The sequence below is a fragment of the Streptomyces justiciae genome, from assembly GCF_015163075.1.
Classification (GTDB): domain Bacteria; phylum Actinomycetota; class Actinomycetes; order Streptomycetales; family Streptomycetaceae; genus Streptomyces; species Streptomyces justiciae.
The window spans coordinates 505,751-560,329 of record NZ_JADDXU010000003.1 but is presented as its reverse complement, the minus strand read 5'-3'; the positions used below and the strand labels follow the sequence as shown (position 1 = coordinate 560,329).

55 protein-coding genes, 1 tRNA gene and 1 pseudogene (1 of these 57 running past the window's edge) are annotated in these 54,579 nt (G+C 70.6%); 34 read left to right on the top strand and 23 right to left on the bottom strand.

The window, feature by feature from the left end; genetic code table 11:
- The 3 genes in view from IQ210_RS10910 to IQ210_RS10900 are tightly spaced (at most 34 nt apart) and all read left to right on the top strand, a layout consistent with a single transcriptional unit that may run on beyond the window.
- Positions 1-358: the 3' portion of an HAD family hydrolase gene (locus tag IQ210_RS10910; RefSeq protein ID WP_194078706.1), read on the top strand. It extends 365 nt beyond the left edge of the window; the window shows 358 of its 723 coding nt (coding positions 366-723); the start codon falls outside the window, past its left edge; the stop codon is at positions 356-358.
- Between the two features lie 34 nt (positions 359-392).
- Entirely contained in the window at positions 393-1,829 is a 1,437-nt protein-coding gene (locus tag IQ210_RS10905; RefSeq protein WP_194078705.1) for an MFS transporter, read from the top strand.
- On the top strand, positions 1,826-2,626 hold the full coding sequence (locus tag IQ210_RS10900) for an aspartate racemase/maleate isomerase family protein (protein ID WP_194078704.1): 801 nt from the start codon (positions 1,826-1,828) through the stop codon (positions 2,624-2,626). The genes IQ210_RS10905 and IQ210_RS10900 overlap by 4 nt, the downstream gene beginning before the upstream one ends.
- Positions 2,627-2,717: 91 nt before the next feature.
- Here IQ210_RS10900 and IQ210_RS10895 read toward each other — a convergent pair whose 3' ends face one another.
- Positions 2,718-3,419, bottom strand: a complete 702-nt coding sequence (locus tag IQ210_RS10895; protein WP_194078703.1) for a DUF5324 family protein — start codon at positions 3,417-3,419, stop codon at positions 2,718-2,720.
- Positions 3,420-3,701: 282 nt separating this feature from the next.
- Here IQ210_RS10895 and IQ210_RS10890 point away from each other — a divergent pair, with 282 nt between their 5' ends.
- Together IQ210_RS10890 and IQ210_RS10885 are read left to right on the top strand one after the other, a co-directional pair.
- Positions 3,702-4,235 (top strand): peptidylprolyl isomerase, encoded by a 534-nt coding sequence (locus IQ210_RS10890; RefSeq protein WP_194078702.1) that lies wholly within the window; start codon positions 3,702-3,704, stop codon positions 4,233-4,235.
- 102 nt (positions 4,236-4,337) lie between these two features.
- Positions 4,338-5,225: a rhomboid family intramembrane serine protease gene (locus IQ210_RS10885; RefSeq protein ID WP_194078701.1), complete on the top strand. Its 888-nt coding sequence runs from the start codon at positions 4,338-4,340 to the stop codon at positions 5,223-5,225.
- Positions 5,226-5,477: 252 nt separating this feature from the next.
- Here the strand turns inward: IQ210_RS10885 and crgA are convergent, their stop codons facing one another.
- Positions 5,478-5,732 carry a cell division protein CrgA gene (gene crgA, locus IQ210_RS10880; RefSeq protein ID WP_059194346.1) on the bottom strand — a complete coding sequence of 85 codons (255 nt, stop codon included), beginning with the start codon at positions 5,730-5,732 and terminating at the stop codon, positions 5,478-5,480.
- Positions 5,733-5,873: 141 nt separating this feature from the next.
- Here crgA and IQ210_RS10875 point away from each other — a divergent pair, with 141 nt between their 5' ends.
- From IQ210_RS10875 to IQ210_RS10845, 8 genes and pseudogenes are all read left to right on the top strand, one after another.
- Positions 5,874-6,653, top strand: a complete 780-nt coding sequence (locus IQ210_RS10875) for a DUF881 domain-containing protein (protein ID WP_194078700.1) — start codon at positions 5,874-5,876, stop codon at positions 6,651-6,653.
- Between the two features lie 19 nt (positions 6,654-6,672).
- A complete protein-coding gene (locus IQ210_RS10870; RefSeq protein WP_194078699.1) occupies positions 6,673-7,374 on the top strand; it encodes a class E sortase in 702 nt (233 codons plus the stop codon).
- 17 nt (positions 7,375-7,391) lie between these two features.
- The gene (locus tag IQ210_RS10865; protein ID WP_165951216.1) at positions 7,392-7,589 is read left to right on the top strand and encodes a hypothetical protein; all 198 of its coding nucleotides are present in this window, start codon (positions 7,392-7,394) and stop codon (positions 7,587-7,589) included.
- Entirely contained in the window at positions 7,586-8,224 is a 639-nt protein-coding gene (locus IQ210_RS10860) for an aminodeoxychorismate/anthranilate synthase component II (protein ID WP_037754359.1), read from the top strand. Before IQ210_RS10865 ends, IQ210_RS10860 begins: the two co-directional genes overlap by 4 nt.
- Positions 8,221-9,327 (top strand): class E sortase, encoded by a 1,107-nt coding sequence (locus IQ210_RS10855; RefSeq protein WP_194078698.1) that lies wholly within the window; start codon positions 8,221-8,223, stop codon positions 9,325-9,327. The genes IQ210_RS10860 and IQ210_RS10855 overlap by 4 nt, the downstream gene beginning before the upstream one ends.
- A 14-nt stretch (positions 9,328-9,341) precedes the next feature.
- Positions 9,342-10,079 (top strand): class E sortase, encoded by a 738-nt coding sequence (locus IQ210_RS10850; protein WP_194078697.1) that lies wholly within the window; start codon positions 9,342-9,344, stop codon positions 10,077-10,079.
- A gap of 447 nt (positions 10,080-10,526) precedes the next feature.
- Positions 10,527-10,695 (top strand): annotated as a pseudogene (locus IQ210_RS47175) (IS5/IS1182 family transposase); the annotation flags it as partial.
- Between the two features lie 526 nt (positions 10,696-11,221).
- The gene (locus IQ210_RS10845; protein WP_194078696.1) at positions 11,222-11,515 is read left to right on the top strand and encodes a hypothetical protein; all 294 of its coding nucleotides are present in this window, start codon (positions 11,222-11,224) and stop codon (positions 11,513-11,515) included.
- A 139-nt stretch (positions 11,516-11,654) separates the two neighbouring features.
- Here IQ210_RS10845 and pknB read toward each other — a convergent pair whose 3' ends face one another.
- The 6 genes from pknB to IQ210_RS10815 form a co-directional block, all read right to left on the bottom strand.
- Positions 11,655-13,655: a Stk1 family PASTA domain-containing Ser/Thr kinase gene (pknB, locus tag IQ210_RS10840; RefSeq protein WP_194078695.1), complete on the bottom strand. Its 2,001-nt coding sequence runs from the start codon at positions 13,653-13,655 to the stop codon at positions 11,655-11,657.
- A 169-nt stretch (positions 13,656-13,824) separates the two neighbouring features.
- Positions 13,825-15,300 (bottom strand): peptidoglycan D,D-transpeptidase FtsI family protein, encoded by a 1,476-nt coding sequence (locus IQ210_RS10835; RefSeq protein ID WP_194078694.1) that lies wholly within the window; start codon positions 15,298-15,300, stop codon positions 13,825-13,827.
- On the bottom strand, positions 15,297-16,748 hold the full coding sequence (locus tag IQ210_RS10830) for an FtsW/RodA/SpoVE family cell cycle protein (RefSeq protein ID WP_194078693.1): 1,452 nt from the start codon (positions 16,746-16,748) through the stop codon (positions 15,297-15,299). Before IQ210_RS10830 ends, IQ210_RS10835 begins: the two co-directional genes overlap by 4 nt.
- Before the next feature lie 16 nt (positions 16,749-16,764).
- On the bottom strand, positions 16,765-18,333 hold the full coding sequence (locus IQ210_RS10825) for a Stp1/IreP family PP2C-type Ser/Thr phosphatase (protein ID WP_194078970.1): 1,569 nt from the start codon (positions 18,331-18,333) through the stop codon (positions 16,765-16,767).
- 95 nt (positions 18,334-18,428) lie between these two features.
- Positions 18,429-18,941, bottom strand: coding sequence for an FHA domain-containing protein FhaB/FipA (locus IQ210_RS10820; protein WP_079312234.1), 513 nt, complete (start codon positions 18,939-18,941; stop codon positions 18,429-18,431).
- Between the two features lie 10 nt (positions 18,942-18,951).
- A complete protein-coding gene (locus tag IQ210_RS10815; RefSeq protein ID WP_194078692.1) occupies positions 18,952-19,830 on the bottom strand; it encodes an FhaA domain-containing protein in 879 nt (292 codons plus the stop codon).
- Between the two features lie 489 nt (positions 19,831-20,319).
- On the opposite strand from IQ210_RS10815, the gene IQ210_RS10810 reads away from it, so the two are divergent.
- Positions 20,320-20,403, top strand: a tRNA-Leu gene (locus IQ210_RS10810).
- A 137-nt stretch (positions 20,404-20,540) separates the two neighbouring features.
- On the opposite strand, the gene IQ210_RS10805 is transcribed toward IQ210_RS10810, so the two are convergent.
- A complete protein-coding gene (locus IQ210_RS10805) occupies positions 20,541-21,194 on the bottom strand; it encodes an FMN-dependent NADH-azoreductase (RefSeq protein ID WP_194078691.1) in 654 nt (217 codons plus the stop codon).
- A gap of 118 nt (positions 21,195-21,312) precedes the next feature.
- On the opposite strand from IQ210_RS10805, the gene IQ210_RS10800 reads away from it, so the two are divergent.
- The 5 genes from IQ210_RS10800 to IQ210_RS10780 all read left to right on the top strand — a co-directional run bounded on the left by IQ210_RS10800 (position 21,313) and on the right by IQ210_RS10780 (position 25,188).
- The gene (locus tag IQ210_RS10800; RefSeq protein ID WP_194078690.1) at positions 21,313-21,675 is read left to right on the top strand and encodes a winged helix-turn-helix transcriptional regulator; all 363 of its coding nucleotides are present in this window, start codon (positions 21,313-21,315) and stop codon (positions 21,673-21,675) included.
- Positions 21,676-21,832: 157 nt separating this feature from the next.
- The gene (locus IQ210_RS10795) at positions 21,833-23,266 is read left to right on the top strand and encodes a DUF2252 domain-containing protein (protein WP_194078689.1); all 1,434 of its coding nucleotides are present in this window, start codon (positions 21,833-21,835) and stop codon (positions 23,264-23,266) included.
- 19 nt (positions 23,267-23,285) lie between these two features.
- Positions 23,286-23,759, top strand: a complete 474-nt coding sequence (locus IQ210_RS10790; protein ID WP_194078688.1) for a hypothetical protein — start codon at positions 23,286-23,288, stop codon at positions 23,757-23,759.
- A 143-nt stretch (positions 23,760-23,902) separates the two neighbouring features.
- Positions 23,903-24,769, top strand: coding sequence for a J domain-containing protein (locus IQ210_RS10785; protein WP_407699691.1), 867 nt, complete (start codon positions 23,903-23,905; stop codon positions 24,767-24,769).
- A gap of 71 nt (positions 24,770-24,840) precedes the next feature.
- A complete protein-coding gene (locus IQ210_RS10780) occupies positions 24,841-25,188 on the top strand; it encodes a rhodanese-like domain-containing protein (protein ID WP_194078687.1) in 348 nt (115 codons plus the stop codon).
- 10 nt (positions 25,189-25,198) lie between these two features.
- On the opposite strand, the gene IQ210_RS10775 is transcribed toward IQ210_RS10780, so the two are convergent.
- From IQ210_RS10775 to paaA, 6 genes are all read right to left on the bottom strand, one after another.
- Positions 25,199-26,332 (bottom strand): acyl-CoA dehydrogenase family protein, encoded by a 1,134-nt coding sequence (locus tag IQ210_RS10775; RefSeq protein WP_194078686.1) that lies wholly within the window; start codon positions 26,330-26,332, stop codon positions 25,199-25,201.
- 149 nt (positions 26,333-26,481) lie between these two features.
- The gene (locus IQ210_RS10770) at positions 26,482-27,540 is read right to left on the bottom strand and encodes a 2Fe-2S iron-sulfur cluster-binding protein (RefSeq protein ID WP_194078685.1); all 1,059 of its coding nucleotides are present in this window, start codon (positions 27,538-27,540) and stop codon (positions 26,482-26,484) included.
- Entirely contained in the window at positions 27,540-28,061 is a 522-nt protein-coding gene (gene paaD, locus IQ210_RS10765; RefSeq protein WP_194078684.1) for a 1,2-phenylacetyl-CoA epoxidase subunit PaaD, read from the bottom strand. Before paaD ends, IQ210_RS10770 begins: the two co-directional genes overlap by 1 nt.
- The gene (paaC, locus tag IQ210_RS10760; protein WP_322656341.1) at positions 28,055-28,789 is read right to left on the bottom strand and encodes a 1,2-phenylacetyl-CoA epoxidase subunit PaaC; all 735 of its coding nucleotides are present in this window, start codon (positions 28,787-28,789) and stop codon (positions 28,055-28,057) included. Before paaC ends, paaD begins: the two co-directional genes overlap by 7 nt.
- A complete protein-coding gene (gene paaB / locus IQ210_RS10755; RefSeq protein ID WP_037614825.1) occupies positions 28,786-29,073 on the bottom strand; it encodes a 1,2-phenylacetyl-CoA epoxidase subunit PaaB in 288 nt (95 codons plus the stop codon). The genes paaC and paaB overlap by 4 nt, the downstream gene beginning before the upstream one ends.
- Entirely contained in the window at positions 29,070-30,056 is a 987-nt protein-coding gene (gene paaA / locus IQ210_RS10750) for a 1,2-phenylacetyl-CoA epoxidase subunit PaaA (protein ID WP_194078683.1), read from the bottom strand. Before paaA ends, paaB begins: the two co-directional genes overlap by 4 nt.
- Before the next feature lie 279 nt (positions 30,057-30,335).
- Here paaA and IQ210_RS10745 point away from each other — a divergent pair, with 279 nt between their 5' ends.
- Genes IQ210_RS10745 through IQ210_RS10735 form a run of 3 tightly spaced genes read left to right on the top strand, consistent with a single transcriptional unit; the run spans position 30,336 to position 33,057 of the window.
- Positions 30,336-31,106 (top strand): DUF5819 family protein, encoded by a 771-nt coding sequence (locus IQ210_RS10745; RefSeq protein ID WP_194078682.1) that lies wholly within the window; start codon positions 30,336-30,338, stop codon positions 31,104-31,106.
- The gene (locus tag IQ210_RS10740; RefSeq protein WP_194078681.1) at positions 31,103-32,299 is read left to right on the top strand and encodes an HTTM domain-containing protein; all 1,197 of its coding nucleotides are present in this window, start codon (positions 31,103-31,105) and stop codon (positions 32,297-32,299) included. Before IQ210_RS10745 ends, IQ210_RS10740 begins: the two co-directional genes overlap by 4 nt.
- The gene (locus IQ210_RS10735) at positions 32,296-33,057 is read left to right on the top strand and encodes a TrmH family RNA methyltransferase (RefSeq protein WP_194078680.1); all 762 of its coding nucleotides are present in this window, start codon (positions 32,296-32,298) and stop codon (positions 33,055-33,057) included. Before IQ210_RS10740 ends, IQ210_RS10735 begins: the two co-directional genes overlap by 4 nt.
- A gap of 39 nt (positions 33,058-33,096) precedes the next feature.
- Here the strand turns inward: IQ210_RS10735 and paaN are convergent, their stop codons facing one another.
- Entirely contained in the window at positions 33,097-34,788 is a 1,692-nt protein-coding gene (gene paaN, locus IQ210_RS10730; RefSeq protein ID WP_194078679.1) for a phenylacetic acid degradation protein PaaN, read from the bottom strand.
- A 160-nt stretch (positions 34,789-34,948) separates the two neighbouring features.
- Between paaN and IQ210_RS10725 the strand changes: the two genes are divergently transcribed.
- From IQ210_RS10725 to IQ210_RS10715, 3 genes are all read left to right on the top strand, one after another.
- Positions 34,949-36,466 carry a 3-hydroxyacyl-CoA dehydrogenase gene (locus IQ210_RS10725; RefSeq protein WP_194078678.1) on the top strand — a complete coding sequence of 506 codons (1,518 nt, stop codon included), beginning with the start codon at positions 34,949-34,951 and terminating at the stop codon, positions 36,464-36,466.
- Entirely contained in the window at positions 36,463-37,053 is a 591-nt protein-coding gene (locus tag IQ210_RS10720; RefSeq protein ID WP_194078677.1) for a TetR/AcrR family transcriptional regulator, read from the top strand. The genes IQ210_RS10725 and IQ210_RS10720 overlap by 4 nt, the downstream gene beginning before the upstream one ends.
- Positions 37,054-37,123: 70 nt before the next feature.
- Positions 37,124-37,417, top strand: a complete 294-nt coding sequence (locus IQ210_RS10715; RefSeq protein ID WP_194078676.1) for a hypothetical protein — start codon at positions 37,124-37,126, stop codon at positions 37,415-37,417.
- 18 nt (positions 37,418-37,435) lie between these two features.
- Here the strand turns inward: IQ210_RS10715 and IQ210_RS10710 are convergent, their stop codons facing one another.
- The gene (locus IQ210_RS10710; protein WP_194078967.1) at positions 37,436-37,921 is read right to left on the bottom strand and encodes an Lrp/AsnC family transcriptional regulator; all 486 of its coding nucleotides are present in this window, start codon (positions 37,919-37,921) and stop codon (positions 37,436-37,438) included.
- A gap of 190 nt (positions 37,922-38,111) precedes the next feature.
- Here IQ210_RS10710 and pdhA (IQ210_RS10705) point away from each other — a divergent pair, with 190 nt between their 5' ends.
- The 6 genes from pdhA (IQ210_RS10705) (at position 38,112) to IQ210_RS10680 (ending at position 45,646) form a co-directional block, all read left to right on the top strand.
- Positions 38,112-39,242, top strand: coding sequence for a pyruvate dehydrogenase (acetyl-transferring) E1 component subunit alpha (gene pdhA, locus IQ210_RS10705; protein ID WP_194078675.1), 1,131 nt, complete (start codon positions 38,112-38,114; stop codon positions 39,240-39,242).
- The gene (locus IQ210_RS10700) at positions 39,239-40,243 is read left to right on the top strand and encodes an alpha-ketoacid dehydrogenase subunit beta (protein WP_194078674.1); all 1,005 of its coding nucleotides are present in this window, start codon (positions 39,239-39,241) and stop codon (positions 40,241-40,243) included. The genes pdhA (IQ210_RS10705) and IQ210_RS10700 overlap by 4 nt, the downstream gene beginning before the upstream one ends.
- A complete protein-coding gene (locus IQ210_RS10695) occupies positions 40,243-41,664 on the top strand; it encodes a dihydrolipoamide acetyltransferase family protein (RefSeq protein WP_194078673.1) in 1,422 nt (473 codons plus the stop codon). The genes IQ210_RS10700 and IQ210_RS10695 overlap by 1 nt, the downstream gene beginning before the upstream one ends.
- Before the next feature lie 528 nt (positions 41,665-42,192).
- Positions 42,193-43,104: an NTP transferase domain-containing protein gene (locus IQ210_RS10690; protein WP_194078672.1), complete on the top strand. Its 912-nt coding sequence runs from the start codon at positions 42,193-42,195 to the stop codon at positions 43,102-43,104.
- The gene (locus IQ210_RS10685; RefSeq protein WP_194078671.1) at positions 43,101-44,552 is read left to right on the top strand and encodes a molybdopterin molybdotransferase MoeA; all 1,452 of its coding nucleotides are present in this window, start codon (positions 43,101-43,103) and stop codon (positions 44,550-44,552) included. The genes IQ210_RS10690 and IQ210_RS10685 overlap by 4 nt, the downstream gene beginning before the upstream one ends.
- The gene (locus IQ210_RS10680) at positions 44,549-45,646 is read left to right on the top strand and encodes a potassium channel family protein (protein ID WP_194078670.1); all 1,098 of its coding nucleotides are present in this window, start codon (positions 44,549-44,551) and stop codon (positions 45,644-45,646) included. Before IQ210_RS10685 ends, IQ210_RS10680 begins: the two co-directional genes overlap by 4 nt.
- Positions 45,647-45,658: 12 nt before the next feature.
- Here IQ210_RS10680 and IQ210_RS10675 read toward each other — a convergent pair whose 3' ends face one another.
- Both IQ210_RS10675 and IQ210_RS10670 read right to left on the bottom strand, forming a co-directional pair.
- Positions 45,659-46,507, bottom strand: a complete 849-nt coding sequence (locus IQ210_RS10675; RefSeq protein WP_194078669.1) for an ABC transporter permease — start codon at positions 46,505-46,507, stop codon at positions 45,659-45,661.
- The gene (locus tag IQ210_RS10670; RefSeq protein ID WP_194078668.1) at positions 46,504-47,505 is read right to left on the bottom strand and encodes an ATP-binding cassette domain-containing protein; all 1,002 of its coding nucleotides are present in this window, start codon (positions 47,503-47,505) and stop codon (positions 46,504-46,506) included. Before IQ210_RS10670 ends, IQ210_RS10675 begins: the two co-directional genes overlap by 4 nt.
- A 183-nt stretch (positions 47,506-47,688) precedes the next feature.
- Here IQ210_RS10670 and IQ210_RS10665 point away from each other — a divergent pair, with 183 nt between their 5' ends.
- Positions 47,689-48,669 (top strand): NAD(P)H-quinone oxidoreductase, encoded by a 981-nt coding sequence (locus IQ210_RS10665; RefSeq protein WP_194078667.1) that lies wholly within the window; start codon positions 47,689-47,691, stop codon positions 48,667-48,669.
- Between the two features lie 45 nt (positions 48,670-48,714).
- Here the strand turns inward: IQ210_RS10665 and IQ210_RS10660 are convergent, their stop codons facing one another.
- Positions 48,715-49,428 (bottom strand): hypothetical protein, encoded by a 714-nt coding sequence (locus IQ210_RS10660; RefSeq protein WP_322656340.1) that lies wholly within the window; start codon positions 49,426-49,428, stop codon positions 48,715-48,717.
- Positions 49,429-49,506: 78 nt separating this feature from the next.
- On the opposite strand from IQ210_RS10660, the gene IQ210_RS10655 reads away from it, so the two are divergent.
- Positions 49,507-50,058 (top strand): PadR family transcriptional regulator, encoded by a 552-nt coding sequence (locus IQ210_RS10655; protein ID WP_194078666.1) that lies wholly within the window; start codon positions 49,507-49,509, stop codon positions 50,056-50,058.
- Between the two features lie 86 nt (positions 50,059-50,144).
- A complete protein-coding gene (locus IQ210_RS10650; RefSeq protein ID WP_079312752.1) occupies positions 50,145-50,681 on the top strand; it encodes a bacterial proteasome activator family protein in 537 nt (178 codons plus the stop codon).
- 54 nt (positions 50,682-50,735) lie between these two features.
- Here IQ210_RS10650 and IQ210_RS10645 read toward each other — a convergent pair whose 3' ends face one another.
- From IQ210_RS10645 to pdhA (IQ210_RS10635), 3 genes are read right to left on the bottom strand one after another with little or no spacing between them, the layout of a single operon-like run.
- The gene (locus IQ210_RS10645; RefSeq protein ID WP_194078665.1) at positions 50,736-52,154 is read right to left on the bottom strand and encodes a dihydrolipoamide acetyltransferase family protein; all 1,419 of its coding nucleotides are present in this window, start codon (positions 52,152-52,154) and stop codon (positions 50,736-50,738) included.
- Positions 52,155-52,164: 10 nt separating this feature from the next.
- Positions 52,165-53,169: an alpha-ketoacid dehydrogenase subunit beta gene (locus tag IQ210_RS10640; protein ID WP_194078664.1), complete on the bottom strand. Its 1,005-nt coding sequence runs from the start codon at positions 53,167-53,169 to the stop codon at positions 52,165-52,167.
- A gap of 1 nt (position 53,170) precedes the next feature.
- Positions 53,171-54,319: a pyruvate dehydrogenase (acetyl-transferring) E1 component subunit alpha gene (gene pdhA / locus IQ210_RS10635; protein WP_194078663.1), complete on the bottom strand. Its 1,149-nt coding sequence runs from the start codon at positions 54,317-54,319 to the stop codon at positions 53,171-53,173.
- Between the last annotated feature and the right edge of the window lie 260 nt (positions 54,320-54,579).

Here is a 54,579-nt window from a genome sequence, read left to right as displayed (position 1 = left end):
CGCCCTCGAACTCCTCGAACCCGCGGGCCTCCTCGACGCGTTCGACGCCGTCGTCTGCCACGGCATGGCCCCGCGCGGCAAACCCCACCCCGACCTGGCCCTGCTCGCGGCCCGCTCGGTCGACGTGCCGCCCGGCCGGTGCGTGGTCGTCGGCGACGCCGTCGACGACATGCGGATGGCCGCCACGGCCGGCATCCCCGCGATCGGCGTCACCTACGGCGTCGCCACGCGGCGGCAGCTGACCGAGGCGGGCGCCGGGTCGGTGGCCGAGACGGTCGAGGAGCTGGCCCAGGCACTGGACCCCGCCCAAGCCCAAGCCCTCGCTCAAGCCCAAGCCCCTCAGGCCCCGCACCTCTGACGGCACGACAACAGAACCAGGCGGTCACCCCACCATGCCCCTACCCACCACACCCCCCGCGCCGGCGGCGTCCCGCGGACTCCTCGGCGGGCTCATCACCCTCTCCGCGGCCCAGTTCCTCATCGCGCTCGACTTCTCCGTCATCTTCGTCGCCCTGCCCGACATCAGCGCCGACCTGGACCTGTCCGGCACCGCCAAGCAGTGGGTCGTCAGCGCCTACTCCGTGTTCTTCGCCGGCTTCCTGATCGTCGGCGGACGGCTCGGCGACCGACTCGGCGCACGCAAGCTGTTCATGGCCGCGCTGGTCCTCTTCGGCGTCGCCTCGCTGCTGGGCGGCCTCGCCGCCAACGCCGCGCTGCTGCTGATCACCCGCGCCCTCCAGGGCGTCGCCGCGGCCTGCCTCCAGCCCTCGATCCTCGCCCTGGTGAACACCACGTTCCCGGCCGGAAAGGAACGCACCCGGGCGCTCGCCGTCTGGGGCACCGTCGGCGCCAGCGGCCTCGCCGCCGGTGTCGTCATCGGCGGCCTGCTGACCAGCCTCTCCTGGCGCTGGACGTTCTTCGTCAACCTGCCCTTCGCCGTGCTGTGCGTGCTCGCAGCCCCCAAGTTCCTGCCGGGCAAGGCCGAGCACGACCGCACCACCACACTCAACGTCCTCAACGCCGTGCTCTGCACCGCCATGGTCCTCGTCTCCGTCTTCGGCCTCACCCTCGCCGCCGACGCCGGCTGGACCGACCCCCTGACCCTGGGCAGCTTCCTCGCCGGAATCGTCCTGCTGGTGCTCTTCGCCGGACGCGAGCGCGTCAGCACCCAGCCCCTCGTCGACCCCGTGCTGCGGCGCACCCGCAGCCTCGTCATGGGCTGCTGCTCCTCCGCCCTCTACATGGCCAGCGTCGCGGGCGTCGAGTTCTACCTCGTCACGCTGCTCCTCCAGGACGGCCGCGACTACGCCCCGCTCGCTGCGGGCATCGCCTTCCTGCCGCTCGCCGCGTGCATCACCTTCGGCAACATGATCGCCGGGAGGATCGTCGGCCCCTTCGGCGTCCGCCGCTCGCTGGCCCTGGCGTTCACCGTCGGCGCGCTCGGCCTCGCCCTCCTGGGCGTCTCGGCCACCCACCACGGCTACCTCGCCGCGATGCTGCCCGGCCTCGTCGTCAGCGGACTCGGCCACGGCATGATCTACACCTCGATGTTCGTCGGCGGCACCCGCGACGTGGACGACCGCAACCAGGGCGTCGCCGGTGCCCTGATGACGACCACCCAGTACGCGGGCGGCGCCTTCGGAGTCGCCGCCCTGGTCCTCGTCCTCGGCACCGACCCCGGCGACGAAGCCTTCCGTACGGCGTTCCTACTGGCCGGAGGCGTCGCCCTGGCCGGCGCGTTGATCGCGTGGATCGGCTTCGGAGCGACCACGGAAACCTCCGACCGGATCACGGAAGCCACCCCCACCCCGGTGGGTGAGCACGGATGACCGCCCCCGCAGCCGCCCGCCTCGGCATCCTCGTCATCCACAACGACCCCGTGCCCGAGACCGAGATCTGGCGCATGGCCCCTGACGACGTCTCGGTCCACACCGCCCGCTTCGAGTGCCCCCGCCCCGCCGACACCGAGTACGTCGGCAGCCCCGCCGCGGCCCTCGCCGACACCCCCGACGTCGTCCGGGGCCTGGACCAGCTGGGCCGACTGGGCGCACACAGCATCGCCCTCTGCTTCGGATCGAGCAGCTTCTTCGGCGGACCCGCCTTCGACACCGAGTTCATCGAGGCGGCCGGCGCCCACGCCCACGGCGTCCGCGTCCACACTGCAGCCACGGCCATCACCGCCGCCCTCCAGGCCTCCGGCGTGCGCCGCCCCCTCCTCGTCATGCCGCCCTGGTTCACCGAGCCCACCTTCCGGGCCACGGAGGAGTACCTCGGGAAGCTCGGCATCGAGGAGACCAGCCTCGTCCAGTTCCAGCTCGGCCCGGAGTGGGACGGCATCCCCCGCTACAACGCCTTCGACGAGGGCGCCCACTGGACCATCGACCCCACCGACGTGCACCAGCAGGTCGCCAAGGCCTTCCACAACGCCCCCCGCCCCGACAGCGTCCTCGTACCCGGCAGCGGCTTCCCCTCCCTGGGCGCCGTCGCCTCCCTGGAACAAGAACTCGGCGTCCCGGTCATCACCTCGAACCAGGCAGTGCTCTGGTACGGCCTCCAACTCGCCGCACCCGAGAGCGCCCCGGACGCGACGACGGCCGGGAGCCTCTTCCGCCGACGTTTCACGTGAAACATCGCTGCGGGGCGGGAGGCACCTTCACCTCCCGCCTTACAGCGCTGCTCAAAGAGCCGAACGCATCCAGCGGCTCAAGGATCAGCTGTCACCGCCGTTCGTCGCGGTGCGCCGCCTCCTCCTCGGCCTCCTTGGCCTGCACCTCAGGGTCGAGAACGGACTGACCGCTGCCGTCCACCGAGGTCAGCCGACTCGACTCGGGCACCTCCGTCGCGGCGGGCGGCTCGACCAACCAATCCGGGTTGGCCTGCTTGTCCCACCACTTCCAGGCCGCGAAGGCACCGCCCGCGAGCAGCCCGGCAACCGCCAACGCCTTGGCAAGACGGCCGGCCCTCGCCCGCCGCGCATGCTTGCGCGTCAGCTTCTCGATCTCCTTCGGTGAAACCTGGCCACGCAACGCGGCCAGAGCGGCCACCCCACGCGAAGCAGCCTCGTCCCTCACAGGCCCGGCCGCGGCCACGGCCTGCTCGATCCTCGGCTTCGAATAATCAGCGGCCTGCCGGGCAGCCTTACGGGTGCGCTCAGCAGCCTCATGGGCGGCCTGGTCGACCTTCGGCGGCACATGCGTACGGGCCTGCTCCAGACGCGGCGCGACATGCGCGCCGTACTGGACGCGGGCTTGCTCGGCCGCCAGCGACACCCTCGGCGCGAGCCGTACGCGCGCCTCGTGTGCGTAGTGCGAGGCCCTGTCCTTGGCCGTGTCGGCGTAGGGCGCCACCACTTCCGCGGCGTGCAGCACGCTGTCCTTCGCCGAACCGGTCGCGGCGCGCACGCTGTCAATGCGGGTCACGGGAATCCTCCTCCTCGGTGGCGTACGGTAATTCGACTTTCCACCCTTTTACGGATCATGCATGCCAACAGCCGGAGAGGCATGCGAGGGCGGGCATACGGGGCAACGGGAGCTTGTCGTCGACAATGCCACGGATCGCCGAAGAGCGCGCCCGGCCCGGGAGGACTCGCCCCTTTTTCTGTGAGCGCCGTCTGAACGAGACCTCCACCGAGGCGACAGGCGCCGAACCGCCCGGACCGTGCGAGGATCGGAGGGTCACAGAAAGACAACGGAAGGCAGACCGTGGCAGAGCAGCTCTACGCCACCCTGAAGACCAACCAAGGCGACATCGAAGTCCGGCTGCTGCCGAACCACGCTCCCAAGACGGTCCGGAACTTCGTCGAGCTCGCCCAGGGCGAGCGTGAGTGGACCCACCCCGCCACCGGCGAGAAGTCCACCGACAAGCTCTACGACGGCACGGTCTTCCACCGAGTGATCAGCGGATTCATGATCCAGGGCGGCGACCCGCTGGGCAACGGCACCGGCGGCCCCGGCTACCAGTTCGAGGACGAGTTCCACCCCGACCTCCGCTTCGACCGGCCGTACCTCCTGGCCATGGCCAACGCCGGCCCCGGCACCAACGGCTCCCAGTTCTTCATCACCCTCGGCCCCACGACGTGGCTGAACCGCAAGCACACCATCTTCGGCGAGGTCACCGACGCCGCCAGCCAGAAGGTCGTCGACACCATCGCCGCCACCACGACCAACCCCAACACCAACCGCCCGGTCAACGACATCGTCATCGAGACCGTCGTCGTCGAGACCCGCGAACGCTGACCCCACAGGCACACCAGGGCAGGCAGGGAACCAAACGCCCCGCCCATCCGTAAGGATGGACGGGGCGGTTTCATTGCATACGACGACGTAGGGGACGACCTCATGGACCAGGCGCCAGGCAGCCCGCAGCAGGAACAGGGCCTGCCCGGCTGCTACCGCCACCCCGACCGCGAGACCGGCATCCGCTGCACCCGCTGCGAACGCCCCATCTGCCCCGAATGCATGATCAGCGCCTCCGTCGGCTTCCAGTGCCCCGACTGCGTCCGCAACGGCTCCGGCACCGGCCACGCCCCGGACGCGGCCACGCCCCGCACGGTCGCCGGAGGGACGGTCACCGCCGACCCGCGCCTGATCACCAAGATCCTCATCGGCCTGTGCCTCGCCGCCTACTTCGTCCAACTCTCCGTCGGCGACCGTTTCACCGACAGCTTCGACCTCATCGGACGGGCCTACGTCCCGCTCCTGGGCGACGTCGAAGGCGTCGCCGAAGGCCAGTGGTACCGGCTCCTGACCGCGATGTTCCTCCACGGCAGCTACATCCACATCATCTTCAACATGCTCAGCCTGTGGTGGATCGGCGGCCCCCTCGAAGCAGCCCTCGGCCGCGCCCGCTACCTCGCGCTCTACTTCGTCTCCGGCCTCGCCGGCAGCGCCCTCACCTACCTGCTCGCCGAGCCGAACCAGCCCTCGCTCGGTGCCTCCGGCGCCATCTTCGGCCTCTTCGGCGCCACGGCCGTCCTCATGCGCCGCCTCCAGTACGACATGCGGCCCGTGATCGCGCTGCTGGTCATCAACCTGATCTTCACCTTCGGCTGGGCCAACATCTCCTGGCAGGCCCACATCGGCGGCCTCGTCGGCGGCGTCGTCATCGGCTACGCCATGGTCCACGCCCCGCGCGAACGCCGCGCCCTCGTCCAGTACGGGACCTGCGCGGTCGTCCTCATCGCGGTCATCGTCATGACTCTGCTGCGCACGGCCCAGCTCACCTGAGCTCGAAAAGCCCCGTTGTCCACAGCGGGTTGCGAATCTTGTGCATAGTGTGCGCGAACAACTGTGCCCCCTGCCTGACCTGTGTTTCCGCAGGTCAGGCAGGGGGCGAACAGGTTTGCGGGGGCCGGTGTGGCAGTCGTACCGGCGTCAACCCTCTGTGAGTTATCCACAGATCGTCGTTCTATTGTCCCCAGGTAGCCTGTGGATACTTTCGCGATCTGTGGATAACTCAGCGAACAGCTCGGGGCAGAGCTACTTCCACTGTGTGGAAACGCCGAATCCGGCGGCGATGAAGCCGAAGCCCACCACGATGTTCCAGTTGTCCAGCGCGTCGATGGGCAGCGAGCCGTCCGTCACATAGAAGACGACGATCCAGGCCAGCCCGATGACGAACAGGGCCAGCATCACGGGCGCGACCCAGGCGCGGCTGTTCAGCTTGATGCTGGTCGCCTGCTTCGCCGGCGGCGGCGTGTAATCGGCCTTCTTGCGGATACGTGACTTCGGCACGAGGGTCTCTCCTGTCGATGCGCTGCGTGGCCGCGCAGGTAGCTGGGTCGGGCTCGGGGCAGCGTACAAGGGGACACTTAGTGCTCCCCCGGGCGTCCGTTAGCGTAGTGCTTCCGCGGCGCCGAAGGAGATAAGGGTACGTTGAGCAATTCTGCCAACCCCCAGGGGATGGGATCCACCCCTGCCCGCGGCCGACGTTTCCGGCCCGTGCGGCTGCTCACGGTGGCCGTCTTCGCGCTCGCGGGGCTCATTTTCTTCACCAGTTTCAATACGGCCAAGGGCACCAACATCCGCACGGATGCCTCGCTGCTGAAACTTTCGGACCTGATCCTGGAGCGCAGCCACAAGAACGGTCAGCTCGACGAGTCCAACGGCGCCCTGCGCGACGACGTCGAGGCGCTGGCCGAACGGGACGACGGTTCGACCAAGGCCGAGGACGAGAAGCTGACGGCGCTGGAGAAGAAGGCGGGCACCCAGAAGCTGAAGGGCGAGGCGATCAGCGTCACGCTCAACGACGCCCCGCCGGACGCGACGGCCAAGCTCCCCGGCTATCCCGAGCCGCAGCCCGACTACCTGGTCATCCACCAGCAGGACCTCCAGGCCGTGGTCAACGCGCTGTGGCAGGGCGGCGCCCAGGGCATCAAGGTCATGGACCAGCGGCTGATCTCCACCAGCGCCGTGCGCTGCGTGGGCAACACGCTGATCCTCCAGGGCCGGGTCTACTCACCGCCGTACAAGATCACGGCGGTCGGGGACCCGGAGCAGCTGAAGCAGTCGCTGGCCGCCAGCAAGGCGATCCAGAACTACATGGTCTACGTCAACGTCTACGGCCTCGGATGGAAAGTCGAGGACGACGGAGCGGTGACTCTGCCCGGCTACTCGGGCACAGTGGATCTGCAGTACGCCAAGCCTGTGGAGTAGGTCTCTTCGGGAGCCGCCGGTGCGAGTACGTCTCGTCGTCAGGACCCTCAGCGAGCTCTGCATCACGGTAGGCGCGGTCATAGTCCTGTTCGTGGTCTACGTGCTCTTCTGGACCGGTGTGAAGGCCGACGACGTCATGGGCGAGCAGATCGACCAGCTTCAGGAGCAGTGGTCGAAGGGGAGTGTCGAGCAGCCGAAGGGCACGGGGGGTTCCCAGTCGTCGGCGAGTCCGTCCGCTCCGGCGCCGTACAAGAAGGACAAGCCCTTCGCGATCATGTACATCCCGCGTCTTGGTTTCACGTGGAACAAGCCCGTGCTGGAGGGCACCGGGGTCGGGACGCTGAAGAAGGGCCTCGGCCACTACGCGCGCACCGCGCAGCTGGGCCAGGAGGGCAACTTCTCGGTGGCGGGGCACCGGCGGACGTACGGCGACCCGTTCAAGGACTTCCCGAAGCTGCGGCGCGGGGACGCGGTGGTGCTGACGGACGGGACGACCTGGTTCACGTATCGGATCGACAAAGGGCCCTACAAAACCGTACCCACGGACGTTGAGGTGATCGATCCTGTGCCACGTAAGTCCGGGTACCAGAGGTCGGGCCGCTATCTCACCCTGACCACGTGCGATCCGGAGTGGGGTCACAGCCACCGGTTGATCGTCTGGGCGCATCTGGACTCCACACAGCCTGTGGAGGCAGGGAAACCGGAGGCGCTGCGCCGTTAGTCTGTTGGCTGTACGGCGTGAGTCTGGTGCCGTGGTGCGACGGAAGGGACGGCATGTACGGCTGGATCTGGCGGCATCTGCCGGGGAACGCGTGGGTGAAGGCGCTGCTCTCACTCGTGCTGGCGCTTGCGGTGGTCTACGTCCTCTTCCAGTACGTCTTCCCGTGGGCCGAACCGCTGCTGCCCTTCAACGATGTGACGGTGGACAACCAGTGAGTGCGCGGATTCTCGTCGTCGACAACTACGACAGCTTCGTCTTCAACCTGGTGCAGTACCTGTACCAGCTGGGCGCCGAGTGCGAGGTGCTGCGCAACGACGAGGTGTCGACGGCGCACGCCCAGGACGGCTTCGACGGCGTCCTGCTGTCGCCGGGCCCGGGGACGCCGGAGGAGGCGGGCGTCTGCATCGAGATGGTCCGCCACTGCGCGGCGACCGGGGTGCCGGTCTTCGGCGTCTGCCTCGGCATGCAGTCGATGCAGGTGGCGTACGGCGGGGTCGTGGACCGCGCGCCGGAGCTGCTGCACGGCAAGACGTCGTTGGTGGAGCACGAGGGCAAGGGCGTGTTCGCCGGCCTGCCGAGCCCGTTCACGGCGACGCGCTATCACTCGCTGGCGGCGGAGCCGGCGACGGTGCCCGCCGAACTCGAGGTCACGGCCCGGACGCACGACGGCATCATCATGGGCCTCCGGCACCGTGAACTGCCTGTCGAGGGCGTGCAGTTCCACCCCGAGTCGGTGCTCACCGAGCACGGTCACCGGATGCTGGCCAACTGGCTGGTGGAGTGCGGCGACCAGGGTGCGGTGGCGCGATCTGCGGGGCTGGCCCCGGTGGTGGGCAGGGCCACGGCGTGACCGCACTGCGCCCCGAGCGCGAGTCCGGGACCTCGTACGGGGAGCAGTCGTACGAGGGTGCCGGTGCGCTTGGGGAGTGGTACGAGGGGGCGCATCAGCCGTCGGCGTCGTACGAGCCGCCGTCGTACGAGCCGCAGGGGCCGTACGAATCGCAGGAGCCGTACGAGCCTTATGTGCCGCCTGCTGATGACGAGACGGTGGCGTTGCGGATACCGGACCCGCCGGAGTCCATATCGGCCTCTGAGGCCTCGTCCGTCACACGGGTATCCGATGTCACCCCGGGCGGCCGTGCGGCCCGTAGAAAGGCCGCCAAGCGGCGTGGCGGGCGTCATGGGGGCGGAGCGAGGCCCTCGACAGAGCCTGCGGACGACGAGGAGTCCTCCGCACCGCTCTCCCGTGTCGAGGCGCGTCGGCGGGCGAAGGCCCGCAAGCCCAGCCCCGGGGTGCTCGCGAGCCGGGCGATCGGTGAGGTGTTCATCACCACCGGTGTGCTGATGCTGCTGTTCGTGACCTACCAGTTGTGGTGGACGAACGTCCGGGCGCACGCGCAGGCCGGCAAGGAGGCGAGCAACCTCCAGGAGGAGTGGGAGAGCGGGAAGCGGGCGCCGGGCGAGTTCGAGCCCGGGCAGGGCTTCGCCCTTCTCCACATCCCGAAGCTGGACGTGGTCGTGCCGATAGCCGAGGGCGTGAGCAACAAGAAGGTGCTCGACCGGGGCATGGTGGGCCACTACTCGGAGGGCGCGCTGAAGACGGCGATGCCGAGTGCGAAGACCGGCAACTTCGGGCTGGCGGGCCACCGCAACACGCACGGCGAGCCGTTCCGGTACATCAACCGCCTGGCCAAGGGCGACGAGATCGTCGTGGAGACGCAGGACGACTATTTCGTCTACAAGATGACGTCGTCGCTACCGGTGACGTCGCCGAGCAACACGAGCGTGCTGAACCCGGTGCCGCCGCAGTCCGGTTTCAAGGAGCCGGGCCGCTACATCACGCTGACCACCTGCACACCGGAGTTCACCAGCAAGTACCGGTTGATCGTCTGGGGCAAGATGGTCGAGGAACGGCCGCGCAGCAAGGGCAAGCCGGATGCGCTCGTCAATTAAGGGCAGATGACCAAGTGGCAGCCACCACCGACCACCAAGAGCACACCGACACCACGCCTCCCGCTCCGCGCCGCCGCGGCATGGGTCCGATCGCGACGGCGATCAGTGTCTTCGGTGAACTCCTCATCACGGCGGGCCTGATCCTGGGCCTGTTCGTCGTCTACTCCCTGTGGTGGACGAACGTCATCGCCGACCGCGCGGCCGACAAACAGGCCGACAAGGTCCGCGACAACTGGGCCCAGAACACGGGGCCGGGAGCCCTGGACACCGGCGCCGGCATCGGCTTCCTCCACGTCCCCGCGATGAAGAACGGGGAGGTCCTGGTGGAGAAGGGCACGTCGACGAAGATCCTGAACGACGGTGTGGCCGGCTACTACACGGACCCGGTGAAGGCCACGCTCCCCATGTCGGACAAGGACGGCAACTTCTCGCTTGCCGCCCACCGCGACGGCCACGGCGCCAAGTTCCACAACATCGACAAGATCGAGAAGGGCGACCCGATCGTCTTCGAGACGAAGGACAAGTGGTACGTCTACAAGGCGTACGCGATCCTGCCGGAGACGTCGAAGTACAACGTCAAGGTACTGGGCGCCATCCCGAAGGAGTCGGGCAAGAAGAAGGCCGGCAAGTACATCACCCTGACGACCTGCACGCCGGTGTACACGTCGCGGTATCGGTATGTGGTGTGGGGGGAGCTGGTGCGGGTGGAGAAGGTGGACGGGGAGCGGACGTTGCCTAAGGAGCTGCGTTGACTGGCCTCCATGAGGAAGTCAGTCGCTTAGCGAGCCTTGTCATGTCGTCGTGGCTACTCCAGGACCCTCAGCGGCTCACCGGCGCGCCACTCCTCCTCGGCCGTTCATGGCGGCCATGACTCCGATGGCAGGCCAGTAGTCCCATACCCCTTCGAGCCTCTGCAACCGCTCGTTGTGCTTGGAGCCGCTGCTCGATGCGCGGGACTCCGGCCCGAAGGGCGATCAATTCTGACGGTGCTCGCTCGAGGGTTCGATCAGGTGCGGTTTCGTTGATCACGTTCTGCCCTTGCGCTCGGGGCGTGGCCGCGTGGCCAGGGCAGAGCTCGACACCCCGCCCCATCCGATCAACGAGTGGGGCTGGCATACACGAGCCGCTATCGGTAGGTGGTGTGGGGCGGTTGGGCTCGACTAGGTGGACACGGCCTGGGCGCCGTCCGAGGAACTGACGAGGAGGATGACAAGGCCGCCCGCCGGAAGGTGCGTGCAGCGGGTGGAGCATGTGATCGGCCGGATGAAGAACTACAAGAACCTTTGCGACTGCCGGCAGCGGGGCGATGGCCTCCACCACGCGGTCCAGGCCGCCACCCACACGCATAACCTCGCCCTCGCATCATGACGACGAGGCCGCGATTACGGGCCCAGACCTGCCAGTTCACCGCCTTGTGAAGCCCTTTAATAGATCATTTCCAGCCATCACGTGGGATCGGCGGCCAGGTGGTTAACGTCCCTCGCCTTCCCGCTGTCGAGTGGTGTCGGGTTACCTCCTGAGGAAGCCTTCTATTTCAAATCCACATGAATGTGTCCATCAGGTGGAGGCTGGGTGCTCAAGGAAAGGAAGCTCTTGTGTGCCGCCCATGGGTTGGGTTGCTCGGTAGGCGCGCAGGGGGCAGCCCAATATCGGTCAACTGTTTGATATTTGGTTGTCCTTGTCCAAGCCTTTAGGTGATCATCAATGTTGATCACTGGGGGGCGTCCGAGAGGGATTGGGCCACCAGCAAGGTAGAGGAAAAAGCGATATGAGAACTCGCACGCGCATGGCTACCGCTTGCGCCGCGACGGCCGTGCTCACGGTCGCGTTCACCGGTCAGGCGTCCGCAGCGGACGCGACCGCTAGCTGCTCGACAACAGGCGCGAGTGGCGGCATGTCGGCGGACTACCCCTCTGGGGAAATCTGGCCGTACCTGGAATTCGGCATCTCGCTGTCGGTCACGGACACTCTCGCCGACGGACACCACGTGAGGGTTCGCCTCATCACCAAGGAGGTCGGGAACTCGGCGGTTGTGACGTGGAAGTGGCACTCCCTCACCTCGGGTAAGGGCGAAACCCTCACTCTCAGCACCACCGCTCGGGACGAATACGGCATCGAGGCCACTGGTGTTGAGGTAGCCCGCTTCGAGGGTGACGAAAAGCTCAACTACTGCAGGGACTGGTCCTGAGCAGCTGTCAGCTCGGGCGAGCATCAAGAAGCCAGCCCGGTAGTTGAAGAAGCCCGTGGGCTACAGTGAAAAGTCCCGGAACCGTTCTGGTTCCGGGACTTTTGCGATGTGTAGAGGCTCGTTCCTCGGTGCGGGACGCCTATCCGGTCGTGCCGCCGAAGAAGTTGGTGCCGCCGTTGTTGCCGCCGCCGTTGTTGCCACCGGTGCCGATGGTGGTCAGCGTGATGGTCGTGCCGGCCGGGTCGTCGACCTCGTTGTTCGCGTCCGGGTCCTGGTCTGTGACGAACGCGTTGTTGCTCTGGTCGCTGCCGTTGGCGAACTGGATGTTGGTGAAGCCCTGGGCCTGCAGAGTCTGCTTGGCCTGCTGCACCGTCTGTCCGACGACGTTCGGAACCTTGGCCTTCTCGCTCTTCTTCCCAAGGTGGATCGTCACCGTCGAGCCCTTGTCGACTGAGTTGCCGATGCCCGGGTCGGTGCTGATGACCTTGTCGACCAGGTTGGCGTCGTCGGTCTCCGTGTCGGTGACGCAGTTGCCGGTGAGGTTGTTCTGCGTCATCAGGGCCTTGGCCTCGTCGCAGGTCTTGCCCGCGACGTCCGGCACCGTGGACTTCTGGATCTCGACGGCGACCGTGAGGGTGATTGTGGAACCCTTCTCGACCTGCTTGCCGAAGACCGGGGTCTGGTCGAGGACGGAGCCGGTTTCCTCCGTGGACTCCTTCTCCTTCTTCTTGACGACCAGCCCGAATTCGTCGCCCTCGAGCCTCGCCTTGGCCTCGTCGAACTGGTCCCCGATGACACTCGGCACGGTGACCTTCGGGGCGCCCGTCGAGACCACCAACTCGACGGTCGACTTCTTGTCGACCTTGGTGCCCGCGTCGGGGTTCTGGTCGCAGATGTTGCCCTTGGGCTGGTCCTCGCACTCCTTCTTGGTGAAGGTCAGCTGTAGATCGCTGTTCGTCGCCATGGTCTTGGCGTTCGCTTGCGTCTCGCCGATGAATGTCGGCACCGCCACCTTGTCATCGGCCGCGTTATTACCGCTGAACGCCCACTTCCCGATCAGGATCGCGCCGATCAGGACCAGGACCGCGGCCACGACCAGCAGGATTGTGGAGGTGTTGTTCTTCTTCTGGCGGCGGCGGTCGGGGCGGTCGTCGTAGCCGCCGTAGCCCGGGTCGTCCGGGTTCATCGGCGGGAGCATCGACGTGGCGCCGGCGTCCGTCGAGCGGAGCGCGGTCGTCGGCTGGTCGTCGGGGTAGCCGCCGTAGCCGACCGAACCCATCGCCGCCGTCGCCGCGACCGGCTGGCCGTCCAGGCACGCCTCGATGTCGATGCGCATCTCGTCGGCGGACTGGTAGCGGTAGTTCGGGTCCTTGACCAGGGCCTTCAACACGATCGCGTCCATCTCTGGCGTGATCTCGGGGTCGAAGACCGACGGGGGCTGGGCCTCTTCGCGGACGTGCTGGTAGGCCACCGCGACAGGGGAGTCGCCCACGAACGGGGGGCGGACCGTCAGCAGCTCGTACAGCAGGCAGCCCGTGGAGTAGAGGTCCGAGCGGGCGTCGACCTGCTCGCCCTTCGCTTGCTCCGGCGACAGGTACTGCGCCGTGCCGATGACCGCGGACGTCTGGGTCATCGTCATGCCGGAGTCGCCCATCGCGCGGGCGATGCCGAAGTCCATGACCTTGACCTGGCCGTTGCGCGTCAGCATGACGTTGGCCGGCTTGATGTCGCGGTGGACGATCTGGTTGCGGTGGGAGTACTCCAGGGCCTGGAGGATGCCGATCGTCATCTCCATCGCCCGCTCCGGCAGGAGCTTGCGGCCGGAGTGGAGCAGCTCACGGAGCGTGGAGCCGTCGACGTACTCCATGACGATGTACGGGATCGAGACCCCGTCGATGTAGTCCTCGCCCGTGTCGTAGACCGCGACGATCGCGGGATGGTTGAGCGAGGCGGCCGACTGGGCCTCCCGGCGGAACCGGGCCTGGAAGGACGGGTCGCGCGCGAGGTCGGCGCGCAGCGTCTTCACCGCCACGGTGCGGCCGAGACGGGTGTCATGCGCGAGGTAGACCTCCGCCATGCCACCACGACCGAGCACCTGGCCCAGTTCGTACCGGCCGCCGAGGCGACGCGGCTCTTCCATAGTTCCCTACCAGCCCTCTCCGTCGGTCCCGACCGGCACTGGTGTGCGGTCGGGGGCTGCCGTCCGGGCCTACCGTACCCGGCTGGCTTTGTGTGACCTGGCCAAGCCCGTCACCCGATACAGGACCGGTATCGCAACGTGCACCGATGTGAAGGGGACGTGAGCGGGGTCACTTCTTGGAGTTGATGACCGCCTCCATCACGCTCTTGGCGATCGGTGCCGCGAGGCCGCTGCCGGAGATGTTCTCGCGGACCGCGCTCTCGTCCTCGACGACCACGGCCACGGCGACCGGCTTGCTGCCGTCGGCGAGCTTGGCGTACGAGATGAACCAGGCGTACGGGTTCTTGCTGTTGTTCTCGCCGTGCTGGGCGGTACCGGTCTTGCCGCCGACCGTGACTCCGTTGCCGATCTGTGCGGTCGTACCGGTGCCCTTCTCGACCACGGTCTCCATCATCGACTGCAGGACCTGGGCGTTCTCCGGCGACAGCGGCTGGCTGAGCTCGGCCGGGTCGTTCTTCGCGATGGTGTCCAGGTTCGGGGCCTGGAGCTCGTCGACCATGTACGGCTTCATGAGCTTGCCGTCGTTGGCGACCGCGGAGGCGACCATGGCCATCTGCAGCGGGGTGGCGGCGGTGTTGTACTGGCCGATGGAGGACAGGGCGACCTGCGAGGGCTCCATGTCGTCGGAGAAGACGGAGGCGCTGGAGCGAACGGGGGTGAACTGCTCCTCGTCGAAGCCGAACTTCTTGGCCTCTTCAAGCATCTTGTCGTTGCCGAGGTCGGCGCCGATCTTGCCGAAGACGGTGTTGCAGGACCACTGCAGGGCGACGCGCATGGTGGCGTTCTCGCAGGGGATGTTGCCCTCGTTCTTCAGCTCGGTCCGGGTGCCCGTCATGACCCAGGGCAGCGGCGACTTCGTCTTCTCGTCGGCGTCGCTGTACAGGCCGTTCTCCAGGGCCGCCGCCGCGGTGACGACCTTGAAGGTCGAGCCGGGCGGGTAGACCTCGCGCAGGGCCCGGTTGAGCATCGGGTCGTCGGGGTTGTTCTTCTTGTCGAGCTTCTTCCAGGCCTCGGCGTCCGAGTCGCCGCCGCCGGCGATCGTTCCCGGGTCGTACGACGGGTAGGAGGCCAGCGCCAGGATCTTGCCGGTGGACGGCTCCAGGGCGACGACGGCGCCCTTGCCGCGCTTGGCGAGCCCCTCGTAGGCGGCCTTCTGGGCGGCGGCGTTGAGGGTGGTGACGACGTTGCCGCCCTCCTTCGCCTTGCCCGTGATCATGTCGAGGGTGTTGCGGAAGAAGAGCCGGTCGTCGTTGCCGGTGAGGATGCCGTCCTCGATGGACTCGAGCTGGTTGGCGCCGTAGGACTGCGAGACGAACCCGGTGACCGGGGCCCACATGGCGCCGTTCTTGTAGGTGCGCTTGTACTTGAAGTCGCCGGTGGTGGTCTCGGCGTGGCCCGTGATGGCCTTGCCGTCGACGATGATGTCGCCGCGCGGGGTGGCATAGCGCTCGATGGCGACGCGGCGGTTGTCGGTGTCGGTCCTGAGCTCGTCGGCCTTGACGTACTGGAGCCAGTTGTCGCGGATGAGCAGGGCGAGGACCAGGAGCCCGCAGAAGAGTGCGATCCGGCGCAGGGGCTTGTTCATGACGGGCGGACCACCTGGGTCATCTCGGCGTCGGGGTTCGGAGCGGGGGCGGGGGCCGGGCGGCGCGCGGTGTCGCTGATGCGGATCAAAATGCCGATGAGCGCCCAGTTGGCGATGACGGAGGATCCGCCGTACGCCAGGAACGGCATCGTCATACCGGTCAGCGGGATGAGGCCCATGACACCGCCGGCGACGACGAAGACCTGGAGCGCGAAGGCGCCGGACAGGCCGACCGCCAGCAGTTTGCCGAAGGGGTCGCGGGCCGCGAGCGAGGTACGGATGCCGCGCTCCACGATCAGCCCGTAGATCAGCAGGATCGCCATGACGCCGGCCAGGCCCAGTTCCTCGCCGAACGTGGCGAGGATGAAGTCGGAGTTGGCGGCGAAGCGGATGAGCTCGGAGTGCCCCTGGCCCCAGCCGGTGCCGAGGGTGCCGCCGGAGCCGAAGGCCCACAGAGCCTGCATGGCCTGCTCGGAGTGGACGATGCCGTCGTTGCTGCCGTTGCGGCTGAGCAGGTACTCGTGCATCGGGTCGAGCCAGGCCTGGACACGGGTCTGGACATGCGGTTCGAAGCTGGCCACGCCGACGGCGCCGGCGGCGGACATCAGCAGGCCGAAGACGATCCAGCTGGTCCGCTCGGTGGCGACGTACAGCATGATGATGAACATCCCGAAGAACAGCAGGGATGTACCGAGGTCGGTCTCGAAGACCAGGATGAGGATCGAGATCATCCAGACGACGATGATCGGGCCGAGGTCGCGTCCACGGGGCAGGTACAGGCCCATGAAGCGTCGGCTGGCGAGGGCCAGCGCGTCCCGCTTCACCATCAGATACCCGGCGAAGAAGACCGCCAGAACGATCTTGGCGAACTCACCGGGCTGGATGGTGAAGCTGCCGACCTGGATCCAGATCTTGGCGCCGTAGGTGATGTCGGCGCCGAGGCCCGGGACGAGCGGGAGCAGGAGCAGGAACAGCGCGCCCACCATGGAGATGTAGGTGTAGCGCTGCAGGGTGCGGTGGTCCTTGAGGAAGACCAGCACGGCGATGAAGAGGGCGATACCCAGCGCGGTGTAGATCAGCTGGTTCGTCGCCTTGCCGCCGGCCTGTCCGATCTGCTGGAGCAGCTTCGACTGGTCCAGTCGCCAGATGGCCACCAGCCCGAGCCCGTTCAGCAACGTAGCCAGCGGCAGCAGCAACGGATCCGCGTACGGCGCGAACTTCCGTACGGCGAGATGGCCGACGCCCGCGAGCAGGCCGAGCCCGAGGCCGTAGCCCAGCAGACCGGCAGGCAGCTCGTCGTTGATGGCGAGGCCCACGTTGGCGTAGGCGAACACCGGGATGACGACGGCGAACACGAGCAGCGCGAGCTCGGTGTTGCGCCGGCTCGGCGTGCCGATCGAGCCGATCGTGGACGTGTGGTGCGTCGGCGAGTTGGTGGTACTGCTCATCGTGTGACGGGGCCTCTCACGTACCGCACTTGCCCGCGACCTGCTTCTCCTCGTCGGAGAGCGTGGGGCCGGGGGTGGGAGTGGGCGCGGTCGGGGTTGCGGACGCGTTCGGGGACGGTGAGGTCGAGGTGGTCGGGCTGGGCGATGCCTTGGACGTCAGGGAGGAACGGGTGGTTCCCGTGGTCCCGCCGGCCTCGCCCTCACCGGTCTTGGAGTTCTTCTCGCTCTCGGTCGCCTGCGCCTCGGCCACCTTGCGGCACGCGGAGGCCTGCACGGAGAGTTCGTCGATCTTCTTCTGCGCGGTCTTCAGACCGCCCTCCGCGATGGTGTTCTCGACGAGCTCCTGCTGGTACGGCTGCAGGTACTTGAGTTCGATCTTCGGGTAGTCCTTCTCCACCTTCGACAGCGAGACCCAGGCGAGGTCCTGGCTGATGCCGCGGTAGAGGGCGACATGGTCGCCGTTGGCGGCGACGTAGTACTGGGTCTGGGTCCAGCGGTAGCCGCCGTAGAGCCCGCCGCCGATGACGCCGAGGGCGAGCGCGATGTAGAGGGATCTCTTCAGCCACTTACGGCCCTTGCGGGGCTTGACGAAGTCGTCGTCGGAGTAGCCGCCGAAGCCGTCGGTGGAGATGAAACCGGTCACGTCGCCGGAGCCGGGCGGGCCGAACTCGCCGCCCCCGCCGCCCTGTCCGGGCACCTGGCGGCCGAGCCCGGAGGCCCGTCCGGCGGGGGTCTGCATGATGCCGTTGTCGTGCACCTGGAGCTGGTTCTCGGCGACGGCGCCGACCACGACGGGGGTGTCGGAGAGCTGCCCGGCGAGGGTGTCCCCGGTGTCGAGGTCGAGGACGTCGGCGACGATGACGGTGATGTTGTCGGGGCCGCCGCCGCGCAGGGCGAGCTGGATGAGCTCCTGCACGGTCTCCTGCGGGCCCTGGTAGCTGGCGAGCGTGTCTTCCAGCGTCTGGTGGGAGACGACGCCGGAGAGGCCGTCGGAGCAGATCAGGTAGCGGTCGCCGGCGCGGACCTCGCGGATGGAGAGGTCGGGCTCGACGTGCTCGCCGCTGCCCAGTGCCCGCATGAGGAGGGAGCGCTGGGGGTGGGTGGTGGCCTCTTCCTCGGTGATGCGGCCCTCGTCGACGAGGCGCTGCACCCAGGTGTGGTCCTGCGTGATCTGGGTCAGGACGCCGTCGCGCAGCAGGTAGGCGCGGGAGTCGCCGACGTGGACGAGGCCGAGGCGCTGCCCGGTCCAGAGGAGGGCGGTGAGCGTCGTACCCATGCCCTCCAGCTGCGGGTCCTCTTCCACCATGGAGCGCAGCTGGTCGTTGGCGCGCTGCACGGCGATGCCGAGGGAGGTGAGGACGTCGGAGCCGGGGACGTCGTCGTCGAGGGCGACGATGGTGGAGATGGCCTCGGAGGAGGCGACCTCACCGGCGGCGGCGCCGCCCATGCCGTCGGCGATCGCGAGCAGTCGGGGTCCGGCGTATCCGGAGTCCTCGTTGCCCTCCCGGATCATGCCTTTGTGCGATCCGGCGGCGAAGCGCAGTGACAGACTCATGCGCACCTCGCCCGTCGGCTCCGGATACATCCGCACGGTGCCCACCCTCCGGTCGGGAGCGCGCCGGGGCCCGGGGTGGGGGCCGCTGCGTGCTCGCTCCGCTCGCGCCTATTCATGATGTAGCACTACTTCCGCAGCTCGATGACGGTCTTGCCGATGCGGATCGGCGCGCCCAGCGGAATCGGTGTGGGGGTCGTCAGCCGGCTCCGGTCCAGGTACGTGCCGTTGGTGGAGCCGAGGTCCTCGACGATCCACTGGCCGTCCCGGTCCGGGTAGATCCGCGCGTGGCGGCTGGAGGCGTAGTCGTCGTCCAGCACGATGGTGCTGTCGTGCGCCCGGCCGAGCGTGATGGTCTGGCCCTGGAGCGCGACGGTGGTGCCGGTGAGGGTGCCCTCGGAGACGACCAGCTTGGTGGGGGCGTTGCGGCCGCGGCGGCCGCCGGCGCTCTGCTGGCGCTGCTGCGGGGGCGCCTGCTGCCGCTGGGCCTGCTGCGGCCGGGCGGCCTCACGCCGGGAGCCGCGCTGGGTGACGCGCGTACCGAACAGGTCGCTGCGGATGACCTGCACGGCCACGATCACGAACAGCCACAGTACGGCCAGGAAACCCAGCCGCATGACCGTGAGGGTCAGCTCTGACATTGCCCCCGCTTCACCCTTCGGCTTGCCTATAGATAACGGTGGTGCTGCCCACGACGATCCGCGAGCCGTCGCGGAGCGTAGCGCGGGTGGTGTGCTGTCCGTCCACCACGATGCCGTTGGTGGACCCGAGATCCTGGATCGTCGAGGGCGAACCGGTCCGGATCTCGCAGTGCCGGCGGGAGACGCCGGGGTCGTCGATCCGCACGTCGGCCTCGGTGCTGCGGCCCAGCACGAGCGTCGCGCGGGAGATCTGGTGGCGGGCGCCGTTGATCTCGATCCAGTGGCGGGTGCGGCCGCCGGGCGCCGGGGCACCGGCGGGTCCGCCGGAGCGCGGGGCCTGGGCGGGCTGCGGGTAGCCGTAGCCGCCGGGGCGTCCGCCGGGGGGCGGCGCGGCCGGCATGGGAGGGGCGCCCGCGGGCGCGGCGGCCGGCGGGTAGCCGTAGCCGCTCGGCGCCGTGGGCCGGGCGGCCGGGGCGGCGGGCGCTCCCGGGGTGCCGGGGGCCTGCTGGTTGGTGGAGGAGGCGAGCGTACGGCTGCGCACCCGGTACAGGCCGGTGTCGAGGTCGTCGGCCTTCTCCAGGTGGACCTTGATCGGGCCCATGAAGGTGTAGCGCTGCTGCTTGGCGTAGTCGCGGACCATGCCGGCGAGCTCGTCGCCGAGCTGGCCGGAGTAGGGGCTGAGCCGCTCGAAGTCCGGCGTGCTCAGCTCCACGATGAAGTCGTTGGGTACGACGGTCCGGTCGCGGTTCCAGATCGTCGCGTTGTTGTCGCACTCGCGCTGGAGCGCGCCGGCGATCTCCACGGGCTGGACCTCGGACTTGAACACCTTGGCGAAGGTGCCGTTGACCAGACCTTCGAGACGCTGCTCGAACTTCTTCAGGACTCCCATGGGGCACCTCCTCCGTAGCTGCTGCCGTCCTGCACCCCGCAGAGCGGGTACTGCCTTACCTGGTACTGCACCTGGTACTGCTTACTGATCGTATCCACGCGCCGGTGAATCGGCTGGTTCCCCCTGTCGGCCCCGTCGACGGGTGTCGACGCCTCCGAAGTTCCCTGTGGAGCTCCTCTTCGAACTCCCGCGGGCCGACTCCTCCTGTCAAGGATCGTAGAGGCGGCCGCAGACCAGTGTCCCGCACCTGACTGTGGACCCCGACCGGCTCCTGGGGAGACGGACGGGACCGGTACGAGGTTGATACGTGAACCGGTCGACGTTGATACGTAGCCGGAGGGGCGGAGGTTCGGTGCCGTCCGGTGAACGTCCTGGTCGGTGGCTGCCCTGGGGAAAGGGATGTGAACCCACCCCTGGCAGCGTGCTAATGTTCTGGATGTCGGAAGGCGCCGGACCCGCAAGGGAGCAGGGCCTGAGGACACACCCAATGCGCGGGTGGCGGAATAGGCAGACGCGCTGGATTCAGGTTCCAGTGCCCGCAAGGGCGTGGGGGTTCAACTCCCCCCTCGCGCACAGCTGGAAGCCCCCCAGGTCTCGGACCTGGGGGGCTTTCTCGTTGTCCTCGGCCCGGGCCGTGTGGTGTCCTCGCCCCGGACTGTGTGGTGTTCTCGCCCCGGACTGTGTGGTGAGGACAATCACACGAAGTGAACCTAGGCGGCCAGGCGCTCGGCGACCGCCTTCGCCTTGGTCTCGGCGTCCTCGAGGGCGCGCTCGCGGGAGGCCTCGTAGAGGGGGACCAGTTCGGCCATCGCCGGGTTCTGCGGGGCCATGGTCAGCTCCGGGACGATGAAGTCGAGTTCCAGGCCGAGGGAGTCGGCGAGGACGGCCCGCAGGTAGTTCTGCACGTACTCGTAGTCCTCGCGCGGGGTGCCCGGCGCGTACGAGCCGCCGCGGCTGGCGACGACGGTGACCGGGATCCCCTTGATCTTCGAGTCCTCCGCCATGAAGGTGCGGCCCGCGAGCATCACGTTGTCCAGCCAGGCCTTCAGGGTCGACGGGATCGCGAAGTTGTACATGGGGGCGCCGATCAGTACCGCGTCCGCCCCCTCCAGCTCCTCGATGAGCGCCACGCGCGCGGCGAAGGCGGCCGCCTGCTCGGGGGTGTGGGTCGCGGGATCGGAGAAGCCGGCGAGGTGGGCGTCGGCGGTGAGGTGCGGCACCGGGTCGGTGGAGAGGTCGCGGTAGATCACCGTGCCCTGCGGGTGCTGCTCCTCCCAGGTCCTGCGGAAGGCGTCCGTGACGGAGCGGGAGGCGGAGGCGCCGTGCGGGAACACGGAGGAGTCGATGTGGAGCAGCGTGGCCATGAAGGTCTCCAGGGAAGAGGTTTGCGCTGTGAGCGGCTAACAATTCGTACCCGACTATGAATAACACAGGGACTTACTTTTTTTCATCCCCCTACGAACAGGGCAGTACCCTGGGGGCATGGCGGGCGAGCTGATTCACGGCACCGAGGCGTGCAAGCGGGTCGACGACGGGATCAGCCGCGTCTTCCAGCTGCTGGGGAAGCGCTGGACCGGGCCGATCGTGGCCGTCCTCACCCCGGGACCGGCGTACTTCGTCGATCTGCGCCGGGCGGTTCCCGGCATCAGCGAACGGATGCTGTCCGACCGCCTCACCGAGCTCGCCGCCGCGGGACTCGTCGTGCGCGAGGTCGACGAGGGGCCGCCGCTGCGGGTGTCGTACCGGCTGACGGAGGCGGGGGCCGCGCTGGAGCCGGCGTTCGCGGAGCTGGGGCGGTGGGCGAAGCGGTATCTGCCGGACGAGGCGCTCGGGGGCGGTTGCTGAGAGCCGGCCGGTGTCGCGGCTGGTCCACGGCAGAGGGCGCGGCGGGTTTTCCACAGCTGTGGAGTTGTCCACAGGGTCTGACGCGTTTCGGCCACCGGCTGTACGGTCTGCACGAGTTGATGTTCGGGCGCGTGCGTGTTCGGGGGAGGCGGTCGGTGTGACCGAGGTCGGTGCAGAAGCTGGCGTACGGGTTTCCGCGGAGGCGGGGCGCAGGCTGCCCCGGGTGCGCGGCTTCGCCGCGTGGCCCGCGCAGGGTTCGCCCAAGGAGGAGGGCAAGTCGCTGCGGGGCAAGGTCCCGCGCAGTGCGCACGCCGCGCTCGACCTGGACGGCTCCCGCCCCGACGCGGTCGGCGCGGTCGAGGAGTCCAGCCGCGGACGCCTTCCCGACCTCACCCCGATCCGCGTCGGACGGATGGCGGCCACGCCCTTCGCGTTCCTGCGCGGCTCGGCCGGACTCATGGCCTACGACCTCGCACGCACCCCGATGACCCGGATCGTCGCCCAGATCTGCGGCGACGCCCACGCGGCCAACTTCGGTCTCTACGGGGACGCGCGCGGCGACCTCGTCATGGACCTCAACGACTTCGACGAGACGGTGCCGGGCCCCTGGGAGTGGGACCTCAAGCGGCTCGCGGCCTCGCTGGTGCTCGCGGGCCGGGAGGCGGGCGCGGACGAGGACACCTGCCGCCAGGCGGCGCACGGCGCGGTGGGTGCCTACCGCCGCACCATGCGCCTGCTCGCCAAGCTCCCGGTGCTGGACGCGTGGAACGCCATCGCGGACGAGGAGCTCGTCTCCCACACCGACGCCCATGACCTGGTCGGCACCCTGCAGCGGGTCTCGGAGAAGGCGCGGGCCAACACCAGCGGGCGGTTCGCCGCGAAGTCGACCGAGCCGACCGAGGCCGGCGGGCGCCGCTTCGTCGACGCGGCGCCGGTGCTGCGCAGGGTGCCGGACGCGGAGGCCGCGGCCGTCGCCGGCTCCCTGGAGGAGTACCTGGACACGCTCTCCGAGGACCGCCTGCCGCTGCTGGCCCGCCACGCGGTCCACGACGTCGCGTTCCGGGTCGTCGGCACAGGCAGCGTGGGCACCCGCTCGTACGTCGTCCTGCTCCTCGACCACCGCGGCGAACCGCTGGTCCTGCAGGTGAAGGAGGCCCGCCCCTCGGCGCTGCTGCCGCACCTGGTGACCGCTGGCTTCGAGGCGCCCGTCGCCGGGCACGAGGGCCGCCGGGTGGTGCTCGGGCAGAAGCGCATGCAGGTCGTCAGCGACATCCTGCTGGGCTGGACGACGGTCGAGGACCGGCCCTTCCAGGTACGGCAGTTCCGCAACCGGAAGGGCAGCGTCGACCCCGCCGCGCTCGCCGCCGACCAGATAGACGACTACGGCCGCATGACCGGCGCCCTCCTGGCCCGCGCCCACTCCCACAGCGCCGACCCGCGCCTGGTCGCCGGGTACTGCGGCAAGAGCGAGGAGCTGGACGAGGCGATCGCGACGTTCGCCGTCACCTACGCCGACCGCACGGAGGCGGACCACGCGGAGCTGGTGGCGGCGGTGCGGTCGGGGCGGATCGCCGGGGAGATGGGGGTCTGAGGAGCTTCGGGGGCAGGTGATGAAGTACGTCGATCTCGACGGGCGGGACGGGGACGTCACCGGGATCATCGACCCTCGGGCCTACCTGGGGAGGCTCCCCGAACTGGCGGAGAGCCTCCCGCCGGGGGCCCGCGCCTTCGCCACCGACCCGGGGCACTACGACTTCTCCGGCAAGCGGTGCGTGAAGGACCTCAAGCCGCTTCAGGTGCGGCGGACCGGCGACGGGGAGATCGAGATCCGCTTCGGGCACAACTGCTGGAAGCACGACGAGGACCTGCTCGTCCGGTACATGGGTGTCTCGCGGTTCCAGGTGGACGTCCTGGACGTCTGTGACGTGGCCGCGCTGGGAGACGTGATCCTCGACGAGGTGCTGCCGTACGAGGGTGGCTGCACCCATGAGGTCGCGTGCCGGCCGGGGACGCTGGTCGTCGCGTGCCGGGACCTCGTCGCCGAGTGGGTGCCGGCGGACTGCCCGGACGCCCGTGGGGGCTGACGTGTGCGGTGCCGGGTGGGTGTGGGAGTGGCGTGTGCCATGCCGGACGGGTTGAGGGTCGGCGTGTGCCTTGTCGGCCGGGCGTGCGGGCCGACGTACGCCGTGTCGGAAGGGCCGCCTCGGGTGTGGCCTACGCTGGTCGGGTGACGACCCCGGAAGCTGAGCAGGGTGGTGTCGCCGGCGGGACGCGGGCGGTGCCCGAGGAGGGTGCGCCCCGGCCGGAGGACGGTGAGCCCAGGCCCGAGGAGCGGCTTGAGCGGGCCGTCCGGGCGGCCGAGCAGGCGCTGATCGAGTACGAGATCGCGGTGGAGACCTTCCGGGTCGAGGTCGAGAACTTCTCGCGGCTGCACCACCAGAGGCTCGGCCCGATGTACACCCGGCTCGACGAGTTGGACGCGCAGATCGCCGAGGCCAGGGCCGCCCGCAGCGGAGATCCCGAGGACCGGCGCAAGGCGGACGAGGCCCGGGCCCGGGTGATGCCGATGCCGGCGGTGGAGGAGCTGTTCCACGGGTGGATGGACGGCGACGGGCTGTTCCCGGAGGCCGCGGCGATGCTCACGGACCAGCCGGTGCGGCCCCCGCAGCGGGTGCGGCCCAGCGACGAGGCCCGCAAGCTCTACCGCGAGCTGGCCCGCAAGGCCCACCCCGACCTGGCCCAGGACGAGACCGAGCGGGCCCGGCGCGAGGAGTTCATCACCCGCGTCAACGCCGCCTACGGCCGCGGCGACGAACCGCTGCTGCGGGAGCTCGCCGAGGAGTGGGAGGCCGGACCCAAGCCGGCGGAGCAGGGGCCGTCGGAGAGCGAGGAGCTCTACGCCCGCCTCGAGTGGCTCGCCCAGCGCAAGGAGTTGCTGACCGTCGTCGCGCGGGAGCTGGAGGAGAGCGCGATCGGCGCGATGCTCCGCCTCGCCCCGGACGACCCCGACCGTCTCCTGGAGGAGATCGCCGAGCAGCTGCTCGCACAGGTCGCGGAACGGGAGCGGGAGCTGGCTGAGCTGCAGGGGCAGTAGCCGCGGCAGCAGCCGGGGTCGGGCGTACGCCGAGCAGTAGGGCTTCGGCTGGGCTCAGGTAGCCTCGGACCATGAGTTTTGGTGCTGCTTTGCCTTCGGTGGACGTCGCCGGTGTTCCGGCCGACGCTCTCGTGCTGGACGTCCGTGAGGCCGATGAGTGGGCCGCCGGGCATGTCGAGGGTGCCCTGCACGTCCCCATGAGCGCCTTCGTGGCCCGGTTCGGTGAGGTGACCGAGGCGGTGGCGGAGGGGCGGCGCGCCTATGTGATGTGTCGCGTCGGCGGCCGTTCCGCGCAGGTCACGCAGTATCTGGTGCAGCAGGGCATCGACGCGGTGAACATCGACGGCGGCATGCTGGCCTGGGAGGGCGCGGGTCGGCCGATGGTGACGGACAACGGCTCGCCCGCCTTCGTCCTGTAACGGACGGGCCTCAGCCCAGCGGGTGTGCCGTCAGCAGGTCGCCGAGGGCGTCCTCGTGGGCCGCCGCCGGGCCGAGTGACAGCTCCAGGTGCTTGGCCCAGGCGTGGTAACGGTGCAGGGGGTAGTCGACGTCGGCGCCGAAGCCGCCGTGCAGGTGCTGTGCCGTCTGCACGATCCGCCGGGCGCCCTCCGAGGCCCAGATCTTGGCGACGGCGACTTCACCGGAAACCGGCAGCGTCCCTTGCGTCCCGGAGCCGAGCCGCCACGCGGCCTGCCACAGGGTGGCCTCCATGGCCTTGAGGTCGATGTAGCGGTCGGCGGCCTGCACGGCGACCGCCTGGAACGTGGCGACCGGGAACCCGAACTGCTCCCGCTTGCCGGTGTATTCGCTGGTCATGCGCAGCACTTGCTGACCGAGCCCGAGCGCCTGCGCACAGGTCCCGACGGTCAGCAGATGACGCAGCCACTCCCAGGCATCGTCCGCGTCGAGCACGTCCCGCGCCGCGATCCGCGCCGACTCCAGGCGCAGTTCGCCCAGCCGCTCCCCCGTCGTGGAGAACTGCTCGGCGAGGCCCACCCCGGCACTCCCCGGCGCCACCAGCGCGAGCACGGTGTGACCGGCAGCCGTGTGCGCGGGGACGACGGCGAGGTCGGCGTCGTACGCCCACGGCACCGCCGTCTGCATCCCGTCCAGGACCCACTCGGCGCCCTCCTGCCGTGCGGCCACGGCGAGTTCGGCCGGGTCGTGGCCGGTGCGGCCGCTCGCGGCGACCGTGAGGACCAGCTCGCCGCGGCCCGCCCGCTCCAGCAGAGCGGACTTCAACTCATCGCTGCCGTACGCCTGTACGGCGGCCATGGCGGTGCTGCTCTCCAGCAGCGGAACCCGGGCCAGCACCCTCGCCGACTCGCTCAGCACCAGGCACAGGGCGACGGCGTCCAGGCCCGCCCCGCCGTACGCGCCGTCCAGCAGCAGGCTGAGCAGGTCCGCGTCCGCGAGCTTCTGCCACAGCGCACGGTCGAAGGTGTCGGCGACGGCGCCCACGGCGAGCGCGGGGCTGGGGACGGCGTCCGGTGCGACCCCGGCGAAGACCCCGCGTGCCGCCTCGGCCGCCGCCTGCTGCTCCTCGGTGAAGCTGAAGTCCACGGTCCTGTCCTCCCGACGGGTGGCCGATCGACGAGGCGACCCATGGACAGCATGGACAGGGCCGCCGAGCTGATCTGACGGACCGTCAAGATAGAACAGGTTCTAGAAGAAGGGAACGGCGTGGCACCGCCCGTCTCCTGAGCTGACGGTTACCGGTCGAAGTCCAGCTCCACCTTCTCCGTCGCCGGATGCGACTGGCACGCCAGCACATAGCCGGCCTCCGTCTCCTCCGGCTCCAGGGCGAAGTTGCGGTCCATGCGGACCTCGCCGGAGACGAGGAAGGCACGGCAGGTGCCGCAGACCCCGCCCTTGCAGGCGTAGGGGGCGTCGGGGCGGTTGCGCAGGACCGTCTCCAGGAGGGACTCGCCGTCCTGGACGGGCCAGGTGCCGCCGCGGCCGTCGAGCCGGGCGGTGACCGTGCTGTGCGCGGGCGCGGGGGTCGTCGGGGCGGTGGGGGTGCCCGCGTCGACGTGGAAGATCTCCTCGTGGATACGGGTGCGCGCGACGCCGAGCTCCTTGAGGGCCCGCTCCGCGCCCTGCACCAGGCCGAACGGCCCGCACAGGAACCAGCCCGCCACGTCCGCCACCGGCAGCAGCGCGGGCAGCAGTCCGGTCAGCCGCTCACGGTCGAGGCGCCCGGACGGCAGGCCCGCCTGCTGCTCCTCCCGGGACAGGACCGTCACCAGTTGCAGTCGCTCGGGGTAGCGGTCCTTCAGGTCGGCGACCTCGTCCAGGAACATCGTCGAGGCGGCCGTACGGTCGCTGCGGATCAGGCAGAAGCGGGCGGCCGGTTCACGGGCCAGCAGCGTCGAGACGATCGACAGCACCGGCGTGATGCCGCTGCCGCCGACGATCGCCGCGTACAGCCCGGGCGCGGGGGCCAGGGTGAAGCGGCCCGCCGGGGTCATCACCTCCAGCTCGTCGCCGACGTTGATCTCCTTCAGCGCGTACGTCGAGAACGCGCCGCCCTCCACCAGCCGTACGCCGACCCGGAGTTGACGGGGCGCCTCGCCGTGCGGGGCCGGGGAGCAGATGGAGTAGGTGCGGCGGATCTCGGTGCCGTCGGCCCTGCGGCGCAGGGCGAGGTGCTGGCCCGGGGCGTGGCGGTACTCCTCGGCGAGTTCCGGCGGCACGGTGAAGGTGAGGGCGACGGAGTCGTCGGTGAGCCGGTCGACCGCCGCCACCGGGAGCGCGTGGAAGCGGGCCATCACAACTCCTTGAAGTGGTCGAACGGTTCACGGCAGGCCAGGCAGCGGCGCAGCGCCTTGCACGCGGTGGAGGAGAAGCGGCTGAGCAGTTCGGTGTCGGCGGAGCCGCAGTGCGGGCAGTGCACGGGGGGCGTGTCCAGGGTGCGGGTGGTTCCCAAGGTCAGGGGGACCGGTCCCGCGGTCCGCTGCACGCGCGGGGGCGCTATGCCGAACTCCTGGAGTTTGCGGCGGCCTTCGGCCGAGATGTCGTCTGTCGACCAGGCGGGCGTGAGCACCGTGCGGACGGTGACGTCCCGCACGCCGTGCGCGTGCAGGGCCCGCTCTATGTCGAGGGACATCGCCTCGATGGCGGGGCAGCCGGTGTAGGTCGGGGTCAGTTCGACCTCGACGGTGTCGGGGCCGTGGGCGTGCACCGCGCGGACGACGCCGAGCTCCTGGAGGGTGAGCACGGGCAGTTCGGGGTCGGGGACCGCGCCGGCGATCTCCAACAGCTCCGCCTCCAGCGGGGTCGTGGTCACCATGACGCCCCCGGGTGGCTGCGGTGCAGATGCTGCATCTCGGCGAGCATGCGTCCGAACGACTCGGTGTGCAGGCCCTGTCGGCCCGCTCCGGCCGTCCACGCGCCCGTGCGCGGTCCTTCGGGGACCGTGAGCGTGGCGCGGTCGAGGACGGCTGTCACGGACGTGAGCCAGGCCGCCTCCAGTGCCGCCCCGTCGACGTCGAGGCCTGTCACCGGCTGGAACATATCCCCGGTGAACCGCCACAGCGCCGTGCACGCCCGTAGCATCCGCTCCCGGCTCTCGTCGGTGCCGTCGCCGAGCCGCAGGGTCCACTGCTCGGCGTGGTCGCGGTGGTAGGCGACCTCCTTGACGGCCTTCGCGGCGAGCGGCGCGAACGGGCCCTCTCCGGCGGCCAGTTCGGCGTACAGCAGGTGCTGGTAGGTGGAGAAGAAGAGCTGGCGGGCGATGGTGTGGGCGAAGTCGCCGTTCGGCTGCTCCACCAGCTGGAGGTTGCGGAAGGCGCGCTCCTCGCGCAGGTACGCCAGTTCGTCCTCGTCGCCGACCATCGACAGCAGCACCCGGGCCTGGCCGAGCAGGTCCAGGGCGATGTTGGCGAGGGCGACCTCCTCCTCAAGGACGGGCGCGTGGCCGGCCCATTCGCCGAGGCGGTGGGAGAGCACCAGGGCGTCGTCGCCGAGGGCCAGGGCGGCGGTGCGCGTGGTCGCGTCGAGGGTCACGTCGGCGGTCACAGGTGCTTCACCCCCTCCGGGATCTCGTAGAACGTGGGATGGCGGTACGGCTTGTCGGCGGCCGGTTCGAAGAACGGGTCCTTCTCGTCCGGCGAGGACGCGGTGATCGCGGCCGACGGGACGACCCAGATCGAGACGCCCTCGCCGCGCCGGGTGTACAGGTCGCGGGCGTTGCGCAGGGCGAGTTCCGCGTCCGGGGCGTGCAGGCTGCCGGCGTGGGTGTGGGAGAGGCCGCGGCGCGAGCGCACGAAGACCTCCCACAGGGGCCAGTCGGTGTTCGTCATGCCTGCTGCTCTCCCGTCCCGTTGCCGTGCTTGGCGGCGTGGGCCGCCGCTGCCTCCCGTACCCAGGCGCCTTCTTCGTGGGCGCGCCTGCGCTGGGTGATCCGCTGTTCGTTGCAGGGGCCGTTGCCCTTGAGGACGTCCCAGAACTCGGTCCAGTCGATCGGGCCGAAGTCGTGCTGTCCCCGTTCCTCGTTCCACTTCAGGTCCGGGTCGGGGAGGGTCAGGCCGAGGGACTCGGCCTGCGGGACGCAGATGTCGACGAAGCGCTGGCGCAGTTCGTCGTTGGAGTGCCGCTTGATCTTCCAGGCCATCGACTGCGCGGAGTGCGAGGACTCGTCGTCGGGCGGGCCGAACATCATCAGCGACGGCCACCACCAGCGGTCCACCGCGTCCTGCGCCATCGCTTGCTGCACGGGGGTGCCCTTGCTGAGGGCCAGCAGCAGCTCGTAGCCCTGGCGCTGGTGGAAGGACTCCTCCTTGCAGATACGGACCATCGCGCGCGCGTACGGGCCGTAGGAGCAGCGGCACAGGGGGACCTGGTTGGTGATCGCGGCGCCGTCCACGAGCCAGCCGATCGCGCCGACGTCCGCCCAGGTCAGGGTCGGGTAGTTGAAGATCGAGGAGTACTTCTGGCGGCCGGAGTGGAGCTTGTCGAGGAGCTCGTCGCGGCCGGTGCCGAGGGTCTCGGCGGCGCTGTACAGGTACAGGCCGTGACCCGCCTCGTCCTGGACCTTGGCCATCAGGATGGCCTTGCGGCGCAGGCTGGGCGCGCGCGTGATCCAGTTCGCCTCCGGCTGCATGCCGATGATCTCGGAGTGGGCGTGCTGGGCGATCTGGCGGACCAGCGTCGCGCGGTAGGCGTCCGGCATCCAGTCGCGCGGCTCGATGCGCTCGTCGGCGGCCACGGCGGCGTCGAAGGCACGCTCGTACGCGTCCTGACCGGCGGTGTCCGTCCTGTCGTACGCCTGTGCTGCTGTTGCCATGTGGCCCCCTCGACCCCGGTCCCTGCCCGGAGCAAGCTCCCGACCGATCGTTCGGTTCGTCGCATCCATGGTGTGCCGGGCGCCGTAAGGTGTCAACCGCTGTGGATAACCTGCCGGGGTCCCTGTGGACGACAGGGGCCGAGTGACCGGGGTTCGGCTGATGGGCTGTGCCCGGCGGGCGGGCCTGAGTACCGTTCGCGTGCGAGTGCCGTGCCAAGCGGTGGGCGCGGGCGGACAGGACGCCGCAGACACGGTCCGGACATCGGGAAACGGGGCGGAATGGACGCGTACGACACAGGCTCGGAGGCCCGGCACGGGGCCGACGAGCCGCGTGCCCCCGAGCCACCGGCCGAGCCGGCTCCCCCGCTGCCGCTGCACGCCCCGCTCGCGCCCGCCAACCCCCGCACCGGTGTCGCCGCGCTGTCCCTCCGGTACCAGATCGGGGCCGCGCTGGCCCTCGCGATCGTGGCGGTCACCGTCTGTGTGCACCTCGGGATGACCTTCCTGCACGTCGCGCCCGCGAACGCGGTCACCAAGCAGCACGGCAGGGCGATCGAGGACTGGGTCTACCCGGAGTTCGAGCAGAACTGGAAGCTGTTCGCGCCGAACCCGTTGCAGCAGAACATCGCCGTGCAGGTGCGTGCCCAGGTCCTGGCCGCGGACGGCACCGTCCGCACCACCGGCTGGTACGACCTGTCGGCCGAGGACGGCCGGGCCATCGACGGCAATCTGCTGCCCAGCCACACCCAGCAGAACGAGCTGCGCCGGGCCTGGGACTTCTTCACCGCCACGCACGGCACCGACAACCGGCCGGTCGGGCTGCGCGGCGCGCTGTCGGAGACGTATCTGCGCCGGATCGTGGTGATGCGGCTCGACCGGGACGACGCGGCCGGGTCCGGCGGGAGCGTCGAGCGGGTGCAGGTGCGGTCCGTGTCCACCAACGTGCGGCCGCCCGACTGGAGCCAGGAGCAGGTCTCGGACAAGCCCGCCTACCGGGAGCTGCCCTGGTGGGCGGTCACCTCGGACGACCGCGTGGGAGGCGCCCGGTGAACCGGTTCTCCCTCGCGGTCTCCCGGGCCATCGCCCGGATCACCGAGTCGGCGCTCGGCCCGTACCAGGCCGCGGTGGTCCGTATCGGCTTCAGTGCGACCTGGCTGCTGTTCCTGCTGCGCGAGCTCCCGCACCGCCAGGAGCTGTACGGTCCCGACGGGCCCTGGAGCTGGGACCTCGCCGAGCAGCTGATCGCGGGCAACGGCGCGTTCACCGCGCTGATGTGGTCCGACGGACAGTTCTGGTTCGAGCTCGTCTACGGCCTTGCCGTCCTCTCCAGCGCCCTGCTGCTGCTGGGCTGGCGCACCCGCACGATGTCCGCGCTCTTCATGGTCGGCGTGCTCTCGCTGCAGAACCGCAGCATCTTCATGGGCGACGGCGGCGACAACGTCCTGCACCTGATGTGCATCTACCTGGTGTTCACGCGGTGCGGCCAGGTGTGGTCGCTGGACGCGCGCAGGGCACGCGCGCGTGGGGAGCACGCTCCGGACCGGGTCGGGCCCGTCCTGTGGATCGTCCTCGGGCTGGTGCTGATCGCGGCGACCGGCGCGGGCCGGCTCTTCGAGGGCGACCGGTTCGTCCCCACGCTGCTGTGGGCGGTGTGGCTGTCCCTGGGCGTGTGGTGGGCGGTCGAGCGGCTCGCGCGGACCGAGCAGCCACGCATCCTGCTGGACGTCGTCGGCAACATCGTCCACAACGGCGCCCTGCTCGTGATCATGGCCGAGGCGTGTCTGATCTACGCGACGGCCGGCTGGTACAAGATCCAGGGCTCGCGCTGGCAGGACGGCACCGCCGTCTACTACCCGCTGCACCTCGACTACTTCTCACCCTGGCCCGGCCTCGCCGACGCGCTGTCCTCCAGCGCCACCATGGTGCTGCTCATCACCTACGGCACCGTCGCCGTCCAGGTCGCCTTCCCGTTCACACTGTTCAACCGGCGGGTCAAGAACGTCCTGCTGGCCGCCATGATGACCGAGCACGCCGTCATCGCCGTCGTCCTCGGGCTGCCGTTCTTCTCGCTGGCGATGATCGCCGCCGACGCGGTGTTCCTGCCGACGCCGTTCCTGCGCCGGCTGGGCGGCTGGGCGGCACGCGCGCGTGCGCGACTCACGGCCGGGCGGGGCCGTACGACGCTGCCGCAGCCCCGCGCCCCCGAGAGCGCCGAGGAGACGCACGTAGGCTTCACGGCATGACCGACCCCGCCGCTCCCACCGGCCCGGTGGCCGTCTGGCACCGGCTCGCCGACTTCGCCGTCCTGCTCGACGGCTTCCACGCCCTCAAGCACGCGCTGCGCTTCGGGGCCGAGGTGCCGGTGGCGGTCACCACCGACCGCGCGGCCACGCTCACCCTCGCCGACGAGCTGGCCTCCGACGTGCGCGAGAAGCTGGACGCGCTCCTGACGGAGGTCGCGCCGGGGACGTACGAGAACCTCGTGCCGCGCCCGCATCCGACGGGGGTGGCCGCCCTGGCCGTACGGCCGCCCCGCGCGGCGAACCTGGAGGCGCTGGCGCGCGTTCCCCGCCCCGCGCCGGTGGTGGTCCTCGACAACCCGCGCAACCTCGGCAACGCGGGGGCTGTGATCCGGCTGGCGGCGGGATTCGGGGCGACCGGTGTCGTCACCACGGGCACGCTCGACCCCTGGCACCCGACCGTCGTGCGCGGCGGCGCGGGGCTGCACTTCGCGACGGCGGTGGAGCGGGTGACGGTCGAGGAGCTGCCCCCGGGGCCGCTCTACGCCCTCGACCCGGAGGGCGACGACATCCGGGGCGTGAAGCTCCCGGACGACGCCGTCCTCGCCTTCGGCTCGGAGCGCAGCGGGCTGTCCGCCGAGCTACGCGCGCGTGCCGACCATCTGGTGGCGCTGCCGATGAGGCCCCAGGTCTCCAGCTACAACCTCGCGACGAGCGTGGGGATGACGCTGTACCACTGGAGCCTCACGGCGGACTTCTAGGGAGGGTTCCAGGCCTCCCGGGGACTTCTCGGGCAGGCCCTAGGCCTCTCGGCGCACCTCCACGACCCGGAAACGGTTGGCGACGAACGCCCCGTCCGTGAGGGCCGCGTTGGCCGCCGGGTTGCCGCCGGAGCCGTGGAAGTCGGAGAACGCGGCCGTCTGGTTGACGTACACCCCGCCCGTGAGGTTCAGCGACAGCTGCGCGGCCTCGTCGAAGCAGACCTCCTGGACCGCGCGCTCGACCTCGTCGTCGGTCGTGTACGCCCCGACCGTCATCGCGCCCTTCTCGCGGATCGTGCGCCGCAGCAGCTCCACCGCGTCCGCCGCCGAGTCGACCGCGACGGCGAAGGAGACCGGGCCGAAGCACTCGCTCATGTAGGCGGCCTCGTCGTCCGGCTTGGCGCCGTCCAGCTTGACGATGACCGGCGTGCGCACGACCGCGTCCGGGAACTCCGGATTGGCGACCTCCCGGGAGGCGAGGGCGACCTCGCCGAGCCCGGCCGCGGCCTCCAGGCGGGCCTTGACGTCCGGGTTGACGATCGCGCCCAGCAGGGCGTTCGCCCGGGCGTCGTCGCCGAGCAGGCCGTCGACCGAGCGGGCCAGGTCGGCGGCGACCTCGTCGAAGGTCTTGGGGCCCTCGTCGGTGCGGATGCCGTCGCGGGGGATGAGGAGGTTCTGCGGGGTGGTGCACATCTGGCCGCTGTACAGGGACAGTGAGAAGGCCAGGTTGGAGAGCATGCCCTTGTAGTTCGCCGTGGAGTCGACCAGCACGGTGTTGACGCCGGCCTTCTCCGTGTAGACCTGCGCCTGACGGGCGTTGGCCTCCAGCCAGTCGCCGAACGACGTCGAGCCGGTGTAGTCGATGATCCGGATCTCCGGGCGCGTGGCGAGGGTCTTGGCGATGCCCTCACCCGGGCGCTCGGCGGCCAGCGCCACCAGGTTCGGGTCGAATCCGGCACCGGCCAGCACCTCGCGCGCGACCTGGACCGTGAGCGCGAGCGGCAGCACCGCGCGCGGGTGGGGCTTGACCAGGACCGCGTTGCCGGTTGCGAGCGACGCGAACAGGCCCGGGTAGCCGTTCCACGTCGGGAAGGTGTTGCAGCCGATCATCAGGGCGATCCCGCGCGGGACCGGCGTGAACTGCTTGGTCAGCGCGAGCGGGTCGCGCTTGCCCTGGGGCTTGGTCCACTCCGCGGTGTCGGGGGTGCGGACCTGCTCCACGTACGCGTACGCCACCGCCTCCAGGCCGCGGTCCTGCGCGTGCGGGCCGCCCGCCTGGAACGCCATCATGAAGGCCTGGCCGGAGGTGTGCATGACCGCGTGCGCGAACTCGTGCGTCCGGTCGCTGATGCGCTTGAGGATCTCCAGACAGACCACCGCGCGGATCTCCGCGCCCGCCTCCCGCCACGCCTTCTGGCCCGCCTTCATGGCGGGCAGCAGCACGTCCACGTCCGCGTGCGGGTACTCGACGCCCAACTCCGGGCCGTACGGCGACACTTCGCCGGACACCCAGCCGTCCGTGCCGGGCTGGCCGAGGTCGAGGCGGGTGCCGAGGAGGGCGTCGAAGGCCGCCTTGCCCGCCGCCGCGTCCAGGCTGCCGTTCTCGCCGTAGGCCTTCGGGTGCTCGGGGTGCGGGGACCAGTACGCGCGCGTACGGATCGCCTCCAGCGCCTGGTCGAGAGTGGGCCGGTGCTTGGCGATCAGCTCGTGGGCGGTCAGTTCGGCGGCCATGCGGGACCAACTCCTCGTCTGGAGAACTCTTCGTCGAGCTCATGACCTGGGCAGAACCATGGGCAGGAACGGCCAGTCAGAGTTAGAGTAACCGAACGATCGGTCGGGACAAGGGGGTCCGCCGCATCTGTGGAAAACCCCGTGCGGGAGGATCGCGCACATGACAGCACTCGACCTCAGCAGCCCCGTGGCCGTCGTCGGCACCGGCACCATGGGCCAGGGCATCGCCCAGGTCGCGTTGGTCGCCGGCCACCCCGTACGGCTGTACGACACCGCCCCCGGGCGTGCCCAGGACGCGGCCGACGCGATCGGCGCCCGCCTCGACCGGCTCGTCGAGAAGGACCGCCTCACCGGCGCCGACCGGGACGCGGCACGCGCGCGTCTGACGGCCGCCGGCACGCTCGCCGACCTCGCCGACTGCTCCCTGGTGGTCGAGGCCGTCCTGGAGCGGCTGGACGTCAAGCAGGAGCTGTTCCGGGAGCTGGAGGACATCGTCGGCGAGGACTGTCTGCTCGCCACCAACACCTCCTCCCTGTCGGTCACCGCCATCGGCGGCGCCCTGCGCAATCCCGGCCGTCTCGTGGGCCTGCACTTCTTCAACCCCGCCCCGCTGCTGCCGCTCGTCGAGGTCGTCTCCGGGTTCGCCACCGACGTCACGTCGGCCACGCGCGCGTACGAGACGGCACGCGCGTGGGGCAAGACGCCGGTCGCCTGCGCCGACACCCCCGGCTTCATCGTCAACCGCATCGCCCGGCCCTTCTACGCCGAGGCGTTCGCGGTCTACGAGGCCCAGGGCGCCGACCCCGCCACCATCGACGCGGTGCTGCGCGAGTCCGGCGGCTTCAAGATGGGCGCGTTCGAGCTCACCGACCTGATCGGGCAGGACGTCAACGAGTCCGTCACGCACTCGGTGTGGCAGTCCTTCTTCCAGGACGTCCGCTTCACGCCCTCGCTCGCCCAGCGCCGCCTGGTCGAGTCGGGCCGCCTCGGCCGCAAGAGCGGGCACGGCTGGTACGACCACGGCCCCGACGCCGAGCCCGCCGAACCGCACACCGCGGAACCCTCCCAGCCGCCCGCCTACGTCACCGCCGAGGGCGACCTGGGCCCCGCGTCCGAACTGCTCGCCCTGATCCGCGAGGCGGGCATCCAGGTCCGCGAGGACGAGGAGGACCACGGCACGCGGCTGGTGCTGCCCAGCGGCGGCCAGCTGGCGCTCGCCGACGGGCAGACGTCGGTGGAGTTCCGGGACGTGGTCTATTTCGACCTCGCCCTCGACTACCGCCGCGCCACCCGCATCGCCCTGTCCGCCTCCCAGGACACCGCCCCGCAGACCCTCGCCGAGGCCATCGGCCTCTTCCAGGCGCTCGGCAAGGACGTCAGCGTCATCGGCGACGTCCCCGGCATGATCGTCGCCCGCACGGTCGCCCGGATCGTCGACCTCGCGCACGACGCCGTGGCCAAGGGCGTGGCGACCGAGGAGGACATCGACACGGCGATGCGGCTCGGGGTCAACTACCCGCTGGGCCCCTTCGAATGGAGCCGCAGGCTGGGCCGCAACTGGGCCTACGCGCTCCTCGACGACCTGCACCTGCGGGACCCGAGCGGCCGCTACGCCCCGTCCCTCGCGCTGTACCGCCACGCGTACGCCACCGACAAGAGGGAGGGCAGTACGTCATGACCACCGCCAAGCGCGACACGTACACCCCCGAGACGCTGCTGTCCGTCGCCGTGCAGGTCTTCAACGAGCGCGGCTACGACGGCACCTCCATGGAGCACCTCTCCAAGGCGGCCGGGATCTCCAAGTCCTCGATCTACCACCACGTGGCGGGCAAGGAGGAGCTGCTGCGCCGGGCCGTCAGCCGTGCGCTGGACGGCCTGTTCGGCATCCTCGACGAGGAGCACGCACGCGTGGGGCACGCCGCCGAGCGCCTGGAGTACGTGGTGCGGCGCATGGTCGAGGTCCTCATCGCCGAACTCCCCTACGTCACCCTGCTGCTGCGCGTCCGCGGCAACACCGGCACCGAGCGCTGGGCCCTGGAACGCCGCCGCGACTTCGACCACCGGGTCGCCGAACTGCTGAAGGCCGCGGCCGCCGAGGGGGACGTGCGGGGCGACGTGGAGGTACGCCTCGCGACCCGGCTCGTCTTCGGGATGATCAACTCCATCGTGGAGTGGTACCGGCCGGACGGGCGCGGGATGAACGAGCGCGAAGTGGCGGACGCGGTCGCGCAGTTGGTGTTCGGGGGGCTGCGGCGGGGCGCCTGAGTACGCGCGCGCGGGCGGGATGAGTACGGCTCCCGATGCCGGACCGGCCGCGCGCTGGTGAGCTGGGCACATGATCCGGACCGCTCATCGCCACCCCACCTGGTGGAAGGCGCCGCTTGTCGCCTCCCTGCTCGGCCTGCCGTTCCTCGTCCTGGAGTACCGCTGGTTCGCGTCCCATCACGAGACCGGCGCCTTCGGCGGTGTCCTCTACTGGGCGGCCGCTCTCCTCGTGTTCGCGTGGGCTCTGCCGCACCGCCGGGCCCTGCGGGCGACGCGCATGATGGCCGCCGGGGCCGGGCTCGGGTTCGCGCTGCTGCCGATGCTGTGGGTGATGCTCGCGATCACGGCGACGTCCGGAGCCTGACCGCCGCGGCCCGGCCGCTCAGCCCTGCGGCTCCAGGTCCTCCTCCTCGAAGACCAGGAGCGTGCGCGTGCTCAGCACCTCCGGGATCGCCTGGAGGCGGGTGAGGACCAGCTCGCGCAGCGATCTGTTGTCCGGCGTGTGCACCAGCAGAAGGACGTCGAAGTCGCCGCCCACCAGGGCGATGTGGGACGCGCCGGGGAGCTGGCGGAGCTGTTCGCGGACCGTGCGCCAGGTGTTCTGGACGATCTTCAGGGTGATGTACGCCGAGGTGCCCTGGCCCGCGCGTTCGTGGTCGACGCGGGCGCCGAAGCCGCGGATGACGCCGTCCTCGATGAGGCGGTTGATACGCGCGTAGGCGTTCGCGCGGGAGACGTGGACGCGTTCGGCGACGGACCTTATCGAGGCGCGGCCGTCGACCTGGAGCATCTGCAGGATGTCCTGATCGATGGCGTCGAGAGGACGCGGGGGCGGCAGGGGCACGCCGCCCTCCGGGCTTTCGGCCATTTGTTCAGGTGCCATGTCCCCCCGCCTCCCTACCATGGACGTACTGCGTTCATTTCAGGCTGTGGAGAACCGTTTGTCCACAGCCTGAGGGTGCCTGTAGCCAAAATGTGCCGACGACCGAACAATCGGTAGGTGAGGCGCATCACAAGCCGTGACGCGCCTGAAGCCGCTCCCACGAGGAGGTGCCGTCATGACGGTCATGGAGCAGCGGGGCGGGTACCGGCCATCGCCGCCGCCCGCCTGGCAGCCCCGTACCGACCCCGCGCCGCTGCTGCCCGACGCGGAGCCGTACCGCGTCCTCGGCACCGAGGCCGCCGGGAAGGCCGACCCCGGCCTGCTGCGCCGCCTCTACGCCGAACTGGTGCGCGGCCGTCGGTACAACGCGCAGGCGACCGCCCTCACCAAGCAGGGCCGCCTCGCCGTCTACCCCTCCAGCACCGGCCAGGAGGCCTGCGAGGTCGCCGCCGCGCTGGTCCTTCAGGACCGTGACTGGCTCTTCCCCAGCTACCGCGACACCCTCGCCGCCGTCGCCCGGGGCCTCGACCCCGTCGAGGCGCTCACGCTGCTGCGCGGCGACTGGCACACCGGCTACGACCCGCACGAGCACCGGGTCGCCCCCCTGTGCACCCCGCTCGCCACCCAGCTCCCGCACGCCGTGGGCCTCGCGCACGCCGCCCGCCTCAAGGGCGACGACGTGGTGGCGCTCGCCATGGTCGGCGACGGCGGCACCAGCGAGGGCGACTTCCACGAGGCGCTGAACTTCGCCGCCGTCTGGCAGGCGCCGGTCGTCTTCCTCGTCCAGAACAACGGCTTCGCGATCTCCGTTCCGCTCGCCAAGCAGACCGCGGCCCCGTCGCTGGCCCACAAGGCCGTCGGCTACGGCATGCCCGGCCGGCTGGTCGACGGCAACGACGCGGCGGCCGTGCACGAGGTCCTCGCCGACGCCGTACGGCACGCGCGCGCGGGCGGCGGCCCCACTCTCGTCGAGGCCATCACGTACCGCGTGGAGGCCCACACCAACGCCGACGACGCGACCCGCTACCGCGGCGACGCCGAGGTCGACGCCTGGCGCGACCACGACCCGATCAAGCTCCTCGAACACGAGCTCACCACGCGCGGCCTCCTCGACGACGCCGGCATCCAGGCCGCCCGCGACGCCGCCGAGACCATGGCCGCCGACCTGCGCGAGCGCATGAACCAGGACCCGGTCCTCGACCCCATGGACCTGTTCGCCCACGTCTACGCCGAACCCACCCCGCAACTGCTCGAACAGCGCGCCCAGTTGCAGGCCGAGCTGGAAGCCGAGGGGGAGACTCCATGACCACCGTCGCGGTGAAGCCCGCCACTATGGCGCAGGCCCTCACGCGCGCGATGCGCGACGCGATGGCCGCCGACCCCACCGTCCACGTCATGGGCGAGGACGTCGGCACCCTCGGCGGCGTCTTCCGCGTCACCGACGGCCTCGCCAAGGAGTTCGGCGAGGACCGCTGCACCGACACCCCGCTCGCCGAGGCCGGCATCCTCGGCACCGCCGTCGGCATGGCGATGTACGGGCTCCGGCCGGTCGTGGAGATGCAGTTCGACGCGTTCGCCTACCCGGCGTTCGAGCAGCTCATCAGCCATGTCGCCCGCATGCGCAACCGGACGCGCGGCACCATGCCGCTGCCGATCACCATCCGCGTCCCCTACGGCGGCGGCATCGGCGGCGTGGAGCACCACAGTGACTCCTCCGAGGCGTACTACCTGGCGACCCCGGGGCTCCATGTCGTCACGCCCGCGACCGTCGCCGACGCCTACGGCCTGCTGCGCGCCGCGATCGCCTCCGACGACCCGGTCGTCTTCCTCGAACCCAAGCGCCTGTACTGGTCGAAGGACTCCTGGAACCCGGACGAGCCGCAGAGCGTTGAACCGATCGGCCGCGCGGTGGTGCGGCGCTCGGGCCGGAGCGCCACGCTCATCACGTACGGGCCGTCCGTACCCGTCTGCCTCGAAGCCGCCGAGGCGGCCCGGGCCGAGGGGTGGGACCTCGAAGTCGTCGACCTGCGCTCCCTGGTGCCGTTCGACGACGAGACGGTCTGCGCCTCGGTACGGCGGACCGGACGCGCGGTCGTCGTACACGAGTCGGGCGGGTTCGGCGGCCCGGGCGGGGAGATCGCGGCCCGTGTCACGGAGCGCTGCTTCCATCATCTGGAAGCGCCGGTGCTGCGCGTGGCCGGGTTCGACATTCCCTACCCGCCGCCGATGCTGGAGCGTCACCACCTGCCCGGCGTGGACCGGATCCTGGACGCCGTGGGGCGTCTGCAATGGGAGGCCGAGAGCTGATGGCACAGGTGCTGGAGTTCAAGCTCCCCGACCTCGGGGAGGGGCTCACCGAGGCGGAGATCGTCCGCTGGCTGGTGGAGGTCGGTGACGTCGTCGCCGTCGACCAGCCGGTCGTCGAGGTCGAGACCGCCAAGGCGTTGGTCGACGTGCCCTGCCCCTACGGCGGTGTCGTCACCGCCCGCTTCGGCGAGGAGGGCACGGAACTGCCCGTGGGCGCACCGCTGATCACCGTCGCGGTGGGCGCGCCCGCTTCCGCCGCGCCCACCGAGGACACGGGCGCGAAGACCGAGGGCTCTGGGAACGTGCTGGTGGGATACGGCACTTCGGAGGCACCGGCGCGACGCCGAAGGGTACGTCCGGCGCAGCCACCGGCCGGGGGCGCGGCGAACGGGACGGGTGCGCGTAAGGGTCCTGCTGCGGACGAGGCGTCTGCCGCGCGTGAGGTGTCCGCCGCGCGGGAGATGCCTGGCGCGCGTGAGGTGACTGCCACGCGTGAGGTGCCGGAAGGGCCCGTGCCGGTCATCTCGCCCCTCGTGCGGCGCCTCGCCCGCGAGAACGGACTGGATCTGCGGGAGTTGACCGGCTCCGGCCCCGAGGGGCTGATCCTGCGGGCGGACGTGGAGTACGCGCTGCGGGCGGCGACGGCCCAGGGGCGCACCGCCTCCGCGCCGACCGCCGCTCCGGAGACGACGCCCTTGCCTGCCGCCCCGGCCGTCACCGGCCCCGCCGCCGGAGGCATCCGCACCCCCCTCAAGGGCATCCGCGGTGCCGTCGCCGACAAGCTGTCCCGCAGTCGGCGTGAGATCCCCGACGCCACCTGCTGGGTCGACGCCGACGCGACCGAACTCATGCGGGCGCGTGCCGCGATGAACGCCGCCGGGGGACCGAAGATCTCCCTGCTCGCCCTGCTGGCCCGCATCTGCACGGCGGCGCTGGCCCGTTATCCCGAGCTCAACTCCACGGTCGACATGGCGGCGAGGGAGGTCGTCCAGCTCGACCAGGTGCACCTCGGCTTCGCCGCGCAGACCGAGCGCGGGCTCGTCGTGCCGGTGGTCCGGGACGCCCATGCGCGGGACGCGGAGTCGCTGACCGCGGAGTTCGCCCGGTTGACCGAGGCGGCCCGCACCGGCACCCTCACCCCCGGCGAACTCACCGGCGGGACCTTCACGTTGAACAACTACGGCGTCTTCGGCGTCGACGGCTCCACGCCGATCATCAACCACCCTGAGGCCGCGATGCTCGGCGTCGGCCGCATCATCCCCAAGCCGTGGGTGCACGAGGGCGAGCTGGCGGTCCGGCAGGTCGTCCAGCTGTCGCTCACCTTCGACCACCGCGTCTGCGACGGCGGCACGGCGGGCGGCTTCCTGCGATACGTGGCGGACTGCGTCGAACAACCGGCGGTGCTGCTGCGCACGCTGTGAACGCGGGGGTGCCGGTGGACGTTTGGTGATCGCCGCGGTGGCACTGCGCGCCGTCCGACGGCGGCGGTGCCGCTGGGGCGCGCGGTGGTTGCTGTGGTGGCGCTGCACGCCGTCTGACGGCTGTGATGCCGCTGGCGCGCGGTGATCGTCATGGCGCCGCTGTGCCCCGTCTGACGGCTGCGGTGCCGCCGCGCACTCGGTGATCGATACGGTGGCGCCACGCGGCCGGCGATCGTGGCGGCGTCGCCACGCGGCCGGCGGTCCGGCGGGGGGCGTCGCGCGGCTGACGGGCCGGAGCAGAGGCGCCGTACGGCGGCGGTCCGCAGCGGTGGCGCCGCACGCCTTGCGATGAGGCCTGTGCTGCCGCGCACCCCCTGCGAGTGCAGGGCCGCCGCGATCACCGAGCCCCAAGCGCCCCCCGATCACCGAGCCCCAAGCGCCCCCCGATCACGGAGCCCCACCCGTCCTCTCCGATTGCGGCGCCCCCCACGCGTTCCCTGTGATCGCGGTGGCCCGCATACTCGGAGGGTGACCTCGTACGAGCCCGCGGGCGCCGCCGGTGCTGATCTCGCGTACGACGCCGTCGTGCTCGCCGGGGGTGCCGCTCGGCGGCTCGGTGGTGTGGACAAGCCCGGCGTGCGTGTGGGCGGGCGGGCGCTGCTGGAGCGGGTCCTGGCCGCCTGCGCCGACGCCCGTACCACCGTCGTCGTCGCCGACCCCCGCCCGACCGCACGGGCCGTCACCTGGGCCCGCGAGGACCCGCCCGGCGGCGGTCCCGTCGCCGCCCTTGGCGCCGGGCTCCACCCCACCACCGCGCGGGACGTCGTCGTCCTCTCCGCCGACCTGCCCTTCCTCACCGCGGACACCGTCCGCCGTCTGCTGACCGCCCTTCGCGCGGCCGGCACCGACGGAGCGCTGCTCACCGACGCCGACGGCCGCGACCAACCCCTCGTCGCCGCCTACCGCGCCTCCGCACTGCGCCGCGAGCTCACCACGCTCGCCGATGCGCACGACGGCCTCACCGGGCTGCCCCTGCGCCGGCTCACCGCCGGACTCCACCTCACCCGTGTCCCGGACCCCGTCGCGTCCTTCGACTGCGACACCTGGGACGACATCGCCGCCGCCAGGGCACGTATCAGGGAGCATGGACCCGTGCTGGATGAATGGATCTCCGCAGTCAAGGACGAGCTGGGCATCGAACTCGACGTCGACACCGGCGTCCTGCTCGACCTCGCCCGCGACGCCGCCCACAACGTGGCCAGGCCCGGGGCGCCGCTGACCACGTTCCTCGTCGGCTACGCGGCCGCGCAGGCCGGGGGAGGCCCCGAGGCGGTCGCCGACGCCGCCCGCAAGGCCACCGCCCTCGCCCTCGCCTGGCCCGACGAAGAGCCCTCCGATGCCAAGCCGAGCGACGCCCAGCCCGGTACGGACGCCGGATGACCGCCCGCTCCACCCGGACCGGCGCGGAGACCGACGCCGAGGACCTGGACGTCGAGGAGGTGCTCGCCCTCGTGAACGACCGCCGCGACACAGGCCGTACCCCGGGCCGTGCCTCGGGCGAGCAGGTGCCCCCGCCCACCGGGCCGACGCAGAGCGACGCCGCCCGCAAGTCCGACGCCCACCACCGCGCCACCCCCTGGCCCCAGGCCCGGGACATCGCAGCGCGGGCCGCCCGCGCCGCCCGAGTTGCCCAGGCCGCTGATGCCGCCCGAGCCGCCGGAGCCCCCCGTTCCGGCACCCCGACCAGCCACCGCGCCCCCACCCCCGTCCCCCTCGACGCCGCCCTCGGCCTCACCCTGGCCGCCCCCCTCACCGCCCTCACCGACCTCCCCTCCTTCGACACCTCCGCGATGGACGGCTGGGCGGTCGCCGGACCGGGACCGTGGGACGTACGGGACGAGGGTGTGCTCGCCGGGCACGCCGAGCCGCAGCCGCTCAGCGACGGTGAGGCCGTCCGGATCGCCACCGGCGCCCGCATCCCCCCGGACACCACCGCGGTCCTGCGCAGCGAGCACGGCCGTACCGACACCCAGGGCCGGCTGCACGCCACCCGCGAGACCAAGCACGGCCAGGACATCCGCCCGCGCGGCCAGGAGTGCCGCAACGGCGACCAACTCCTGCCCGTCGGCACCCTCGTGACGCCGGCCGTCCTCGGGCTCGCCGCTGCCGCCGGGTACGACACCCTCACCGCCGTCCCCCGCCCCCGCGTCGAAGTCCTCGTCCTGGGCGACGAGTTGCTCACCGCGGGCCTCCCGCGCGAGGGCCTGATCCGGGACGCGCTCGGCCCGATGCTGCCGCCCTGGCTGCGCGCACTCGGCGCCGAGGTCATCGCCGTACGCCGACTCGGCGACGACGCCGAGGCCCTGCACAAGGCGATCACCACCTCCGACGCCGACCTCGTCGTCACCACGGGCGGGACCGCCGCCGGCCCCGTCGACCATGTGCACCCCACGCTCCAACGCATCGGCGCCGAACTCCTGGTCAACGGAGTCAAGGTGCGCCCCGGGCACCCGATGCTGCTGGCCCGTATCAAGGAGAACCAGCACCTCGTCGGCCTGCCCGGCAACCCCCTCGCCGCCGTCTCCGGGCTGCTCACGCTCGCCGAGCCGCTGCTGCGGACCCTTGCCGCCCACCCCGCCCCGGAGCCGTACGCGCTGCCGCTGCGGGACGAGGTCCACGGCCATCCGCATGACACCCGGCTCATCCCCGTCGTCCTGCGCGGTGACAGCGCCGTCCCGCTGCACTACAACGGCCCGGCCATGCTGCGCGGCATCGCGGCGGCCGACGCCCTGGCCGTCGTACCGCCTGGCGGTGCCCGTGCGGGTCAGGAGCTGGAACTCCTCGACCTGCCCTGGGCGTCCGCCGGAATCGGGGTGTGTTTCACGTGAAACTTCCGGGCCATGACGCGATCGCCCGCCAGGCGGACGAACATCTCGTGACCCACCGGGTGAAACTGCCGCGCAAAGTGGTGGAGCACCCGTTCCGGCAGGTCGCCAAGCGGGTCCTCATGGCGCTGCTGGTGCTCTCGGCGACCGCGCTGCTCGTGTACTTCGACCACGAGGGCTACAACGACAACTCCGACGGCTCGGTCGACTTCCTCGACGCCTGGTACTACGCGACCGTCACCCTCTCCACCACCGGATACGGCGACATCACCCCGGTCAGCGACGGGGCCCGGCTCACCAACATCTTCGTCATCACGCCCCTGCGCGTGCTGTTCCTGATCATCCTGGTCGGCACCACGCTCGAAGTCCTCACCGAGCGCACCCGGGAGGAATGGCGGCTCAACCGCTGGAGGTCCACCTTGCGTGACCACACCGTCGTCGTCGGCTTCGGGACCAAGGGACGGTCGGCGATCCAGACCGTCTGCGCGACGGGGCTGAGGAAGGAGCAGGTGGTCGTGGTCGACCCCAGCTCCAAGGTGATCGACGCCGCGACCGCCGAAGGGTACGCGGGCGTCATAGGGGACGCGACGCGCAGCGAGGTGCTGAAGCGGGCCGAGGTGCACAAGGCCCGGAAGATCATCATCGCGACACAGCGGGACGACACCGCCGTCCTCGTCACCCTCACCGCCCGGCAGCTCAACAAGGGCGCCAAGATCGTGGCCGCGGTGCGGGAGGAGGAGAACGCGCCCCTGCTCAAGCAGTCCGGCGCGGACGCCGTCATCACCAGCGCGAGCGCGGCCGGACGGCTGCTCGGGCTGTCCGTGCTGAGCCCGGCCGCCGGCATGGTGATGGAGGACCTCATCCAGCAGGGCAGCGGGCTCGACATCGTCGAACGGCCGGTCATAAAGGCCGAGGTGGGCCGCAGGCCGCGGGAGACCGACGACCTGGTGGTGAGTGTCGTACGAGGTCATCGGGTGCTCGGCTACGACGATCCGGACGTCGGGACGCTGGAGCTGACGGACCGGCTGATCACGATCGTGCGGGCGACGCCGGGTACGCAGATCGCACCCGACGTCCGGCCCCTCGTACAGGAGTGAGCACAGGAGTGATCACTTGCGGTTGTAGAGCCGCATGGTGATCGGTCCGAAGACGGCGACGAACAGGCCCGCCCACCCCAGCGACCAGGCGACCTCGTCGGCGGGCCAGTCGCCCGCCATCAGCCCTCGTACGGCCGAGGACAGATGGGTGATCGGGCTGTTGTTGACGAAGGCCTGGAGCCAGCCCGGCATGGTCCTCGGGTCGACGAACACGTTGGACAGGAAGGTCAGCGGGAAGATCACCATCATGCTGACGCCCATCACCGACTTCTCGGTGCGCAGCAGCAGCCCGAACATGGTCCAGATCCACGAGAACGCGAACGAGAAGGCCACCAGCAGCGCGATCCCCGCGAGGACGCCGCCGACCCCGCCGTCCGGGCGGTAGCCGATGATCATGCCGACGACGAGCATCACGACCGACGCGATCGTGTAGCGCAGGGCGTCGCCCAGCAGATAGCCGACCATCGTCGACGGCCGCCAGATCGGCAGCGACCGGAACCGGTCGAAGACGCCCTTCTCGATGTCGGTGTTCACGGAGACGCCCGTGTACATCGTGATCATCACGACCGACATCACCAGGATGCCCGGCAGCAGGAACTGGATGTACTCCTTCGGGGAGCCGGCCAGGGCACCCCCGAACAGGTACGTGTACATCAGCACCATCATGATCGGGAACGCGGTGACGTCGAAGAGCTGCTCCGGGACGTGCTTGATCTTGAGGATCGCCCGCCAGCCGAAGGTGAGGGAGGCCGAGAGCGCGCTGGGGCGCGGCGGCCGCTCCCCGGCGACCAGCAGAGCGGCCAGCGACTCGGCGCTGACGGGGGCGAGGTCCTTGGCCTCGGTGGTGGTCGCGGTGCTCATGCCGCCGCCTCTTCCTTCGCGTCGGGGGCTTCGTGGGTGTCGTGTCCGGTGAGGGCGAGGAAGACCTCGTCCAGGCTGGGCTGGCCCAGCGAGAAGTTGTCGACGGTGATGCCGGTGCGGGCGAGTTCGGCGAGCGCGCGGGAGGCCTGTTCGGCCGCGGAGTCGCCGGCCCCGGACAGCCGTGCCGTGAGCGCCACCGGGTCCGGCTCCTGCTGTACGTCCGTGTCGAGCGCGAGCCTCAGCACCCGCTCCGCCTCCGGCCGCTGCCCCGGATCGCGCAGCCGCAGATGCACGGACCCGGCGCCGACGGACGCCTTCAGCTCGCCCTTGGTGCCCTCGGCGATCACCCGGCCGCGGTCGATGACGGCGATCCGGGACGCCAGCTGGTCGGCCTCGTCCAGGTACTGCGTGGTCAGCAGCACGGTGGTGCCCTGGGCGACGACCGCGCGCACGATGTCCCACACCTGGTTGCGGCTGCGCGGGTCGAGGCCGGTCGTCGGCTCGTCGAGGAACAGCAGGTCGGGGGTGTTGAGGATGGACGCGGCGATGTCGATACGGCGCCGCATGCCGCCCGAGTAGTGCTTGACCTGCTTCGCGGCCGCGTCCGTCAGCCCGAAGGCCTCCAGGAGCTGCCCGGCCCGCAGCCGGGCGGCCTTCTTGTGGTGGCCGAGGAGGCGGCCGAGCAGGACCAGGTTCTCCAGGCCGGTGAGGTCCTCGTCGACGGAGGCGTACTGGCCGGTGAGGCTCACCCTGCCGCGCACCTCGTCGGCCTCGCGGACCACGTCGTGGCCGAAGACGTGGGCCTCGCCGCCGTCGGGTCGGAGCAGGGTGGCGAGCATCTTCACGGTGGTCGTCTTGCCGGCGCCGTTCGGACCGAGGACGCCGTAGACCGTGCCGGCCGGGACGGCGAGGTCGACTCCGTCGACGGCCCGGGTCTCACCGAACGTCTTCACCAGTCCCGCGGTCTCGATGGCCAGGCCGGAGGTGTGCTGGCTCATGGTGGGGTGTCCTTCCGCGTGCTGTGGGCCGTACAGGCGCTGTGGGCTGGAGCGTGCTTGGGCTACGCATGGGGAGACCTTTACGGTCGCGCAAACTCATCGGTGCCGCACAGGGATTTCCGGGTGGCCCCGTCAAAAGGCCGAGTGACCTGGGACCGGAGACCGAGGAGTAGCGTCGCCCCCATGCGTGCGATCACGATTCCCGAATCTGGTGGGCCCGAGGTGCTGTCGTGGGACGAGGTCCCCGACCCGGTGCCCGGTGAGGGTGAGGTATTGGTCGAGGTGGTGGCCAGTGCCGTCAACCGGGCCGACATCGTGCAACGGCAGGGCTTCTACGACCCGCCGCCCGGCGCCTCCCCCTACCCCGGCCTGGAGTGCTCCGGCCGGATCGCCGGGCTCGGCACCGGGGTGTCCGGCTGGGCCGTCGGCGACGAGGTGTGCGCGCTGCTCTCCGGCGGCGGCTACGCCGAGAAGGTCGTCGTCCCGGCGGGCCAGCTGCTGCCGGTGCCCAAGGGGGTCGACCTGAAGCACGCCGCCGCGCTGCCCGAGGTGGCCTGCACGGTCTGGTCGAACGTCTTCATGATCGCCCACCTGCGCCCCGGGGAGACGGTGCTCGTGCACGGCGGCTCCAGCGGCATCGGCACGATGGCGATCCAGCTCGCGAAGGCCGTGGGCGCGAAGGTCGCCGTCACGGCGGGCACGAAGGAGAAGCTGGACCACTGCGCGGAGCTCGGCGCCGACATCCTGATCAACTACAGGGAGCAGGACTTCGTGGCCGAGCTCAAGGCGGCCACGGACGGCGCGGGGGCCGACGTCATCCTCGACAACATGGGCGCGAAGTACCTGGACCGCAACGTCCGGGCCCTCGCGGTCAACGGCCGCCTCGCGATCATCGGCCTCCAGGGCGGCACCAAGGGCGAGCTGAACATCGGCGCGCTGCTCGGCAAGCGCGCGGCCATCAGCGCGACCACCCTGCGCGCCCGCCCGCTCAGCGAGAAGACGGCGATCGTGGCGGCCGTACGCGAACACGTCTGGCCCCTGCTCGACGGCGGCCACATCCGCCCGGTCATCGACCGCGAACTCCCGATGAGCGACGCGGCGGCGGCCCACCGGGTGGTGGAGGAGAGCGGCCACGTGGGGAAGGTCCTGCTGGTCGTCGAATAGGTCGGTCACACAGGACAGGCCGAACGGAGCCGGGAGCGTCCGCCGTCAGCCGCGGCGCAGACGCACCCCGAGCAGGGCGAGCCCCAGGCCGAGCCCGATCAGCACCAGCCCGCTGCCGAGCGGCAGGATGCGCAGGACGGGCTCGGTCGGCGGTCGCTCCTGGCCGACGGCCTGCCCGACCGGCTGCCGCGTGGCTTCCGGTACGACGGTGGCGGCGCCGTCCGTCGCGCGGCCCGCCCCCTCGTCCGTCACACCGCCGTCCGCGATGCCCTCGTCGGGCACCCCAAAGTCCTGCCGCTCACCGTCCTCATCCGCACCGGCATCGGCACTCGCCTCCGCCTCCGTCTCCGATGCCCCAGGGTTCTCCTCCTGCCGACCCGGACGCTCCCGCCCCTCACCCGCGCTGCTCCCGGCCCGGGACGGCCCGGTGCGCGGGACGACCGGCTGTCCATGGCGCGGCGGTGCGGCGGAGGGCCGCGGTGAGGCGGTTCGCCGGGGGCTGTCGGTGTCCGGTACGAGAGTGGCGGCACCGTCGGTGGGACGGCTGGTGGGCGTCGCTGCACCGCCCGGCCCCGGCCGCCCCCGCCCTTCGCCATGCTCCCGCCCCTGCCCCGCGGGGGCGCTCGCCGCGCCAGACGCTTGCACCCCCGGCGTCGGATCGGCGGGCGAAGCCATCGCGTCGTACGGCAGCAGCGCCCCGCCCGCTCCGAGGGCGATCAGCAGTCCCGTCGTGCGCACCGTGCGCAGCCATCCCGTCACAGCACCAGCGTCACACCACCCCGCGATTCCGGCATTACGGGTACCGCCGCCGGGCCGAACCGGCCGCACAATCCGGGTATGTCGATACGGCACGGACTGCTGGCGCTGCTGGAACACGGCCCCCGCTACGGCTCACGGCTGCGCTCCGAGTTCGAGGCGCGCACGGGCGGGACCTGGCCGCTGAACATCGGGCAGGTCTACACGACCCTCGGCCGTCTGGAGCGGGACGGGATGGTGGTGCAGGAGGGCGCGGACGAGGCCGGGCGGGCGCTGTACGGGCTCACGGAGGCGGGCCGCGCGGAGGTGCGGGCGTGGTTCGCGCGGCCGGTGGAGCGGGGCAGCCCGCCGCGCGACGAGCTGGCGATCAAGCTGGTGATGGCGGTCGGCGTGCCCGGCGCCGACGTACGGGCGGTCGTCGACGTCCAGCGCCGGCATGTGTCCCGGGCCCTGCACCACCATGTGCGGGCCCGGGCGGAGGCGCTGGCGCGGGCCCCCGAGCATCCGGACGAGGTGGCCCGGCTGCTGGTGCTGGAGCAGCAGGTCTGCCACACGGAGGCCGAGCTGCGGTGGCTGGACCACTGTGAGGCCCGGCTGCTGCGGATGACACAGGCTCCGAATCCGGACAGCTGAGGCAATCTCCCACCCCGTAAACGGTGGATCACCCTCCACCGGGGGCACCCCAGTGATGAGGTGTACGGGTGCGAGAGAATGGCGGCATGGAGATGCCGAGGAACGAACGGTCGTCCGAGCAGCCGCAGATCCTGGTCGTGGGCCAGGACGGAATGGCGCTCGGCGGCACCGGGGACGAGGACTCCCGCGAGCTTCCGGTGACGGACATGGTGGAGCAGCCCGCCAAGGTCATGCGGATCGGCAGCATGATCAAGCAGTTGCTGGAGGAGGTGCGCGCGGCTCCTCTGGACGAGGCCAGCCGGGTCCGGCTGAAGGAGATCCACCGCAGCTCGGTCAAGGAGCTGGAGGACGGTCTGGCGCCGGAGCTGGTCGAGGAGCTGGAGCGGCTCTCCCTGCCCTTCACGGAGGGGGCGACCCCGAGCGACGCCGAACTGCGGATCGCGCAGGCCCAGTTGGTCGGCTGGCTGGAGGGCCTCTTCCACGGCATCCAGACCACGTTGTTCGCCCAGCAGATGGCCGCGCGGGCCCAGTTGGAGCAGATGCGCCGGGCGCTGCCGCCGGGCGTGGGCCACGAGGGCGAGGACGGGCACCCGGGCGGCCGCTCCGGCGGGCCGTACCTGTAGACATGTGACGAGAAGGGGCCGACGTCAGCGGACGCCGGCCCCTTCACTCATGTCTCACGCCCAGGTGATCAGCCGCTTGGGCTGCTCCAGGATCGCCGCCACGTCCGCGAGCACCTTGGAGCCCAGCTCCCCGTCCACCAGGCGGTGGTCGAAGCTGAGCGCCAGCGTGGTGACCTGACGCGGCTTCACCTTGCCCTTGTGGACCCACGGCTGGAGCTTGATCGCGCCGACCGCGAGGATCGCGGACTCGCCGGGGTTGAGGATGGGGGTGCCGGTGTCGACGCCGAAGACGCCGACGTTGGTGATCGTCACCGTGCCGCCCTGCATCGCGGCCGGGGAGGTCTTGCCCTCGCGCGCGGTCGCCACCAACTCGCCGAGCGACTCGGCCAGTTGCGGCAGCGTCTTGGCGTGGGCGTCCTTGATGTTCGGGACGATCAGGCCGCGCGGGGTGGCGGCGGCGATGCCCAGGTTCACGTAGTGCTTGAGCACGATCTCCTGGTTGCCCTCGTCCCAGGACGCGTTGACCTCGGGGTTGCGCTTGATCGCGACCAGCAGGGCCTTGGCGATCAGCAGCAGCGGGTTGACCCGCAGCCCCTGCATGTCCTTGTCCTGCTTGAGCTCCTCGACCAGCTTCATGGTCCGGGTCACGTCGACGGTCACGAACTCCGTGACATGCGGCGCGGTGAACGCCGAGCCGACCATCGCCGCCGCCGTCGCCTTGCGGACGCCCTTGACGGGGACGCGGGTCTCGCGCGCGGTGTCGTACGTCGGCAGGGGCGCGGGGGCCTGGGCGGGCGCCGGTGCCGGTGTCGGGGCTGCCTCCGGTGCCGGGGCCGCCGCCGCGTGGACGTCCTCGCGCGTGATGATGCCGTCGGGGCCGGTCGGGGTGACCGTCGTCAGGTCGACGCCGAGATCCTTGGCCAGCTTGCGCACCGGCGGCTTGGCCAGCGGGCGCTCCTGGACCGGCGGGGCGGGCTGTACGGCCGGCGGGGACGGCCGTACGGCCGCCGCGGCCCCGTGGCCGTTCAGCTCGGTCTGGATCGCTGTCGAGGCCTCCTGGACCGGGATCTGGGGGCCCTTGCGGGGGCGGCGCTTCGTCGAGGACGCGGCGACGCCGTAACCCACGAGGACGGGCTGGCGTCCCTCGGGCTTCTTCTCGGGCTCGGCAGCGGGTGCGGCTGCCGGGGCCGGTGCCTCGGCGGGGGCCGCCCCGCCCGAGACGTCCACGGCGATGATCGATGTGCCCACGTCGACCGTGGTGCCCTCGGGGAAGTGGAGTTCCCGGACGACACCGTCGTAGGGGATGGGCAGTTCGACGGCCGCCTTGGCGGTCTCGACCTCGCACACCACCTGGCCGTCGGTGACCTTGTCACCGGGCTGCACGTACCACTTGAGGATCTCGGCCTCGGTGAGGCCCTCGCCCACGTCGGGCATTTTGAACTCGCGTACGGACGCTTCCGTCATCGTCGTCACGACCCTCTCCTCAGTACGCCAGGGCACGGTCGACGGCGTCGAGCACCCGGTCCAGGCCCGGCAGGTACTCCTCCTCCAGGCGGGCCGGCGGGTACGGGGCGTGGTAGCCGCCGACCCTGAGCACCGGGGCCTCCAGGTGGTAGTAGCAGCGCTCCGTGATGCGGGCGGCGATCTCGGCGCCCGAGCCGAAGAACACCGGCGCCTCGTGGACCACGACCAGGCGGCGGGTCTTCTCGACCGAGGTCTGGATCGCGTCGAAGTCCAGCGGGGACACCGAGCGCAGGTCCAGGACCTCCAGGTTGCGGCCCTCCTCGGCCGCGGCGTCCGCGACCTCCAGGCAGGTCTTCACCATCGGGCCGTACGCCACCAGCGTCAGATCCGTGCCCTCACGGACCACCTGGGCCTTGTGGAGCGGGCCGGGGATGGCCTCGGTGTTGACCTCGCCCTTGTCCCAGTAGCGGCGCTTGGGCTCGAAGAAGATCACCGGGTCGTCGCTCTGGATGGCCTGCTGCATCATCCAGTACGCGTCGGAGGAGTTGGACGGCGAGACGATCTTCAGGCCCGCCACGTGCGCGAAGAGCGCCTCGGGCGACTCCGAGTGGTGCTCGACCGCGCCGATGCCGCCGCCGTAGGGGATGCGGATGACGACGGGAAGCTTGACCTTGCCCAGCGAGCGGGCGTGCATCTTCGCGAGCTGGGTGACGATCTGGTCGTAGGCCGGGAAGACGAAGCCGTCGAACTGGATCTCCACCACCGGGCGGTAGCCGCGCAGCGCGAGGCCGATCGCGGTGCCGACGATGCCGGACTCGGCGAGCGGGGTGTCGATGACGCGGCTCTCGCCGAAGTCCTTCTGCAGACCGTCCGTCACACGGAAGACGCCGCCGAGCTTGCCGACGTCCTCGCCCATGACCAGGACCTTGGGGTCGGTCTCCAGGGCGCGGCGCAGTGACTCGTTGATCGCCTTGGCCAGAGCCATGGTCTTGGATGTCACAGCCTTGGAAGTCTCGGTCGCCATGTCAGGCCCCCTCTCCGTCAGCGAACGACGCCTGGTAGGCGGCGAACTGGGCTCGCTCCTCGTCGACCAGCGCATGTCCGTCCGCATACGCGTGCTCGAAGATGGCGAAGTGGTCCGGGTCCGGCATGGCACGGACCGCTTCGCGCACTCGCCTGCCCAACGCCTCGCTCTCGGCCTCGAGTTCCGCGAAAAATCCCTCGTCCGCGTGGTTTGAGGCCTCCAGGTACCGGCGAAGGCGCAGGATCGGGTCCTTGGCCTCCCAGGCCTGGCGCTCCTCGTCACCGCGGTAGCGGGTCGGGTCGTCGGAGGTGGTGTGGGCGCCCATCCGGTAGGTGAACGCCTCGACCAGGGTGGGGCCCTCGCCGGCGCGGGCGCGCTCCAGCGCCCACTTCGTCACCGCGAGGCAGGCCAGCACGTCGTTGCCGTCCACGCGGACGCCGGGGAAGCCGAAGCCCTGGGCGCGCTGGTAGAGCGGGACGCGGGTCTGCTTCTCGGTCGGCTCGGAGATCGCCCACTGGTTGTTCTGGCAGAAGAACACGACCGGCGCGTTGTAGACCGCGGAGAAGGTGAACGACTCGGCGACGTCGCCCTGGCTGGAGGCACCGTCGCCGAAGTAGGCGATGACCGCGCTGTCCGCGCCGTCCTTGGTGATGCCCATTGCGTAGCCGGTGGCGTGCAGCGTCTGGGAGCCGATGACGATCGTGTAGAGCTGGAAGTTGTTGCTGTTGGGGTCCCAGCCGCCGTTGTTCACGCCGCGGAACATGCCCAGCAGGTTCTCCGGCGGGACGCCGCGGCACCAGGCGACGCCGTGCTCGCGGTAGGTCGGGAAGACGTAGTCGTCCTCGCGGGTGGCCCGGCCGGAGCCGATCTGGGCGGCCTCCTGGCCGAGCAGCGACGCCCACAGGCCCAGCTCGCCCTGCCGCTGCAGGGAAGTGGCCTCGGCGTCGAATCGGCGGGTGAGCACCATGTCGCGGTACAGACCACGCAGCTCATCAGGGGTGATGCCGGCGACGTACTTGTCGTAGGCGGCGTTCTTGACGCGCTTGCCCTCGGGCGTCAGCAGCTGAACCAGTTCGGGCTCGGTGCTCGGGGACTTTTTGGTCCCGGCGCTGCGTCGCGGCTTGCGCGCGGCAGTGCTCTCCACGGTCACGTGTGCTCCTCCGTCGGTCCGGCATCCGGGTTCGCCGGGTGCCAGTGCGGCTCACCTGGGCCCTGCCGACGCACGGGGTGGGTGCGGACCGGTCGGGATCAGGCGTGACAAGGTGCCCCGGCGAGCGCCCTGCAAAAGGCACGTTACCCAGTGCTGCACAATTCTGTGAAACCCCTCCTGACCTGCGATTTTGCTTGGATTTCCAAGTAATTCGATGCTTGGGTTTCCTAGTAGATCGCGCAATCGGGAACAGCCGCTGG

Bases quoted from the DNA above. Each gene is read 5' to 3' on its own strand.
- paaB (WP_037614825.1), bottom strand. From the start codon at position 29,073: ATGACGAACACCGACTGGCCCCTGTGGGAGGTCTTCGTGCGCTCGCGC.
- IQ210_RS10790 (WP_194078688.1), top strand. From the start codon at position 23,286: ATGAAGTACGTCGATCTCGACGGGCGGGACGGGGACGTCACCGGGATC.
- IQ210_RS10650 (WP_079312752.1), top strand. From the start codon at position 50,145: ATGGAGATGCCGAGGAACGAACGGTCGTCCGAGCAGCCGCAGATCCTG.
- IQ210_RS10835 (WP_194078694.1), bottom strand. From the start codon at position 15,300: ATGAACAAGCCCCTGCGCCGGATCGCACTCTTCTGCGGGCTCCTGGTC.
- IQ210_RS10725 (WP_194078678.1), top strand. From the start codon at position 34,949: ATGACAGCACTCGACCTCAGCAGCCCCGTGGCCGTCGTCGGCACCGGC.
- IQ210_RS10665 (WP_194078667.1), top strand. From the start codon at position 47,689: ATGCGTGCGATCACGATTCCCGAATCTGGTGGGCCCGAGGTGCTGTCG.
- IQ210_RS10700 (WP_194078674.1), top strand. From the start codon at position 39,239: ATGACCACCGTCGCGGTGAAGCCCGCCACTATGGCGCAGGCCCTCACG.
- IQ210_RS10845 (WP_194078696.1), top strand. From the start codon at position 11,222: ATGTCGGCGGACTACCCCTCTGGGGAAATCTGGCCGTACCTGGAATTC.
- pknB (WP_194078695.1), bottom strand. From the start codon at position 13,655: ATGGAAGAGCCGCGTCGCCTCGGCGGCCGGTACGAACTGGGCCAGGTG.
- IQ210_RS10735 (WP_194078680.1), top strand. From the start codon at position 32,296: ATGACCGACCCCGCCGCTCCCACCGGCCCGGTGGCCGTCTGGCACCGG.
- IQ210_RS10710 (WP_194078967.1), bottom strand. From the start codon at position 37,921: ATGGCCGAAAGCCCGGAGGGCGGCGTGCCCCTGCCGCCCCCGCGTCCT.
- IQ210_RS10900 (WP_194078704.1), top strand. From the start codon at position 1,826: ATGACCGCCCCCGCAGCCGCCCGCCTCGGCATCCTCGTCATCCACAAC.
- IQ210_RS10905 (WP_194078705.1), top strand. From the start codon at position 393: ATGCCCCTACCCACCACACCCCCCGCGCCGGCGGCGTCCCGCGGACTC.
- IQ210_RS10815 (WP_194078692.1), bottom strand. From the start codon at position 19,830: ATGGGAGTCCTGAAGAAGTTCGAGCAGCGTCTCGAAGGTCTGGTCAAC.
- IQ210_RS10655 (WP_194078666.1), top strand. From the start codon at position 49,507: ATGTCGATACGGCACGGACTGCTGGCGCTGCTGGAACACGGCCCCCGC.
- IQ210_RS10830 (WP_194078693.1), bottom strand. From the start codon at position 16,748: ATGAGCAGTACCACCAACTCGCCGACGCACCACACGTCCACGATCGGC.
- IQ210_RS10805 (WP_194078691.1), bottom strand. From the start codon at position 21,194: ATGGCCACGCTGCTCCACATCGACTCCTCCGTGTTCCCGCACGGCGCC.
- IQ210_RS10720 (WP_194078677.1), top strand. From the start codon at position 36,463: ATGACCACCGCCAAGCGCGACACGTACACCCCCGAGACGCTGCTGTCC.
- paaD (WP_194078684.1), bottom strand. From the start codon at position 28,061: ATGGTGACCACGACCCCGCTGGAGGCGGAGCTGTTGGAGATCGCCGGC.
- IQ210_RS10800 (WP_194078690.1), top strand. From the start codon at position 21,313: ATGGCGGGCGAGCTGATTCACGGCACCGAGGCGTGCAAGCGGGTCGAC.
- IQ210_RS10685 (WP_194078671.1), top strand. From the start codon at position 43,101: ATGACCGCCCGCTCCACCCGGACCGGCGCGGAGACCGACGCCGAGGAC.
- IQ210_RS10885 (WP_194078701.1), top strand. From the start codon at position 4,338: ATGGACCAGGCGCCAGGCAGCCCGCAGCAGGAACAGGGCCTGCCCGGC.
- IQ210_RS10640 (WP_194078664.1), bottom strand. From the start codon at position 53,169: ATGGCGACCGAGACTTCCAAGGCTGTGACATCCAAGACCATGGCTCTG.
- IQ210_RS10770 (WP_194078685.1), bottom strand. From the start codon at position 27,540: ATGGCCCGCTTCCACGCGCTCCCGGTGGCGGCGGTCGACCGGCTCACC.
- IQ210_RS10675 (WP_194078669.1), bottom strand. From the start codon at position 46,507: ATGAGCACCGCGACCACCACCGAGGCCAAGGACCTCGCCCCCGTCAGC.
- IQ210_RS10695 (WP_194078673.1), top strand. From the start codon at position 40,243: ATGGCACAGGTGCTGGAGTTCAAGCTCCCCGACCTCGGGGAGGGGCTC.
- IQ210_RS10715 (WP_194078676.1), top strand. From the start codon at position 37,124: ATGATCCGGACCGCTCATCGCCACCCCACCTGGTGGAAGGCGCCGCTT.
- IQ210_RS10670 (WP_194078668.1), bottom strand. From the start codon at position 47,505: ATGAGCCAGCACACCTCCGGCCTGGCCATCGAGACCGCGGGACTGGTG.
- paaA (WP_194078683.1), bottom strand. From the start codon at position 30,056: ATGGCAACAGCAGCACAGGCGTACGACAGGACGGACACCGCCGGTCAG.
- IQ210_RS10825 (WP_194078970.1), bottom strand. From the start codon at position 18,333: ATGTATCCGGAGCCGACGGGCGAGGTGCGCATGAGTCTGTCACTGCGC.
- IQ210_RS10820 (WP_079312234.1), bottom strand. From the start codon at position 18,941: ATGTCAGAGCTGACCCTCACGGTCATGCGGCTGGGTTTCCTGGCCGTA.
- pdhA (WP_194078675.1), top strand. From the start codon at position 38,112: ATGACGGTCATGGAGCAGCGGGGCGGGTACCGGCCATCGCCGCCGCCC.
- IQ210_RS10745 (WP_194078682.1), top strand. From the start codon at position 30,336: ATGGACGCGTACGACACAGGCTCGGAGGCCCGGCACGGGGCCGACGAG.
- paaN (WP_194078679.1), bottom strand. From the start codon at position 34,788: ATGGCCGCCGAACTGACCGCCCACGAGCTGATCGCCAAGCACCGGCCC.
- IQ210_RS10780 (WP_194078687.1), top strand. From the start codon at position 24,841: ATGAGTTTTGGTGCTGCTTTGCCTTCGGTGGACGTCGCCGGTGTTCCG.